The sequence below is a fragment of the Ensifer sp. LC163 genome, assembly GCF_001695855.1.
GTDB lineage: Bacteria > Pseudomonadota > Alphaproteobacteria > Rhizobiales > Rhizobiaceae > Ensifer.
On the sequence record NZ_MBSS01000017.1, the window covers coordinates 1 to 57,092 of the forward strand.

Annotated in this window: 55 protein-coding genes and 2 pseudogenes (1 of these 57 running past the window's edge); 29 read left to right on the forward strand and 28 right to left on the reverse strand. The window is 61.4% G+C overall.

All coding sequences use genetic code 11. The features are described from left to right. The 7 genes from BC360_RS16010 to BC360_RS16040 form a co-directional block, all read left to right on the forward strand. The coding region (locus BC360_RS16010; protein ID WP_139110066.1) for a zinc-binding dehydrogenase at positions 1–575 on the forward strand (575 nt) is incomplete at its 5' end. 117 nt (positions 576–692) lie between these two features. Further along, positions 693–1,274, forward strand: a complete 582-nt coding sequence (gfa, locus tag BC360_RS16015) for an S-(hydroxymethyl)glutathione synthase (RefSeq protein ID WP_065781882.1) — start codon at positions 693–695, stop codon at positions 1,272–1,274. Positions 1,275–1,329: 55 nt separating this feature from the next. After that, positions 1,330–2,760 (forward strand): FAD-binding oxidoreductase, encoded by a 1,431-nt coding sequence (locus BC360_RS16020; RefSeq protein ID WP_065781884.1) that lies wholly within the window; start codon positions 1,330–1,332, stop codon positions 2,758–2,760. 326 nt (positions 2,761–3,086) lie between these two features. After that, on the forward strand, positions 3,087–3,914 hold the full coding sequence (locus BC360_RS16025) for a transporter substrate-binding domain-containing protein (protein WP_065795906.1): 828 nt from the start codon (positions 3,087–3,089) through the stop codon (positions 3,912–3,914). A gap of 64 nt (positions 3,915–3,978) precedes the next feature. Beyond that, complete coding sequence (locus BC360_RS16030; protein ID WP_065795907.1) at positions 3,979–5,259, forward strand: NAD(P)/FAD-dependent oxidoreductase; 1,281 nt, start codon at positions 3,979–3,981, stop codon at positions 5,257–5,259. Between the two features lie 21 nt (positions 5,260–5,280). Further along, positions 5,281–6,252, forward strand: coding sequence for an amino acid ABC transporter permease (locus tag BC360_RS16035; RefSeq protein WP_065781890.1), 972 nt, complete (start codon positions 5,281–5,283; stop codon positions 6,250–6,252). Then, a complete protein-coding gene (locus BC360_RS16040) occupies positions 6,242–7,129 on the forward strand; it encodes a DMT family transporter (protein WP_065781892.1) in 888 nt (295 codons plus the stop codon). The genes BC360_RS16035 and BC360_RS16040 overlap by 11 nt, the downstream gene beginning before the upstream one ends. A gap of 12 nt (positions 7,130–7,141) precedes the next feature. Here the strand turns inward: BC360_RS16040 and BC360_RS16045 are convergent, their stop codons facing one another. Further along, positions 7,142–7,954 (reverse strand): PfkB family carbohydrate kinase, encoded by an 813-nt coding sequence (locus tag BC360_RS16045; protein ID WP_065782128.1) that lies wholly within the window; start codon positions 7,952–7,954, stop codon positions 7,142–7,144. Between the two features lie 83 nt (positions 7,955–8,037). Beyond that, positions 8,038–9,051, reverse strand: coding sequence for an SIS domain-containing protein (locus BC360_RS16050; protein ID WP_065795908.1), 1,014 nt, complete (start codon positions 9,049–9,051; stop codon positions 8,038–8,040). A gap of 217 nt (positions 9,052–9,268) precedes the next feature. Between BC360_RS16050 and BC360_RS16055 the strand changes: the two genes are divergently transcribed. Continuing rightward, on the forward strand, positions 9,269–10,000 hold the full coding sequence (locus BC360_RS16055) for a GntR family transcriptional regulator (RefSeq protein WP_065795909.1): 732 nt from the start codon (positions 9,269–9,271) through the stop codon (positions 9,998–10,000). Between the two features lie 48 nt (positions 10,001–10,048). On the opposite strand, the gene BC360_RS16060 is transcribed toward BC360_RS16055, so the two are convergent. From BC360_RS16060 to BC360_RS16075, 4 genes are all read right to left on the reverse strand, one after another. Further along, the gene (locus tag BC360_RS16060) at positions 10,049–11,578 is read right to left on the reverse strand and encodes an FAD-dependent oxidoreductase (protein WP_065795910.1); all 1,530 of its coding nucleotides are present in this window, start codon (positions 11,576–11,578) and stop codon (positions 10,049–10,051) included. Positions 11,579–11,641: 63 nt separating this feature from the next. Further along, entirely contained in the window at positions 11,642–12,355 is a 714-nt protein-coding gene (locus BC360_RS16065) for an RNA polymerase sigma factor (RefSeq protein WP_065795911.1), read from the reverse strand. Between the two features lie 127 nt (positions 12,356–12,482). Next, a complete protein-coding gene (gene folE / locus BC360_RS16070) occupies positions 12,483–13,208 on the reverse strand; it encodes a GTP cyclohydrolase I (RefSeq protein ID WP_244512748.1) in 726 nt (241 codons plus the stop codon). A gap of 86 nt (positions 13,209–13,294) precedes the next feature. After that, complete coding sequence (locus BC360_RS16075; RefSeq protein WP_139110067.1) at positions 13,295–13,612, reverse strand: hypothetical protein; 318 nt, start codon at positions 13,610–13,612, stop codon at positions 13,295–13,297. A 345-nt stretch (positions 13,613–13,957) separates the two neighbouring features. Here BC360_RS16075 and BC360_RS16080 point away from each other — a divergent pair, with 345 nt between their 5' ends. The 10 genes from BC360_RS16080 to BC360_RS16125 all read left to right on the forward strand — a co-directional run bounded on the left by BC360_RS16080 (position 13,958) and on the right by BC360_RS16125 (position 21,524). After that, positions 13,958–14,791 (forward strand): nickel-binding protein, encoded by an 834-nt coding sequence (locus BC360_RS16080; protein ID WP_065781905.1) that lies wholly within the window; start codon positions 13,958–13,960, stop codon positions 14,789–14,791. A 145-nt stretch (positions 14,792–14,936) separates the two neighbouring features. Beyond that, entirely contained in the window at positions 14,937–15,275 is a 339-nt protein-coding gene (locus BC360_RS16085; RefSeq protein WP_065781907.1) for an ArsR/SmtB family transcription factor, read from the forward strand. Positions 15,276–15,338: 63 nt separating this feature from the next. Next, positions 15,339–15,866 carry an arsenate reductase ArsC gene (locus tag BC360_RS16090; protein ID WP_065795913.1) on the forward strand — a complete coding sequence of 176 codons (528 nt, stop codon included), beginning with the start codon at positions 15,339–15,341 and terminating at the stop codon, positions 15,864–15,866. Next, positions 15,866–16,939 (forward strand): ACR3 family arsenite efflux transporter, encoded by a 1,074-nt coding sequence (gene arsB / locus BC360_RS16095; RefSeq protein WP_065795914.1) that lies wholly within the window; start codon positions 15,866–15,868, stop codon positions 16,937–16,939. The genes BC360_RS16090 and arsB overlap by 1 nt, the downstream gene beginning before the upstream one ends. Beyond that, positions 16,936–17,364 (forward strand): arsenate reductase (glutaredoxin), encoded by a 429-nt coding sequence (gene arsC / locus BC360_RS16100; protein ID WP_065781913.1) that lies wholly within the window; start codon positions 16,936–16,938, stop codon positions 17,362–17,364. The genes arsB and arsC overlap by 4 nt, the downstream gene beginning before the upstream one ends. Then, a complete protein-coding gene (gene arsH, locus BC360_RS16105; RefSeq protein WP_083222589.1) occupies positions 17,357–18,067 on the forward strand; it encodes an arsenical resistance protein ArsH in 711 nt (236 codons plus the stop codon). The genes arsC and arsH overlap by 8 nt, the downstream gene beginning before the upstream one ends. Before the next feature lie 107 nt (positions 18,068–18,174). Further along, positions 18,175–18,495, forward strand: a complete 321-nt coding sequence (locus tag BC360_RS16110) for an ArsR/SmtB family transcription factor (protein ID WP_065781915.1) — start codon at positions 18,175–18,177, stop codon at positions 18,493–18,495. Next, positions 18,462–19,946 carry an NAD(P)-binding domain-containing protein gene (locus tag BC360_RS16115; protein WP_083222590.1) on the forward strand — a complete coding sequence of 495 codons (1,485 nt, stop codon included), beginning with the start codon at positions 18,462–18,464 and terminating at the stop codon, positions 19,944–19,946. The genes BC360_RS16110 and BC360_RS16115 overlap by 34 nt, the downstream gene beginning before the upstream one ends. A gap of 2 nt (positions 19,947–19,948) precedes the next feature. Continuing rightward, entirely contained in the window at positions 19,949–21,175 is a 1,227-nt protein-coding gene (gene arsK / locus BC360_RS16120; protein ID WP_065795915.1) for an arsenite efflux MFS transporter ArsK, read from the forward strand. 136 nt (positions 21,176–21,311) lie between these two features. Beyond that, positions 21,312–21,524: a hypothetical protein gene (locus BC360_RS16125; RefSeq protein WP_065795916.1), complete on the forward strand. Its 213-nt coding sequence runs from the start codon at positions 21,312–21,314 to the stop codon at positions 21,522–21,524. Between the two features lie 155 nt (positions 21,525–21,679). On the opposite strand, the gene BC360_RS32765 is transcribed toward BC360_RS16125, so the two are convergent. From BC360_RS32765 to BC360_RS16150, 6 genes are all read right to left on the reverse strand, one after another. Next, positions 21,680–21,907, reverse strand: a complete 228-nt coding sequence (locus BC360_RS32765) for a GDCCVxC domain-containing (seleno)protein (protein ID WP_083222591.1) — start codon at positions 21,905–21,907, stop codon at positions 21,680–21,682. Further along, entirely contained in the window at positions 21,904–22,596 is a 693-nt protein-coding gene (locus BC360_RS16130) for an SCO family protein (RefSeq protein WP_065795917.1), read from the reverse strand. Before BC360_RS16130 ends, BC360_RS32765 begins: the two co-directional genes overlap by 4 nt. Before the next feature lie 3 nt (positions 22,597–22,599). After that, a complete protein-coding gene (locus tag BC360_RS30825; protein WP_139110068.1) occupies positions 22,600–23,151 on the reverse strand; it encodes a hypothetical protein in 552 nt (183 codons plus the stop codon). A gap of 22 nt (positions 23,152–23,173) precedes the next feature. Then, positions 23,174–23,614 (reverse strand): DUF411 domain-containing protein, encoded by a 441-nt coding sequence (locus BC360_RS16140; protein WP_065795918.1) that lies wholly within the window; start codon positions 23,612–23,614, stop codon positions 23,174–23,176. Between the two features lie 30 nt (positions 23,615–23,644). Then, positions 23,645–25,099: a multicopper oxidase family protein gene (locus BC360_RS16145; protein ID WP_065795963.1), complete on the reverse strand. Its 1,455-nt coding sequence runs from the start codon at positions 25,097–25,099 to the stop codon at positions 23,645–23,647. Between the two features lie 101 nt (positions 25,100–25,200). Beyond that, positions 25,201–25,593: a hypothetical protein gene (locus BC360_RS16150; RefSeq protein ID WP_244512749.1), complete on the reverse strand. Its 393-nt coding sequence runs from the start codon at positions 25,591–25,593 to the stop codon at positions 25,201–25,203. Between the two features lie 106 nt (positions 25,594–25,699). Here BC360_RS16150 and BC360_RS16155 point away from each other — a divergent pair, with 106 nt between their 5' ends. Continuing rightward, positions 25,700–26,134, forward strand: a complete 435-nt coding sequence (locus tag BC360_RS16155; protein ID WP_065795919.1) for a hypothetical protein — start codon at positions 25,700–25,702, stop codon at positions 26,132–26,134. 221 nt (positions 26,135–26,355) lie between these two features. Here the strand turns inward: BC360_RS16155 and BC360_RS16160 are convergent, their stop codons facing one another. The 4 genes from BC360_RS16160 to BC360_RS16175 form a co-directional block, all read right to left on the reverse strand. Next, the gene (locus BC360_RS16160) at positions 26,356–29,532 is read right to left on the reverse strand and encodes an efflux RND transporter permease subunit (protein WP_065795920.1); all 3,177 of its coding nucleotides are present in this window, start codon (positions 29,530–29,532) and stop codon (positions 26,356–26,358) included. Continuing rightward, positions 29,529–30,956 carry an efflux RND transporter periplasmic adaptor subunit gene (locus BC360_RS16165; RefSeq protein ID WP_065795921.1) on the reverse strand — a complete coding sequence of 476 codons (1,428 nt, stop codon included), beginning with the start codon at positions 30,954–30,956 and terminating at the stop codon, positions 29,529–29,531. Before BC360_RS16165 ends, BC360_RS16160 begins: the two co-directional genes overlap by 4 nt. Continuing rightward, the gene (locus tag BC360_RS16170) at positions 30,953–31,357 is read right to left on the reverse strand and encodes a FixH family protein (RefSeq protein WP_065795922.1); all 405 of its coding nucleotides are present in this window, start codon (positions 31,355–31,357) and stop codon (positions 30,953–30,955) included. The genes BC360_RS16165 and BC360_RS16170 overlap by 4 nt, the downstream gene beginning before the upstream one ends. A 112-nt stretch (positions 31,358–31,469) precedes the next feature. After that, a complete protein-coding gene (locus tag BC360_RS16175) occupies positions 31,470–31,841 on the reverse strand; it encodes a hypothetical protein (RefSeq protein ID WP_244512750.1) in 372 nt (123 codons plus the stop codon). A 385-nt stretch (positions 31,842–32,226) separates the two neighbouring features. On the opposite strand from BC360_RS16175, the pseudogene BC360_RS16185 reads away from it, so the two are divergent. Next, positions 32,227–32,522, forward strand: a pseudogene (locus BC360_RS16185) (MerR family DNA-binding protein); the annotation flags it as partial. Here BC360_RS16185 and mntR read toward each other — a convergent pair. Next, complete coding sequence (gene mntR, locus BC360_RS16190; protein ID WP_065795926.1) at positions 32,513–32,998, reverse strand: manganese-binding transcriptional regulator MntR; 486 nt, start codon at positions 32,996–32,998, stop codon at positions 32,513–32,515. The pseudogene BC360_RS16185 and the gene mntR overlap by 10 nt on opposite strands. Before the next feature lie 192 nt (positions 32,999–33,190). Between mntR and BC360_RS16195 the strand changes: the two genes are divergently transcribed. The 3 genes from BC360_RS16195 to BC360_RS32530 are packed head-to-tail and all read left to right on the forward strand — an operon-like array spanning position 33,191 to position 35,827. Beyond that, complete coding sequence (locus tag BC360_RS16195; RefSeq protein WP_139110071.1) at positions 33,191–34,318, forward strand: multicopper oxidase domain-containing protein; 1,128 nt, start codon at positions 33,191–33,193, stop codon at positions 34,316–34,318. After that, positions 34,315–35,523 (forward strand): ZIP family metal transporter, encoded by a 1,209-nt coding sequence (locus tag BC360_RS16200; RefSeq protein ID WP_065795927.1) that lies wholly within the window; start codon positions 34,315–34,317, stop codon positions 35,521–35,523. The genes BC360_RS16195 and BC360_RS16200 overlap by 4 nt, the downstream gene beginning before the upstream one ends. 46 nt (positions 35,524–35,569) lie before the next feature. Then, positions 35,570–35,827, forward strand: a complete 258-nt coding sequence (locus tag BC360_RS32530) for a hypothetical protein (protein ID WP_065781948.1) — start codon at positions 35,570–35,572, stop codon at positions 35,825–35,827. 413 nt (positions 35,828–36,240) lie between these two features. Here BC360_RS32530 and BC360_RS16210 read toward each other — a convergent pair whose 3' ends face one another. Beyond that, positions 36,241–38,016, reverse strand: a complete 1,776-nt coding sequence (locus BC360_RS16210) for an adenylate/guanylate cyclase domain-containing protein (protein ID WP_065795928.1) — start codon at positions 38,014–38,016, stop codon at positions 36,241–36,243. A 225-nt stretch (positions 38,017–38,241) separates the two neighbouring features. Here BC360_RS16210 and BC360_RS16215 point away from each other — a divergent pair. Both BC360_RS16215 and BC360_RS16220 read left to right on the forward strand, forming a co-directional pair. Continuing rightward, positions 38,242–38,427 (forward strand): annotated as a pseudogene (locus BC360_RS16215) (Tn3 family transposase); the annotation flags it as partial. Positions 38,428–38,840: 413 nt separating this feature from the next. Next, positions 38,841–39,512: a protein-L-isoaspartate(D-aspartate) O-methyltransferase gene (locus BC360_RS16220; RefSeq protein WP_065781954.1), complete on the forward strand. Its 672-nt coding sequence runs from the start codon at positions 38,841–38,843 to the stop codon at positions 39,510–39,512. 249 nt (positions 39,513–39,761) lie between these two features. On the opposite strand, the gene BC360_RS16225 is transcribed toward BC360_RS16220, so the two are convergent. From BC360_RS16225 to BC360_RS16270, 10 genes are all read right to left on the reverse strand, one after another. After that, positions 39,762–40,541, reverse strand: coding sequence for an ATP-binding cassette domain-containing protein (locus tag BC360_RS16225; RefSeq protein ID WP_065781956.1), 780 nt, complete (start codon positions 40,539–40,541; stop codon positions 39,762–39,764). Continuing rightward, the gene (locus BC360_RS16230; protein ID WP_065795930.1) at positions 40,531–42,789 is read right to left on the reverse strand and encodes an ABC transporter permease; all 2,259 of its coding nucleotides are present in this window, start codon (positions 42,787–42,789) and stop codon (positions 40,531–40,533) included. The genes BC360_RS16225 and BC360_RS16230 overlap by 11 nt, the downstream gene beginning before the upstream one ends. Positions 42,790–42,874: 85 nt before the next feature. After that, positions 42,875–43,960, reverse strand: a complete 1,086-nt coding sequence (locus BC360_RS16235; protein ID WP_065781960.1) for a substrate-binding domain-containing protein — start codon at positions 43,958–43,960, stop codon at positions 42,875–42,877. A gap of 464 nt (positions 43,961–44,424) precedes the next feature. Then, positions 44,425–45,819 carry an amidohydrolase family protein gene (locus BC360_RS16240; RefSeq protein WP_065795931.1) on the reverse strand — a complete coding sequence of 465 codons (1,395 nt, stop codon included), beginning with the start codon at positions 45,817–45,819 and terminating at the stop codon, positions 44,425–44,427. 115 nt (positions 45,820–45,934) lie between these two features. After that, positions 45,935–46,567 (reverse strand): flavin reductase family protein, encoded by a 633-nt coding sequence (locus BC360_RS16245; protein WP_065781964.1) that lies wholly within the window; start codon positions 46,565–46,567, stop codon positions 45,935–45,937. Positions 46,568–46,590: 23 nt separating this feature from the next. Continuing rightward, positions 46,591–47,745, reverse strand: a complete 1,155-nt coding sequence (locus tag BC360_RS16250) for a M24 family metallopeptidase (RefSeq protein ID WP_065795932.1) — start codon at positions 47,743–47,745, stop codon at positions 46,591–46,593. A 70-nt stretch (positions 47,746–47,815) separates the two neighbouring features. Then, positions 47,816–49,396: an ABC transporter substrate-binding protein gene (locus BC360_RS16255; RefSeq protein WP_065795966.1), complete on the reverse strand. Its 1,581-nt coding sequence runs from the start codon at positions 49,394–49,396 to the stop codon at positions 47,816–47,818. A gap of 33 nt (positions 49,397–49,429) precedes the next feature. Beyond that, on the reverse strand, positions 49,430–51,034 hold the full coding sequence (locus tag BC360_RS16260) for an ABC transporter ATP-binding protein (RefSeq protein WP_065795933.1): 1,605 nt from the start codon (positions 51,032–51,034) through the stop codon (positions 49,430–49,432). A gap of 3 nt (positions 51,035–51,037) precedes the next feature. Then, on the reverse strand, positions 51,038–51,910 hold the full coding sequence (locus BC360_RS16265) for an ABC transporter permease (protein WP_065795934.1): 873 nt from the start codon (positions 51,908–51,910) through the stop codon (positions 51,038–51,040). Then, positions 51,910–52,851: an ABC transporter permease gene (locus BC360_RS16270; protein WP_065795935.1), complete on the reverse strand. Its 942-nt coding sequence runs from the start codon at positions 52,849–52,851 to the stop codon at positions 51,910–51,912. Before BC360_RS16270 ends, BC360_RS16265 begins: the two co-directional genes overlap by 1 nt. Positions 52,852–53,090: 239 nt before the next feature. On the opposite strand from BC360_RS16270, the gene BC360_RS16275 reads away from it, so the two are divergent. The 4 genes from BC360_RS16275 to BC360_RS16290 all read left to right on the forward strand — a co-directional run. Further along, complete coding sequence (locus BC360_RS16275; protein ID WP_065795936.1) at positions 53,091–53,795, forward strand: GntR family transcriptional regulator; 705 nt, start codon at positions 53,091–53,093, stop codon at positions 53,793–53,795. A 56-nt stretch (positions 53,796–53,851) separates the two neighbouring features. Further along, positions 53,852–55,210, forward strand: coding sequence for a cyanate transporter (locus BC360_RS16280; RefSeq protein WP_244512751.1), 1,359 nt, complete (start codon positions 53,852–53,854; stop codon positions 55,208–55,210). 841 nt (positions 55,211–56,051) lie between these two features. Next, positions 56,052–56,771, forward strand: a complete 720-nt coding sequence (locus BC360_RS16285; RefSeq protein ID WP_065795938.1) for an ABC transporter permease — start codon at positions 56,052–56,054, stop codon at positions 56,769–56,771. Beyond that, on the forward strand, positions 56,771–57,092 hold the start of the coding sequence (locus BC360_RS16290) for an ABC transporter permease (RefSeq protein ID WP_065781978.1). The gene runs 404 nt beyond the window's last position; the window shows 322 of its 726 coding nt (coding positions 1–322); its start codon is at positions 56,771–56,773; its stop codon lies beyond the right edge, outside the window. Before BC360_RS16285 ends, BC360_RS16290 begins: the two co-directional genes overlap by 1 nt.

Genomic DNA, 57,092 nt, shown 5'->3' on the forward strand with positions numbered 1-57,092 from the left:
AGATGGGTGCGACGGCGATCGTCTTCGGCCTCGGCGGCATCGGCCTCAACGTCATCCAGGGCCTGCGGCTTGCCGGCGCCGACATGATCATCGGCGTCGACCTCAACAACGACAAGAAGGAATGGGGGACACGCTTCGGCATGACCCATTTCGTCAATCCGAAGGAGATCGGCGACGACATCGTGCCCTACCTCGTCAACATGACGAAGCGCGGGGCCGACCAGATCGGCGGCGCCGACTATACCTTCGACTGCACCGGCAACACCAAGGTGATGCGTCAGGCGCTCGAGGCCTCGCATCGCGGCTGGGGCAAGTCGGTGGTCATCGGCGTTGCCGGCGCCGGCCAGGAGATCTCCACCCGGCCGTTCCAGCTCGTCACCGGCCGCAGCTGGATGGGCACCGCCTTCGGCGGCGCCCGCGGTCGCACCGACGTTCCCAAGATCGTCGACTGGTACATGGAGGGCAAGATCGAGATCGATCCGATGATCACCCACACCATGGCGCTCGAAGACATCAACAGGGGCTTCGAGCTGATGCATTCCGGCGAGAGCATCCGCAGCGTCGTGGTATACTGAGCGCGGGTTCAAAACCGCATCACGAATGCAATCCGTTCATCGCATCGCCAAGCGTCCGCCTAGCGATGCCAGTGATCGGCCGGGCATAGCGCGCCGGCCATGAAGGAGGAGAAGCCCATGCCAAGCATTGCGATACATCCATCCCTCGATTCCGGTTTCAAGGCGACCGACGCGGCCTTCTCGGGCGGCACACTTGTGTGCAACTGCACGAGCAACGCTGTGAAGGTCCGGATCAAGGGCGACATTGCCCATAACCATGCCTGCGGCTGCACCAAGTGCTGGAAGCCCGATGGTGCTGTCTTCTCGATCGTCGCCGTCGCGCCGACGGACAATGTCGAGATACTCGAAAACGGCGACAAGCTCGCTGTCGTGGATCCGGCCGCTCTTATTCAGCGCCACGCCTGCAAGGACTGCGGCGTGCACATGTACGGCCCCGTCGAACGCGACCATGCGTTCAAGGGGCTTTCCTTCCTGCATCCTGAGCGGTTCCAGGAAACGGGCTGGGCAAAGCCCGGGTTTGCGGCCTTCGTGTCTTCGATCATCGAAAGCGGATACGATCCGGCAAAGATGGATAGCGTGCGTGCCCGCCTGCGAGACCTTGGTATCGAGCCCTATGACTGCCTCAACCCCGGCCTGATGGACTACATCGCCACCTGGACGGCGAAAAAGAGTGGCGCGCTTAGGACGGACACCGCCTGAGCGACTTGCCGCAAGCACCTCATCGTTCTCGATATCCACCAACAGGTAACATCGAATGCATAGCCTGCCCCCCGAATTCAAAGCCGAAGTCCGTAAAATTGTCGGTGAAGGAAACCTCAAGGACGGAGAGGCTATTTCCACGATCGACCACGGAGTTGCGCCTGAAAACCTGGGGGCAGGCGCTGTCGTCCTCCCGAGAACCACCGGGGAGGTTGCCGCCATCGTCAAATGTTGCCTCACCAACGGGGTCTCGCTCGTCACCCATGGAGGACGAACCGGGCTCGTAGGCGGGGCGATGTCTCGGCCGGGCGAACTGGTGCTTTCGACCGCCCACCTCAATCGGATCCTGCATATTTCACCGATCGAGCGCGTTGCAGTCGTGGAGGCTGGCGTGACACTACAGGCGCTGCAAGTGGCGGCCGCGGAGCATCGACTTGAAACAGGGATCGATTTGCCGTCGCGCGGTTCGGCAACTATCGGAGGCATGGCCTCGACGAATGCCGGGGGTATTGCAGCCTTTCGGTTCGGGGTTATGCGGCATCGCATTCTTGGTCTGGAGGCCGTGCTCGCGGATGGCTCGATCTATTCCGACCTTACACGCGTCGTGAAAAACGCCGCCGGCTATGATCTAAAGCATCTTTTCGTGGGGGCCGAAGGTACGCTCGGCATCATAACGCGCATTGCCGTCAAACTCGAACCCCAGCCCCCTGCCACAGCAACAGCCCTCTTTGGCTTACCATCGGTGGATGCCGTGCTCGAGACGGTTCGTCGAGGGCTCGACGCAGAATATGGTCATCTACGCGCGGCGGAGGCGATCTGGAATACCTATTTCCGCCTGACATCCGGCCACCATCGCTGGTCGGCGACGGACTACAATGCCGACCATCCAGTCAACCTGTTGGTCTCGCTCGGCGGGACCGAAGAGGCAGCGTTGCAATCGGAACTCGGCCGTATCTATGAAGACCTCATCGAAGCTCACCCCGACGTCTCGGCCGTGATTGCGTCCTCGGGCACGCAGGAGGCGGATCTCTGGCGGCTACGCGAAGACACGGACCTCATCTACCGAAAGCATCCGAGCGCGCCATCCTACGACGTCTCGGTCCCTCTTTCGGAAGTCGGGAGCTATCTCGATCGCTGCCTTGCGGATCTGAGCGAAGTGGATGCCGCGCTCGATCCCTACGTGTTCGGCCATCTTGCCGACGGAAATCTCCATATCGTCCTCAACGCGGCCGGCCGTGACATTCCGGGCGAAAAGGCGAAAGCCATTGAGAAGGTGGTGTACAGGGACATAGTTACGATCGGCGGGTCGTTCTCTGCCGAGCATGGGATCGGCACCAAGAGAGCGGGGTCACTGTCAGCCACATCGAATCCGGTCAAGCTGGCGCTGATGTATCGGGTCAAGGACGCGCTCGATGCGTCGGCGATCCTCAATCCCGGAAAGGTGTTGTGCGCGGACGCGCTTTACAGCGCCGCGCGTCAAATATGACGCGCAAAGGACGCTGTAGCGCTTTAAACCTGCTGCATAATCTTATCCTTAAATCGGATCCGATTTAAGGAATTATGCAGTAGAGGCTGACCTCCCTTAAAATGTGGCAAGGCGGCCGCTATGTGCAAAGCCAATCTCTGCGACGATTTCAAATGCTCCTGCGTTAAGATTGCCATTCATAACGGAAATATATGATTTTATCTTATTCTTTCATGATTTCGTCCTCTCGACGGCCTTGACTCCAGAATGCGAGCACTGACACATTCAGTTGTCAGACATCTTACATAAAAGGGGATCGTGGCTGACGGATCGAATAGGAGGATCATGTGAGGAAGCTCTTTGTACGATTGGCCGTAGGCGCCGCATTCGTCGCCGCGGCCGCCTCTGCCCATGCCGGGCAGACGCTTGACCGCGTCATCGAAAAGAAGGCGATGGTCGTCGCCACCAACAGCGGCTGGCCGCCCCAGAGTTATCTGGACGACAGCAACGAGATGGTCGGCTTCGATATCGACGTCTCCCGCGAAATCGCCAAGCGCCTGGGCGTCGAGGTGAGCTTCGAGACGCCGGACTGGGCAACGTTGACCGGCGGCCGCTGGCAGGGACGCTACGATCTCGGCGTCGGTTCCGTAACGCCAACCAAAGCGCGCGCGCAGGTCATCGATTTCGTCGGCATCTACTACTACAGCCCCTATGTCTATGTCGTGCACAAGGACAGTGAGGCGAAGTCCGTGACCGACCTCAACGGCAAGGTCATCGGCGTCGAGACCGCGACAACGTCGGAAGACTTCATCAACCGCCGGCTGGAAATCGACGCGCCGGGCTTGCCGCCGATCGAATACAAACTAGAGCCGGGCGAAGTGCGAACCTTTGCCGATTCGATGCTGCCCTTCGACGATCTTCGTCTTGGCAGCGGCGTGCGCCTCGACGCGGTGATCGCGCCTGAGCAGACGGCCCTCAACGCCATCAAAAATGGCTATCCGCTCCGCAGCCTGGAAGGTGAATATGCCTTCCGCGAGCCGCTCGTCGTGATCGCCGAGAAAGTCGATCAGGACTGGACGGCAAAGGTCGGCAGCATCATCGAGGAGATGAAGAAGGACGGCACTCTCAGCACGCTGACCACCAAGTGGTACGGCAAGGACTACAGCACGGACTGACGAGCATAGCGGCGTGGGTCGATCTGGCCCGCGCCGCAACACGCATCTGGGGGAGCCGCACATCATGACCTATCCTGATACCTACTATAAGCGCACCATGGTGGATCAGACAGCGCGCTCTGCTCTGTCTGGCTCGCACGATTGCGACGTCGTGATCGTCGGCGGCGGCCTCGCCGGGCTGTCGACTGCCCTGCAACTGGCGCGTGCCGGCAAAAGCGTCACGGTTCTGGAAGCCGAAAGCGTGGGTTACGGCGCATCCGGCCGAAACGGCGGCTTCGTCAGCCCGGGCTACGCAACGGACGGCGACGAAATCGCACGCGTCACCGGCGAAGAAGCAGCCCGCAGCCTCCATCTGCTGTCGATCGAAGGCACGGAGTTCATCCGTGAAAACATCCGCGCCCTTCAGATCGATGACGCGCAGCCGCAACCCGGCCTGATGAGCGTGCTGCGCTACGACGATGCTGCAAGCCTCAAGGCCTATGCGGAAGACACCAGCCGGCGCTACGGCTACGAACTCGAATTCATGGATCGCGACGCGGTCCGCGCGGTCCTCAAGTCGGACCGCTATTTCCAGGCATTGCGCAACCGCAATGCGTTCCACATGCACCCGCTGAACTATCTACGCGCCATCGCCCGCGAGATCGAACGTCTTGGCGGCCGCATCTGCGAAAGGTCCGCGGTAAAATCCGTGGACCTGGCAGGCGCACAGAAGCGGGTGAAAACGGCTGGTGGAGGCGTGACGGCCCGCGATGTCGTCTTCACGACAGGTGGTTATACCGGATCGCTCAACGGAAAGCTGAAGCGCTCCTTCCTGCCGATCGCAACCTACGTCATGGTCAGCGAGGATGCGCCGGATCTTATCGCATCGGCGATCGCAACGAAGGACGCCGTCGGCGACAACCGCCGCGCGGGCGACTACTACCGCGTGATCGATGGCGGCCGGCGCCTCTTGTGGGGCGGTCGCATAACCACTCGCGCAGCCTCGACGGACGCGCTCGTGCGCGAACTGCGCGCCGAAATGGTCGGCACCTATCCGCAACTCGCCGGGTTGAAGACCGAAATCGCCTGGTCGGGCCTCATGTCCTACGCCCGCCATCTGATGCCCCAGATCGGGCGCATGAGCCCCGGCGTGTGGTATTGCACGGCCTTCGGCGGACATGGCCTCAACACGACGGCGATCGGCGGCAAGGTCATCGCCGAAGGCATTCTCGGTGAGACCGAACGCTACAAGCTCTATGAACCGTTCGGCCTCGTCTGGGCGGGCGGGCTTGCCGGGCTTGCCGTCGCCCAGCTCACTTATTGGAAGCTCCAGGCACAGGATTGGTGGCGCGAGCGCGCCGCCTGAGAAACGGGAAAGGTCTGAACCATGATCGGTCGATTGATACTCATCTATCCCGAAGCCTCGCGCCGTGCCGGCGCGCTGCTGATCCTCACCCTGGTGGTCCTTGCGCTCTACATGCTCGGTGTCAGCTCTGCCTGGATCGGCCATGTCCTGCCCGCCACGGCAGGTTGGCTTGGCGAAAACCCGACCATGGGGCGGCTGGTTTCGTCTCTCCTGATCGCGCTCATCGTTGCCGCCAACTGGAAAGCGTTGCGCCAGCTCTCACAGCGCCAGCAGGTGGTCGGCGTCTGGCTTGAGCTCTTCGTGCTTCTGATGCTCTTCTTCTACTCGTTCGACCTGTCCTTCGCCTTCATCGCCAAGAAGATCGGCTTTCTCGTCTCACAGGGCGTGGTGACGACGCTCTACATTTCCGCGATCTCCATCGTGATCGCGACGGTCATCGCGTTGGCCGGCGCAATCGCCAAATTGTCCAGCAACGGTGTCGTCTACGGCCTCGCCACCTTCTACACCTCGCTGTTTCGCGGCCTGCCGCTCCTGATGCAGATCTACATCATCTATCTCGGCCTGCCGCAGGTCGGCTATGTGATCGGCGCGGTGCCTGCCGGCATCCTGGCGCTTTCGCTGTGCTACGGCGCCTATATGACGGAAATCTTCCGCGCCGGCATCCAGAGCATTTCACGCGGCCAGACGGAAGGCGCCACCGCACTCGGGCTCAGCCCCAACCAGACCCTGGCGCTCGTGATCCTGCCGCAGGCGATGCGGGTCATCATTCCGCCGACCGGAAACCAGTTCATCGCCATGCTGAAGGACTCCTCCCTCGTCTCCGTCGTCGGCGTCTGGGAAATCATGTATCTCGCCCGCACCCAGGGCCAGACCGAGTTCCGCCACATCGAGATGCTGATCACCGCATCGATGATCTACTGGATCCTGTCGATCGGGCTGGAATACGCCCAGTCTCGCATCGAGGAGCGCTTCGGCCGCTTCAATGCCCGTTGACGCGCCCGCCACGGCCCGCGGCGGCGCGTCGATCGTGCCGTCGAACGGCCGTGGCGCCCTTCTCGTTGTTGTCGCCTTCGCGATCTTCTCGGCCACCGATGCCATCGTGAAGGTCATGGCATCGGGCCTGCCGGCGCCACAGGTGACGTTCCTTGTCACCGCTGCCGCCCTCGTTGCACTGTTGATCCAGTCTTTCGCAACCGGCCGAAGCGGGCGGCTGATACCGCGCCAGCCCGGCCTCGCCCTCTGGCGTGCGCTGTTGCTGGCGATCGATACGATGCTGATCCACTACGCCTTCGCCAAGCTGCCGTTGGCGGAGGCCTACCTGATCGCCTTTCTCACGCCGATCCTCGTTGCAGTTCTCGGTTTCGTGTTTCTCCGCGAACGGCTTTCGGCGGTCGGCTGGGTGGGCGTATTGATCGGCTTCGCTGGCGTTACCGTCGCCCTGAAGCCGGGTGTGGCGCCCCTCAATCTCGGCCATGCCGCGGCGCTCGGCTCTGCGGTGTTGTTCGCGCTTTCCCTGATCTTGCTGCGCCGGGCGAAAGTGGCGGAAACGGATGAAGCACTCGTCGGAAGCCTTCTCGTCGTAATGACGCCTGTTGCGCTTGGTGTCGCTGCCGCGTCCGGTGGATTGCTGCCGATCGACCTTGCCGACCTCGGTCTTGCGATTGCCGGCGGCCTCTTGCTTCTCGGCGGCCATGCGCTGCTGGTGCGCGCATTCCGGATCGGCGAGGCCTCGGTGGTCGCACCGTTCCAGTACAGCCAGATCATCTGGGGATGCATCTACGGGGTTCTTCTCTTCTCGACCCCGGTGGAACTGCACATGATCGCCGGGGCTGGAATCATCATGCTTTCGGGCTTGCTCGTTCTGAAATAGTCCCCGGCCCCGTCAGAGCGGCTGCGGCAGCTGCGGAAAACCGCCGACATGCATGCAGGTCAGGGCAGCCCGGTCGCGCCCGGCCGCAAGGCAATCAGGTAGTGGCAGACCCGCAATTCGGGCTGCGAGAAAGCCGGCAATGAAGCTGTCGCCGGCACCGGTCGTGTCGACCACCTCGACCGGCCGGATGCCGATCGAAGCAGTTTGTCTTCCATCGCCGACCATGGCCCCCTTGCTGCCCCGCGTGACGACGGCGAGCGGCACGCCGCATTCCAGCAGGCGGCGCAGCAAGGCTTCCGCCGTCGCGTCGTCGTCGCCGGCGGAAGCGAAGGCGATCGCCAGGCCCTCGGTTCCGAGATTGACCGGATCGGCATTGACGGACACATCCTGCGACACACTGATACCGGCATCGGCGAGCGTGCGGCGCAGAACGCCCCCATCGTCCATCCAGCCGATATGCACATGATCCATGGTCTTCAGGACGGCAATCTCGTCCGCGTCCGGCTCGTAGCCGGCGCAGACGCCGAAATCCTCGAAGGTGAAGACGCGGTCGCCGGAGGCAAGCACGTCGATCTCGGTATAGGCGGTGACGCCGACACGTTCCCGCATATACGTGACGTCGACACCGTTGTCAGCCAGGAGATGCCGCGTTCGCCAGCCGGCCGGATCCGAACCGACGGCGCCGAAATAGTGCGAGACGTGGCCGAGCCGGGCGAGTTGTACCGCAACGTTGACAGCGTTGCCGCCAACAAGCGATTGCGAAAGCGGAGGCTGGAAGCGGTCTATGCAATTGTCGCCGACGGCGGCGAAGCGGAAGGTTTTCATGCGCATCTCGGGATAGGACGCCAAAGCCGCGAACGCGATGATGCGCATTCGCAGCTCCGGATTATCGCGTCAAGCAGCAAATATCAGTAGGCGACGCGCTTGTAGTAGCGCCTTGTCGTGAGCGGGTGGTTGCGCAGGACTTCGAGATGGGCGCTGATGCGCTCCAGCACAGTCGCCAGCAGCACGGGCGACACCAGCGCCCGCACATCGGCCGAAACGCCGGGCAGTGCGAACTCGGCGGTGTCGAGAACGGTCAGCTTGTCTGTGTAGACCGGCGCAAAGTTCTGGACGCGGTCGGCAAGCGGGCGCGCCGCATCCTCGCCCTTGAAGAGAATGACGCTGACGCCCTTTTCGACGAGTTCGAGCGTGCCATGGAAAAAATCGGACGCGTGTACGGGACGGGTGCGGATCCACTGCATCTCCTCGAGGATGCACATGCCGTAGTAGAACGCTTCCGGCCAGACGTTCCCGGCACCGGTAATGATGTGATAATCCGAGCCGGCGAGGATCTTGGCAAAGGCCTCCGCCTTCGGCTCATAGGCCCGCTTCACCTCCAGCAGCAGCGCCGGCATGCGGGAGAGCTGGCTGACGATCTCGGCGTGGTTTTCGATCTCGCCACGATGGTTCAGGATCGCGAGCGCGATGAACAGCGACTGCAGATAGAAGGATTCGCAGGACGTATCGTCCTCGGCAAAATTGACGAAGACGTGGTCTCCCCCCTTGCCGAGCGGCGTCTCCTCGTGGCCGACCAGGGTCACAACTGTCGCGCCGATTTCCTTCAGCCTGGCGAGAAGGGCCACACTTTCCTTCGTCGTGCCGGAAAGCGACGGCATGACGACGATCGACTTGTCCGTCAGGTGGGTCGAGCCGGTGAGCACCAGTTCCGCCGGCATGTCGATGAAGGCAGGAAAGCGCGAGCGCCGCTGCAGCAACTGAGCCGCGGGCTGCATCAGGATCGCCGCGCCGCCGGTGCCGAGGAAGAAGATGTTGTCTGCGCCCGCCGAAAGACAGGAGACGATCACTGTTTCCAGGCGGTTCTGCAGCGCGACTGCGCCGGACTGGATACGGAGGAATCTCTGTTCGTCAAAATTCAGCATGGTTCTGCTCTCGATGTTTGCAGGAAGCGATGACGCTTTAGTTGTAAGACAACTGACATCGTTGGAAATACCTGTCAAGACGGCTTTCCGCTATTTGTGGAAATGCGCACGTGAAGCGAAGCGGACGCGCCCACAAGCCGGGCTTTCGTACACTTGACCGGCAAGGATTTGTCAGACAAGAACGATTAGACGATCAACGACAACACGAGGCATAGAAGTGCAGGAGCCCCTTCGCGACTCGCGCACCCTGGCCATTCAGCTTCGGGACCGGATTGCCGATCTCATCCGGTTGGAGGGGCTGAAACCGGGGGAAAAGCTGCCCACAGAAGCGCAGCTCACGCAGCGCTTCAAGATTTCCCGCCCGGCGCTGCGCGAAGCCCTGAAGCTGCTCGAACAGGACGACGTGATCTATGTCGAGCACGGCCGCGGCCGCTTCGTTTCGGCGCTCTCGGCCGTGCAGGTCGATCGCCCGATCACCGTCTTCGAGAGCGTCACCGACATGGCGCGCCACTACGGTTACACCACCGTCAACAAGGTGCTGTCGATTTCCGAGGAAACACCCGACACGCGCGTCGCCGACAGCTTGCATCTCTCGCCCGCCGGCCGCGTGATCCGCATCGAGCGCATCCGTCTGCATGATGACGAGCCGATCCTCTACTGCATCGACTACGTTCCGCGCAGCATCATCCCGGCGAAGCTCTACGACCTCGACTGGAGCGGATCGTTGATGGACCTGCTCGAGGAATACGGCAGCCGCCCGCGCATGTCCGCCGCCAGCGTATCCTCCGTCATGCTTCCCGATGACGTCATCGAGCGCCATGACCTCAGGGATTTCGGGCCAGCCCTGCTCATCACCGAAACCTGCTTCACCGCAGCCGGCGTCCCGGTGAACTACGCGATTGACTATCACCGCGGCAGCCATTTCTCCTTTAGCCTGACGCGCAAGTAGGCGATTTCCGAAGAACAGGCGTGCTGGACGCGATGTGGGAGCGTCGGCTTAATTTTTCGGGTTTCTGTATAAGTGGGCATGATATTCGAGCGCCTGCGCGTCACGGCCGATGGCCGCGACCGCGACGAGCTTGCCACCTTTCTTGTAGCTGACCAGGCAATCGCGCGCGGCGATGTCGCCATCAACCTCCAGTCTGTCCCAGCCCTCGGCATGGCCGACATAGCGGACCGTGACATCGTAATGCGGGCTCCAGAAGAAGGGCACGTCCCGGAAGGGCTTCCCTGCGCCGAGCATGTTTTCCGCGGCGATCTGTCCCTGGCGTTCGGCGACCACCCAATGCTCGACCCGGCGGGTTTGACCGATCTGGCCGTCGCGCCAGCGCGCCACGTCGCCCGCCGCGAAGATGCCCGGTGCAGCTGTTTCGAGATAATCATCGACGAGGATGCCATGGTCGGTAGCGATACCCGCCGCTTCGGCGAGCGCGGTATTCGGCCGGACGCCCACGCCGATGATCACGAGATCGGCAGGCAGTTCGGCACCACTGCTCAGCGTGACCGCGTCTGCTCCGATCGAAGCAAGCGAAGTGCCCATGTGGAGCCTGACACCATGATTTTCGTGAAGTTCCCGGATGAAGTCGCCGAGTTCGGGGCCGAGCACCTTTTCCAGCGGCCTTGCATCGAGCGAGACCACCTGCACATCCAGCCCGCGTGCTCGTAGCGCGGCCGCTGTTTCCAGGCCGATGAAGCCCGATCCCAGCACCACCGCCGATTTGGCCGATTTCGCCCGTTCGACGATGGCACGACTGTCGGCAAATGAGCGCAGGGTAAAGACATTGGGCTGGTCCGCGCCGGGGATCGGCAACCGCACCGGTTCGGCCCCCGTCGCAATGAGAAGGCGGTCGAAGGGGAAGGTGCGGCCGCCCGTAATCGTGACGACGCGCGCCGACACGTCGATCCCGCTCACTTCAGTCCCAAGCTGGAGATCGATGTTGCTCTTGCCGTAAAAGCCTTCGGACTTGAGCGGCATCCATTCATCCGGCGCGTTGCCTGCCAGGTAGTCCTTCGACAAGTTCGGGCGATCATAGGGCGCATCGGCATCCTGGCTCAGCATGGTGAGCCGCCCCTGGTAGCCGCGCCGACGCAGCATCTCGGCGCAGGAAAATCCCGCCGCGCCGCCACCGATGATGACGATGTCCTGCGGCTGGCCCATTGCCGATCCAGCGCGCTGCGGCTCGGATGTTTTGCGCTCGCGGACCACGATCCGGTCGCCCTCGCGCTCGACCTGCCAGCAAGGCAGCGGATCGAAGGCAGGGGCGCCAAGCGCCTCGCCGGTGCGCAGTGAAAAACAGGCATGGTGCAAGGGACAGCGCACCGTGTCACCGACGACGATACCCTTTTCCAGCGGCCCGCTGTAGTGGGTGCAATTGGCGCCCACCGCCAGGATCTCATCGCCGACACGGACGAGCAGGACCGCCTTCTTGCCCACATGGCCGCGCAGCATCGGCGTGTCGTCGAAATTGGCAAGGGTGACGCCCTCGGTCAGATCGGGGCCGGCATCCTCGTTTGCATGTGAGGCCATGGCATTTCTCCTTCCACGCAACTCATCGTGACGGGGCGCGGCAAGCATTCCCCTGTTGAATGTTCACTCCTCGTCGGAAAGCCCCTCCGCCCTGCCCTTCGCCAGCACGGCGGTGACAATCCGGTCGCAACGGGCGCCATCGAAGCAGAAGGCGTCACCAAGGGCGGAATCCATTTCCTGAGCCAGGCTTTCGCGCAGCAGGCTTCGGGCGCGGAAGAAGCGGGTGCGCACGGTGGCCGCCGGAATTTCCAGCGCCAGCGCCACCTCCTCCACGCTCATCTCCTCGATCGCACGCAGCATGAAGACCGTCCGGAACACCTCGGGAAGCAGGTCGATGCGCGCCTCCATCAGCTTGCGCATCTGTACGCGCATCACCGATTGCTCTGGGCCCCGGCCAGGCTCATCGGTCAGTGCCGCCTGGGTTTCGGGTTCGGAAGAAATCATGGCAACCTCTAATGGGATCACCTGCGCGCTCTTGCGCCGCAACCGCCCAAGCGCCTCATTGGTTGTGATGCGCACCAGCCAGGTCGAGAGTTTGCTCTCGGAACGGTAGCTGGGCAGGGCGCGCCAGGCGCGCAGATAGGCTTCCTGGACGACATCTTCCGCCTCGGCGTCGTTTCCGACAATGCTGCGCGCCGTGCGGAATAGAAGCTGATTGTGGCGGCGCATGATAGCCGCGAAGGCTGCTCCATCGCCGTTGGCGGCGCGCGAGATCAGCTGAGCCTCCGTGGCGTCTTCCGAAGGCCGAGGCGTCACCCGGCGAGATGGGACTTGCATATGTGCCACCGTTCGTTGAATGGACGAAGAGACCGGTGCCGTGTTCTGTCACCGCCCCGATTGTCGGCGTCATGATCGTGAACTGCAATAGTATTGAGGTACATGACAGGCACACCAGTTCATGAGATTAATCTTTGCCTCGGTTCCGCAGGCTCAGAAACTCGCCGCGTAAGGCCGCATCTTCAAGGAAAGCGCCTCGCATGATCGAGTTGGTCAATACGGACCGTTCGTCCTTGACGCCGCGCCAATGCATGCAGGAATGATCCGCTTCCATGATGATCGCCAGCCCGTCGGGCTTGATGCGATGCTCGAGCTCATCCGCAAGCATGACCACAGCCTCCTCCTGGATTTGCGGTCGGCTCATGATCCAGTCGCATAGGCGGGCGTATTTGGACAGCCCGATCAGGTCGGACGCGGCATTCGGCAGGACGCCGATCCAGACCTTTCCCATGATCGGGCACAGGTGGTGCGAGCAGGCGCTCCGCACCTTGACCGGGCCGACGATCATCAGTTCATTGAGCCGCGACACGTTCGAAAACGCCGTGACCGAAGGCGCGGCCTGGTAGCGGCCGGAAAACACCTCACTGATGAACATCTTGGCCACGCGGCGCGCGGTGTCGGCTGTATTATGGTCGTTCTCGATATCGATGACGAGGGCGCGGAGCACCTCCTTCATCCGCTCTTCCACCTCAAGACGCAGCTCATCCAACTCGCCGTCTTCCACGAATCCCCAGGTGTTGTCATTGGCGCGAAAGGTCTGCCCAGCCTTGAGCAGCCTCAGCCGAACCCGGTCGGACGCCTTCATTGCAGCGATCTCATTTTCCAAGGCAGGAGCAAGTGCAGTCTTGAGCAACGATAATCTCCGGTCACTTGCGCCCGGCTTCGGAGGCCGGCGCGGCAGTTGGTTGAGCCCGCCCCATCAACGGCTGCTGACGAGCATTACTTGTGCTCATGCCTGGTCACTTCCGACGCCATGGCGATAGACGAGCCGGCCACCGAACCACCCGCCAACGGCAAGAGCGAGAAAGCCGCCCTTATCGAGCAGCACGAGACGATATGCCCCTTCAGCATCTCCCGCACGGTATCCTGCGGCCAGTTCGAATTGGCCTTGGCAAGGAAATCGGCCCGTTCATGCGACGCCGTGTGAGCGTAGGCGGACACAGGGGCGAAAGCGGGCGACGCCGTCAATGCAGCCACGGCCGCAGTGAGAGCGAGGTGATGGCTGATGGCCGGGCGGGAAAACCTAGAAAACGGCATGACAGTCTCCGCGGTCGCACAAATCGCAGGATCGGACATACGTCCGGCCATTTGCCGGCATCTGCCACATCCCTTCCTGCACATTGGATGAGGTGATCGCCCGCCGTGTTCCCAAGTTCAGATGAAATTTTTTTGGATATGGCAAAAGGTAAGAGCTAGGCGACGACAACAAAGCCGGTCAAGGCAGGACTGCCAACAGTCGGCCACCGTGCCGGGATCATCAAGAAGAGGTCTTAAGTCATAGACGACTCGGGCGCGACGGCGCTCTGTCCGAGATAGACGATAGCCCGGCACTGTCGTAAACTGAGGGCCGGCTGGGGCGACCGTCCCTTCGGGAGCGAACGAATGCCTATCTTCATGGACCGGCATGATCTTGCAGGCGTTTCCGCCGCTGATGTCGCCGAAGCACATCTTAAAGATCTCAGCATACAGGACCGGTACGGCGTCAAGTTCCTGACCTACTGGTTTGACCACCGGCGGGGAACGACCTTCTGTCTGATAGATGCGCCGGACGCCGAAACCGCGCAATGCGTTCATCGCGAGGCCCACGGGTTCATTGCCGGCGAAGTCGTGGAGGTGGCGCTCTCAGCTGTCGAGGCATTTCTCGGGCGAATACAAGATCCTGAGGCGGCTGAATCGATCTCGAAAGACATGGACGCCGGTCACCGGGCGATCCTTTTCACCGACATGGTCGGATCTACCGAGATGACATCGCGCCTTGGCGATCGTATGGCCATTGAACTCATCAGAGCTCATGATGCCCTCGTTCGCGGTTGCCTGGGACGATCATCCGGCCGTGAGGTCAAGCACACTGGCGACGGAATAATGGCGGCGTTCGCCTCCACGGTATCTGCAGTCGACTGTGCAATTGAGATCCAACGCGAGTTCCATCACTACAACGCAGGCAATGCCGAGCCAATTCACATCCGCATCGGACTGGATTGTGGCGAACCTGTCGAGGACAGCAATGATCTCTTCGGCACCACGGTGCAGCTGGCAGCAAGGCTTTGCGCTGCCGCCCATAGCGATCAAATCCTGATATCCGAAAACATATACCAAGAGTACGGCAAGGCTGATGTTTTCACCCATGGTGGCCGCCACCGGCTAAAGGGATTTGCAAAGCCAATCCGGGCCTACCGGTGCGAGTGGCTGAATTACAGCGCCGCGCATCAAATATGACGCGCGGCGCTGTAATTCAGCCCCTGCGCCGGCTGCAACGCTGCCAGAACCGGTTCGCACGCCGCTTGACCGGTTAAAAGCGCCGCCTCAGAGGGTTACAGGCTTTACGGTTGACGAACATCCATATATCCAGTAATGCAGATATATGGATAACTCAGAAGCTATCACCGCACTCGGCGCTCTTGCACAGAGCACCCGTCTCGACACGTTCCGCCTGCTCGTCAAGCATGAGCCGGCGGGCCTGCCTGTCGGCGAGTTGGCGAGGATTATCGGCGTGCCGCAAAATACGATGTCGGCACATCTGAAGACGCTGGCTCAGGCTGGGCTAATATCCGGAGAGCGTCAAAGCCGTTCAATCATCTACCGCGCAAACCTCGACGTGTTCCGCGAACTGACGCTGTTCCTGATCAAGGACTGCTGTGGGGGCAACGCGGAGATTTGCATGCCGCTCGTCGCCGAACTCACGCCCTGCTGCCCGCGATGAAGGCGAGTGCATGAGCTTGCGTATTTCTCAAAAGCCGGATCAACACCACTAGGGACAAGGACAATGTCTGACCGTGTTTATAACGTGCTCTTCCTGTGCACGGGCAATTCCGCTCGCTCTATTCTTGGCGAATCCATCCTCAACGGCGAGGGCAAGGGCCGCTTCCGCGCCTATTCCGCTGGCAGCAATCCAAAGGGCGAGGTCAATCCTCACGCCATTAAGGAGCTTGAGGCACTCGGTTATCCATCCACGGGGTTTTCCTCGAAAAGCTGGGACGTCTTCGCTGAGCCAGGCGCACCGCAGATGGACTTCATCTTCACCGTCTGCGACAGCGCGGCGGGCGAAGCATGCCCGGTTTGGATCGGCCATCCCATGACCGCACATTGGGGTATCGAAGACCCGGCGGCCGTCGAAGGGACAGAAGTCGAGGTGCAACAGGCCTTCGCTCAAGCAGCGAGGTTCCTCAAGAACCGTATATCGGCGTTTCTCAGTCTTCCGCATTCCTCTATCGACAAGCTCGCCCTTGAGCAGCATCTGCGCCAGATCGGCAAGATGGAAGGCTCCACGCAGCCCCGGGAGAAGGTAAGCTGATGTCCGCGTTTGAACGATACCTTACCGTCTGGGTGTTTCTCTGCATTCTTGTTGGCATTGCGCTTGGTCATTTCATGCCAGGCGTCTTCCAGGCCATCGGTGCAGCGGAAGTCGCCAAGGTCAATATTCCCGTGGCCATCCTCATCTGGCTGATGGTCATTCCCATGCTGCTGAAGATCGACTTCGGATCCTTGTCCAAGGTCGGTAGCTACTGGCGCGGAATCGGTGTCACCCTGTTCATCAACTGGGCGGTCAAGCCTTTCTCCATGGCACTGCTCGGCTGGCTATTCGTGGGCTACCTGTTTCGCTCGTGGCTGCCCGAAGATCAGATCGACTCCTACATAGCCGGGCTGATCATTCTTGCCGCAGCCCCGTGCACCGCCATGGTCTTTGTCTGGTCCAACCTGACAAAGGGGGAGCCGCATTTCACGCTTTCACAGGTCGCGCTCAATGACGCAATCATGATTGTCGCGTTTGCTCCCATCGTCGGCCTGCTTCTCGGCCTTTCGGCGATCACCGTGCCGTGGGACACGCTGATGATCTCGGTCGCGCTGTACATCCTGATCCCGGTGGCGATCGCGCAGGTCCTTCGGAAAATGTTGATGGCCGATGGCACGACGAAGGCTCTCGATGCGCTGTTGACCAAGCTGCAGCCCCTATCGCTCGTGGCGCTGCTGGCAACGCTGGTCCTATTGTTTGGTTTCCAGGGCGAACAGATCATAGCCCAGCCGACCATCATCGCGCTGCTTGCCGTCCCGATCCTGATCCAGGTCTATTTCAATTCTGGCCTGGCGTATCTGCTGAACCGGATGACTGGCGAACAGCATTGTGTTGCGGGACCGTCCGCACTCATCGGAGCATCAAACTTCTTCGAACTCGCGGTCGCGGCTGCCATCAGTCTGTTCGGCTTCCAATCGGGTGCTGCGCTCGCAACCGTCGTTGGGGTCCTCATCGAGGTGCCGGTGATGCTGTCCGTCGTCTGGATCGTGAACCGCTCCAAGGGCTGGTACGAAGCAAGCCCTTCCGTCGCCAAGAACACCGTCATCGAAAAAACCGTTGCCGAAAGGGCATGATCATGGACGTCACCATCTACCACAATCCCGAATGCGGAACGTCGCGCAACACGCTGGAGATGATCCGCAATGCGGGTATTGAGCCAACTGTCATTGAATACGTGGACACGCCTCCGACGCGCGACCGGCTTGTGCAGATGATTGCCGATGCCGGGCTCACAGTTCGTGAGGCAATTCGCGAAAAAGGCACCCCGTACGCGGAACTCGGCCTCGACAACCCGGAACTGACAGATGAACAGTTGCTCGACGCCATGCTGAAGGACCCGATCCTCATCAATCGGCCGTTCGTCATCACGCCGATGGGGACGCGTCTTTCCCGTCCCTCCGAAGTCGTCCTTGAAATCCTTCCCGACACCCACAAGGGCGCTTTCACCAAGGAAGACGGCGAAAGGGTCCTCGACGAGAAGGGGCAGCGCATTGTCTGAAGCATTGCCTGCCGCCGCCACCGAACACTTCCGCATGCCTGATCTCGATGCGCTGCGTCCTCAGTTCTCGATGCACAAACCACGCATCCTGGTCCTTTACGGTTCGCTTCGGGAAATCTCCTACAGCCGCCTTCTCGCTCACGAAGCTCGTCGTCTCCTGGAGCACTTCGGCTGCGAGGTACGGGTCTTCGATCCGAAGGGCCTGCCGTTGCCCGATGAAGCGCCGGTCAGCCATCCCAAGGTGAAGGAACTGCGCGATCTTTCGGAGTGGTCGGAAGGCCAGGTCTGGGTCAGCCCAGAACGGCATGGCGCGATGACTGGCATCATGAAGGCCCAGATCGACTGGATACCGCTTTCCCTCGGCTCCATCAGGCCGACGCAAGGCAAGACGCTGGCCGTCATGGAAGTCTCCGGCGGCAGCCAGTCCTTCAATGCCGTCAACCAGATGCGCATTCTCGGGCGCTGGATGCGGATGATCACGATCCCGAACCAGTCTTCGGTTGCCAAGGCATGGCAGGAATTCGATGCCGACGGCCGAATGAAACCATCGTCCTTTTACGACCGCGTCGTCGATGTCTGCGAGGAGCTGGTGAAGTTTACCTGGCTGACCCGAGATGCTTCGCCGTACCTCACCGACCGCTACAGCGAGCGGAAAGAGGATGCGGAGAAGCTGGAAAAGCGGGTCCAGCTCAAAGCCATCTGACATGCAGCACCAATTGCGAGACGATCAGGTCGCTCGCCTCGTCGATATTTCGATAATCGTGGAAATAACACTTGACGAGAATGTGGACGGGGCCGTAGCCTATTTCCATGATTATCGAAAAAGCAGCATCCCAACTCGAAGCCCTCGGCAACGTCACACGCCTCCAGATATACCGGGCGCTCGTGCGTGCAGGTGACGATGGCCTGCCGGTCGGGAGGCTCCAAGAAAAGCTGGAAATTCCAGCTTCCACGCTTTCACACCATCTGAAGCGGCTCATCGACACTGGCCTTGTTATCCAGGACCGTCAGGCGACGACGCTGATCTGTACCGCGAACTACAAGCACATGAATGCCCTGATCGGTTACCTCGCGGACGAGTGCTGCGCCGACGCGGGATGCTCGAAGCAAACCCGCGAAACCGTGGCCTGAAGGCGTTTTTTTGCATTCAAATTTCGAAATTTCCAGAAATACGAAAGGAGAAGCACGTGATATTCCCTGAAAGGCTTCCGGTCGCTGTCATTGGCGCTGGTCCCGTTGGACTCGCCTCTGCAGCAAGATTGGTGGAGGCAGGCATCACGCCCCTTATCTTGGAGCGGGGAGCTTCCGTAGGCTCGTCCCTGATCGACTGGGGCCATGTGCGGGTTTTCTCCCCCTGGAAATACAACATCGACGATGCCGCGCGACGATTGCTCGATGATCTCGGCTGGAACGCCCCGCAGCCTGATGGTGTGCCGACGGGCCGGGAAATCGTTGAAAACTATCTTCTGCCGTTGGCGGGTGTCCCCAAGATTGCGGCCAACCTGAAGCTCGGCACAACGGTCACGGCGATTACCCGTCAGGGATTTGACAAGGTCGCATCAAACGGTCGCCAGGATGCGCCTTTCGTAGTCCGATACGACGATATCTGGGGCGAGCACGAAGTTCTGGCACGAGCTGTGATCGATGCCTCCGGCACATGGACGCATCCGAACCCGATGGGGATCAACGGTCTGCCCGTCTTTGGCGAACGCAGTTCCAGCAGGGTTTCCTATGGCATACCTGACGTTGCCGGAATCAGGCGGTCTGACTTCGTCGGCAAGCGAACACTGGTTGTCGGAAGCGGTCATTCAGCAATCAATGTCGCCTTGGCCCTGCTGGAACTTCAGGAAAGTGATCCTGCGACCGAAATCTTCTGGGCGCTCCGCCATCATGGAGTGGCTCGCCTGCTCGGCGGCGGTCTCAATGACCAGCTTCCCGAGCGCCGTGCCCTCGGATTGGCTGCGAAGAGGGCCATGGACGAGGGTCGCCTCAGAATGCTGACGTCCTTCGCCGCCAAGAGCGTGAAATCCGAAGACGAAGGGCTCGTCGTCAAGGCCATGGCAAATGGAGAGCCAGTGACACTGGCGCTAGACCGGGTGGTGGTCACGACTGGCTTCCGGCCCGACCTATCGTTTCTCCGAGAACTCCGCATTGATCTCGATCCTGCCGTCGAGGCCCCGCCAGCCCTGGCGCCTCTCATCGATCCGAACCTTCATTCCTGCGGTACCGTCCCGCCCCACGGCGTCGACGAATTGGCTCATCCGGAAAAGGATTTCTACATTGTCGGCTCGAAGTCATATGGCCGCGCTCCAACATTCCTGATGAAGACCGGCTACGAACAGGTCCGTTCCGTGGTCGCCGAGCTTGCAGGAGATCATGTCACCGCGCGGCGGGTGGAACTGGTTCTTCCTGAAACAGGTGTGTGCTCCGTCGATCTCGCAGTAAACGCCACATCGGGATGCTGCGGCGGACCCGCGCCCGTGGAGGCGGACGCCTGCTGTGCCGCTGATGCGACCGCGAAGGCCGCTGGAAAATCCGGATGCGGCTGTGCCGCACCAGTTGTCGAAAAAGCGCGAGCGTGATGATGGGAGAACGAAAGCTACCCGCATGGGCGCTTGCGGGGCTCGGCGCAACGCAAATCATCGGATACGGCACGCTCTACTATGCCTTCAGTATCCTTGTGCCCGAAATCGCGGAAGATATCGGCAAATCGCAGCAATGGGTGTTTGGAGCCTTCTCGGTGGCTCTGCTCGTTGGCAGCCTTGCTGCACCCCTGTCAGGCTACCTTGCCGACAGGATTGGCGCGGGGCGGTTGATGGCGGCAGGATCGCTGCTGGCGTCCGCAACACTCGCCTTGATGGCCGTGTCCACCGGACCGATCACCTTCGCTGTCGCACTGGCGCTGACCGAGATCGTTTCGGTCGCCGTTCTCTATGCCACCGCGTTCACTGCAATCGTTCAGACCGGGGGACAAAATGCGCAGAAATCCATTGTTCACCTGACGCTGATCGCCGGTTTCGCCTCCTCGGTGTTCTGGCCGCTGACGTCCTGGCTGCATGGTTTTCTGTCCTGGCGGGAAGTCTATCTGCTGTTCGCAGCGTTGAACCTCCTCGTTTGCCTTCCAGTGCACTTGGCGCTTGCCCGGCTGACGACCACAGCAGTGTCAGCCTCCAAGACCAGCACTGTCCCTATTAGCGAACACCGGCCTGTTGCGAACGGAACACTGCTGTTCTCGCTGATGCTGCTCGGCTTTGCCATCGAGGGCTATGCCCTGTCGGCGATCCTGGTTCACATGGTACCGCTGACACAGGCGCTCGGGTTTGGTGCAGCAGGTCTATTGGTTGCTTCCCTGTTCGGTCCAGCCCAGGTTGCAAGCCGCCTGATCAACCTGCTCTTCGGCCGCGAGCTGTCGCAGAAATGGCTGGCCGTCATCGCAACTGGACTTCTACCAATCGGTCTGACGATCCTGCTGATGACGACACCGTGGGTGCCCGGAGCTGTAATGTTCGCAATCTGCTTTGGACTGGGCTCCGGTCTCACAAGCATTGTCGGGGGGACATTGCCGCTCGAATTGTTTGGATCAAAGGGGTACGGCAGCCGCCTCGGCTGGGCCACGTCTGCGAAACAGATGATGTCGGCAATTGCGCCACTCGCCATGTCCATGTCTATGGCGGGGATCGGCGTCGTCGTCTCGATCTGGGTGACGATAGCTATCGGTGTAGCCGGGGCTTTGGCATTCCTTGCGATCGTGTCAGTCGAGCGGCGCCCTGTGGCCCTTCGACAAACGGTGAACGTCAGACGCATGCAGTGATCTCAGAACGCGCTGAGATTCGGATAGCGCCTTGACCTTCCAGGAAGCTGGAGCCGGATATTCTCCTCCTTCTGTTCGCTTGACCTTGCCATCGTTGGAAGCGTTAAGATTCCGTCCAGCATGGAGGTCATCAGGAATGGACCGTCGCGCCGACAAACTAGAAGAGAACATCCTCACTCTGTTCAAACAAGCTTGCCGACAGGGTCGGCTGGACGTCGCCGAGCACCTGCTGCAAGCACTCGAAGCGTCGAGCGAAAAAGGCAGCCGCGCCGGGCTGCCCCGTGGTCGTGAAGCATTGATCAATGCGTATCGCACTGTGGCCAAACTTCGTTACTGCATAACTCCTTAAATCGGATCCGATTTAAGGATGAAATTATGCGGCAAATTTAAAGTGTTACAGCGTCCTTAGCGCGTCATATTTGACGCGCGGGGCTGTAGGAGCGCAGGCGCCGCCCTGAACCGGTCGATAAACCGGGAAATCGCCTCGGAAATCGGAGCCGAGCCCTACCCGCAGGACCCGTGCTGCTGGATCGGCGGGCACTTCACTGAACCGAACGAGCAACACACGCAGCAGTCACCGGGATTTGGGCGTAGCAGGGTTTTGCAATTGAGGCATTCATAGAAGACCTGACAGGCATCCAAGGGCATGGTCTCGCGTTTGGCAAAGCCGCAATGTGGGCAGGTCAGCACGGATTCGAGAATGGACGGGCTGCGGGACTCGCCGGTCGTCATCGTATCAACCCCTTCAATCGTTCCCACAATCCCGGTACCGGATGTCCGTGGGGTTTCTGGGTCTGATTGGTGAGCGCGTTGACGAAGACGACGAGATTGACAGGCTCGAACTTCAGGCCGTGGAAACGGGCGCGCAGGCGGCCGTCCTGATCGATGACGTGGGTGACGATCCCGTGCATCTGCATGCCCTCCTCGCTTTCGGTGAACTTGAGGCCGTAAGCTTCGGCGATCTTGCGGGTACTGTCTTCCGGCTGGCCCGGCACTGCGGTCAGAAACATCCAGTTCACCGGGTCGAGGCCGTGCGCCTGTCCGTACTCGCTGAGCACCGTTCCTTTATCGCGCTTCGGGTCCGTGGTGATGGTGACGAACTCGACCATCGCCTTCATCGGCGTCCGGTTGATCATCGTCTGGAGTTCCGCGATTCGCTCGGCATGCAGGGGACAGACGTCCGGGCAGTTGGTGTAGACGAAGTTTAACACTACGACCTTGCCTCGAAGGTCGGACAGGCTGACGGTGCGGCCCGCCGAATCCTGCAATGTGAATGCGGGCCCTTCGTTGTCGACCGCCTGGAAGTATGTCTCCGTGGCGCGGAGGTCCTGATCGACCTCCTCGAGCGAATGTGCCAGCACCGGGGCGACGCAAGCCACCGTCATTGCGATGACAATCAGGGCTGAATGCAATGCGCGCATGGGTCACCTCTCGACAGCGGTGGCATCGCCGTGCCTGGACGACGAGTACGACCGCGGAACCGCGAGTGAAGCGGAGGCATCGTCGGTTTCCGCCGAAATGGCCGACGACGCCCCATCCGGTGAGCCAACCACGCGGCTCATGCAGAATCCAAGCGCGCACATGGCGACGCAGGGCAGCACGCTCACCAGCAGTGGTGCAACGCCGACGGCGACCAGCCAACTCCAGTTGAGGGCCGCGCCAAGGCCAAGCATGAGGGTGCCCAGCAGAACAAGCCGTCCCCGCCCGCCTCGCAGCGAGCACGGAAGCCTGTGACCAAGCGGCTGCGATTGGGTACGAGATCGAACTTCGGCTGAAATAGGCGCTCTCATAAGATTTCTCCCCTTGCCGAACAGCGCCGACGGAAGCCGCCGCGGATCGCGACTGACGCCCCAGGCAAACACGGCGGCCAGTCGCGCGAATGCGACAGCCGGCAACGCCAGGAGCAACCGACGACTCAAGGCGGATGTCGGCCCGCCCACCGCCTTCGATGTTGCCTCCATGATGATTTCGGTCATGGCGATGACCTCCCGTCCGACCTCACTCCTCCGCATAGACGGAAGGGGCCTTGCCGTCCTTGGGCACGGTGTAGATCACGAACTTCTCGGTCTTGGTGCCGGCCATGCCGGGCGACCCCATCGGCATTCCTGGCAGGGTAATGCCGGCGATCGCCGGCCTCTCGGTGAGAAGCTTGCGGACGACCTTCACCGGCACGTGCCCGTCGACCACATAGCCGTCGATGAACATGGTGTGACAGCCCTGCATTCCCTCAGCCACGCCCGCCTTGCGGCTGATTTCAGCGAGGTCGTTGGTAGGCTTCACGTCGACGTTAAAGCCGTTTTCGCGAAGATAGGCGGCATAGCCCTCGCAGCAGCCGCATTGCGGGTTCTTGTAGAGCGTCGCCTGGAGGGGGTCGGCCAGTGCCGGGGTGGCGAAGACAACGAGAGCGGTGAGACTGGCGAAGCGGATGGTGCGGTTCATTTCGGTTCTCCTTGAGTAGCTCTGTTTGTTTCAGGCGACACGAAGCACGGTCATCAGCCCGGCCATCTGGTGGTCGATCACATGGCAGTGCAGCATCCAGTCGCCGGGATTGTCGGCAACGAAGGCGACTTCGACGACGTCCTTCGGTGCGATCAACACGGTGTCCTGCCATTGGCGATGCAGTACCGGCGTGCCGTTGCGGCTCAGCACCCTCAGGCTATGGCCATGGAAATGCATCGGGTGCCACCAGGCCGTATCGTTGCGCAACACCAGCATGATGCTGCGTCCACGCTGGAACGTGAGGGCAGGTTCCATGCCCGCATGGCCGTCGCCCGTCATCGACATGCCGTTGATCGCCCATGACGGGCCACCGCCCATACCCTTCATCGTGCCGTGCATCATCCCGCCACCCATTATGCCGCCGGTTCCGGTCATCATACCGCTCATCATGCCGCCCTGGATGGTCAGATCCTGTCGCAGTGCTGCAGCAAGGTCTGGCACCGGCAAAGGGTTGCGCGGCAGGCCAAGCGGAGCATCGAGCGGATGCTCGCGGACGGGACGTCTCTCCTCATAGGCGAGCTGCGTCAGTTGGTACGACAGCCCCTCGTAGAAATCGTCGATGACGCCGTAGCGCCGTCCCGGCTCTGCCTGCATGTCCATCATAACGTCGACACGCATGGCCGGGCCGAGCAGGATGCGGCCGCGCTCCGGCTCGTGCGCGTCGCACGGCTGTCCGTCGATCGCCACGATCACAGGCCGGTGCCCTTCGAAACGCAGCGCCATGATCCGCGCGAGGGATCCGTTGACGAGACGCAGGCGGACGCGTTCGCCGGCGCGGACCGCTTCTGCCTCAGAAACCCGGCCATTGAGCGTGACGGTATTGCCGACCCGCCCGGACATCCCCGCCTCCATGCGATTGCCGAAGCCGGAGGCTATCCCACCTTCCTCGTTCAGCCGCCAATCGGTTACGAACCAGAGAAGATCGCGATCGACAGCGGCGGCTTCGCGTTCCTCGACGATCACGGCCCCGGCAAGACCGCGCCCGAGCTGCTCCAGGCTGTTCGCATGCGGGTGGTACCAGAAGGTCCCGGCGTCGGGCGGGGTGAACGTGTAAACGAAGGTCTCGCCAGGCTTGATGGGCGGCTGTGTGAGGCCGGGCACACCGTCCATGGCGTTGGGCAGCCTTATGCCGTGCCAATGGACGGTCGTGTCCTGGTCGAGGCGGTTCTCGACCAGCAGGCGAGCGGGCTCGCCCTGGCGGAGCCGCACGAGCGAGCCGGGCACAGTGCCATTGTAGGCCCAGACATCCGTCTCGGGCTGATTTGCACCGACAAGCCGTGCGCGGGCTGGTGCTGCGACAATCCGGTAACCGTCGGACGATGCAGCCCGTGCCGGGAACGGCGGCAACGCCGTCGCGAACAGAAGGCCCGCTCCGGTCTGGAGCAGGCTCCGACGCGATACGAGGCCGTTGGACTCTCTATTCACGTTCGATCCTTCCAATCATCGAGGATGATGGAACGCGTGGACCTTCAATGCGCACGCGTTCGCTTGTCCGGCTCGGTCGCTTGGGTCGCGATAGCCGGAAATCAGCCGATGTCGGAGGTTCGTGGTGGATCGGGATCGGGCAGCAACGCCCTGCCACTGAGGAGCAGACCGCCGGCCGCGAAGGAAGCCACCGTCTCCCCGATCGGCAGGAGCACCGCGATTGGCAGCGGCGCGACTGCGGGAGCGGCGCAAACATTGCCGCAAGCCATCGTCTTCACGCTGTCGGGGGGCGGCTCAGGACAATCCTGGCAGTCGCCGTGGTCGGGCATGGCCATGTCGGATATCGTCGCCATCCTGGCGGCCATGCCGCTCGCATGGGCGACCGACAGGCTCATCCCCGCGGCGACGAAGACCGCGAGGAGCGAGGTGACAAGCTGTCGGACCGACCAAAGTTTCATCAAGAAAAGAATTACGCCGAACTGCGCCAAAAACAAGCCGCGTCAGCCTCTGTCCGCATTCGGTCGCTCGCTGGGGTGATGGTAGATTACGTCTCGAAATGCTACTCTCACGTGTTCATTTTCCGAAAGACAGGAGGAGAACATGGAACATGTTCAAACGCGGACTGAAATCGATCGGCGGTCAGTACTGATCTTCGGTGCGGCGGGCGTTGCCGCGATCTTCGGAGGAGTTTCGCCCACACTGTCGGACGAGGTGAAAGTGGAGGAACTTGCTCCGGGGGTAACGTTGAAAACGTTCAAAGAGGCCGCACCTGTAGCGCCGATTCCCGGTTTCTCGAAAGCGCTGCTGATGGAAATCACCTTCCAGCCCGGATCAAAATTCGGCCCTGACACATCGAAGACCGTCGATATCTGCGAAATACAGGGTGCGCCCCTCTATGTGGAAATTGAAGGGAAGGAACCTTTCACGTTACAGCCCGGCGACATTTACTTCTGCCCGGTCGGAAACGTAGAAACCGACACGAACAAGAGCGACAAACCCAGTACCATGCGGATTATTGAACTGGTACCCGCCTGATCAAATCGCCCCGACGGGGCCGCAGCTCTATGATCGCCACGGCCCCGGTTGGAACCAGCATGGCGTCCAATGGTCATCCCGCTTTAGTTTCAGCGGAAGAACAGATACTTGATCAGGGCCGAAATCACGAGCGCGATCACAAGCAGCGCGAGGATTCCGACGCCGCCCATACCCCACATCATGCCGCCGCCCATCATATCGTTCATCATGGCATTCTCCCTTCATTCGGCAGCCTCCTTCAGGGCGGCCTGCTCGACCTCAGTTGCGACCGACGGGACGGCTGCTGCAGCCGGCAGCCGCCATCCCTTGACCAGCCCGTAGATCGCCGGGATCACCGCCAGCGTCAGGATCGTCGACGAGATCATGCCGCCGATCATCGGCACGGCGATGCGCTGCATGATTTCCGAGCCGGCGCCCGTGCTCCACAAGATCGGCACAAGGCCCGCCATGATCGCGACGACGGTCATCATCTTCGGCCGTACGCGTTCGACCGCCCCGACCATGATCGCCTGGTGAAGATCGGTTCTCGTCAGGTCCCGATTTTCGGCTTGGCAGGCAGACCGCCGCTCTTTCCAGGCCTGGTCGAGGTAGATGAGCATGATCACCCCGGTCTCGGCCGCGACTCCGGCGAGCGCGATGAAGCCGACGACGACCGCCACGGAGGCGTTGAAGCCGAGCCACCACATCAGCCAGATGCCGCCGACGAGCGCGAACGGCAGCGACAGCATGACGATCAGTGTCTCGGCGAGCGCCTTGAAGTTCAGGTAGAGCAGCAGGAAGATCAACGCGAGCGTCAGCGGAACGACGATCGCCAGCCGCGCTTTCGCCCGTTCGAGATATTCGTACTGGCCGCTCCAGGCGACCGAATATCCGGGCGGCAGCTTGACGCTATCGGCAACCGCCTGCTGTGCTTGCCCGACATAGCCGCCCAGATCGCGTCCGGCGATGTCGACGAAGACGTAGACCGCCAGTTGCCCATTCTCGGTTCGGATCGTCGTCGCGCCCCGCGTCAGCTTCACCTCGGCGACCTCGCCGAGAGGGACTGTTCCACCGCCCGGCAGCGCCACTTGGACGTCGCGGGCGATCGACTGCGGATCGCTTCGCAAGGCGCGCGGATAACGCACCGCTACCCCGTAGCGTTCGCGGCCTTCCACGGTCGACGTGACCACCTCGGAGCCGAGCGCCGTGCCGATGACCTCCTGGACGTCGTCGATGCTCAGGCCGTAACGCCCGAGCGCGATGCGGTCCGCAACGATGTCGAGATAGTATCCGCCGATCACCCGCTCGGCATAGGCGCTCGATGTGCCGGGGATCGTCTTCAGGACGGTTTCGACATCGCGGGCGATCCGCTCCATCTCCTTGAGGTCGGTGCCGTAGACCTTGACGCCGACCGGCGTCCTGATCCCGGTCGAGAGCATGTCGATGCGCGCGCGGATCGGCATCGTCCATGCATTCGAGACCCCTGGGAACTGCAGCGCCTTGTCCATCTCCTGCTTGAGGCTGTCGATCGTCACGCCCGGCCGCCATTCGGACTTCGGCTTCAGGGTGATGATGGTCTCGAACATCTCCGTCGGTGCCGGATCGGTCGCGGTCAGCGCCCTGCCCGCCTTGCCGAATACCGTCTCCACTTCCGGGAAGGATTTGATGATCCGGTCCTGCGTCTGCATCAACTCGGCCGCCTTGGTCACCGACAGACCCGGCAACGTCGTTGGCATGTACATCAGCGTGCCTTCGTTCAGGCTCGGCATGAACTCGCTGCCGATCTGCCGCGCCGGCCATACCGTCACGGCCAGGGCGACCATGGCCAAAAGGATCGTGACCATCTTCGCCCGAAGAACGCCGGATATGACCGGGCGGTAAATCCAGATCAGAAACCGGTTGAGCGGGTTTCTGTGCTCCGGGACGATGTGGCCGCGGACGAAGACAACCATAAGCGCCGGGACCAGCGTGATCGACAGCAGCGCGGCCGCCGCCATGGCAAAAGTCTTGGTGAAGGCGAGCGGCCCGAACAGGCGGCCCTCCTGCGATTCCAGTGTGAAGATCGGCAGGAACGAAACGGTGATGATCAGCAGGCTGAAGAACAGCGCAGGCCCGACCTCGCTCGCGGCCTTGATCAGGACCTCGGTGCGGGACTTGTCGGGCGGCGCGCGTTCGAGGTGCTTGTGGGCGTTCTCGATCATGACGATCGCGGCGTCAATCATCGCGCCGATCGCGATGGCGATGCCGCCGAGACTCATGATGTTCGCCCCGATTCCCAATGCGCGCATCGCGATGAACGATATCAGGATGCCGATCGGCAACATGATGATCGCGACAAGAGCGCTGCGGACATGGAGAAGGAAGGCGATGGTCACCAGCGCAACGACGATCGACTCCTCGACCAGCGTTCCCTTCAGCGTCTCAATCGCGGCATTGATCAGTTCGGAGCGGTCATAGACGGGGAGGATTTCCGTTCCGGCGGGCAGGCTATGCTTGATCGCAGCGAGGCTCTTCTTGGCATTGTCGATGACGGTCAGGGCGTTCGCGCCGAAGCGCTGCAGCACGATGCCGCTCGCGACCTCGCCCTCGCCGTTCAGTTCGGTGATGCCGCGCCGCTCGTCGGGTACGATCTCCACCCGGGCGACATCACCGAGGCGGAGCGGCGTGCCGCCCTCGGTCATCAACACGATGTTCTCGATGTCCTTGATGCCCCGGAGGTATCCTCTACCGCGGACCATGAACTCGAACTCGGAGATTTCGACGGTCCGCCCGCCCACGTCGCGGTTGCTGGCACGCACCGCGTCGGCGATCTGCCTGAGCGTGACGTTCTGGGCCTTCAGCCGCACGGGATCGACGACGACGGAATACTGCTTCACGAAGCCGCCGACGCTTGCGACCTCGGCGACGCCTTCGGATTTGGAAGCCGCGAAGCGGACCACCCAATCCTGAAGCGACCGCAGCTCCGCGAGCGACAGTTCCTTGGCGACGAGCGCATACTGGTAGACCCAGCCGACGCCGGTCGCATCCGGCCCGAGGCTCGGCGAAACGCCGTCGGGGAGACGACTCGAGGCGGCGTTCAGGTATTCGAGCACGCGGCTGCGCGCCCAGTAGGGATCGGTGCCGTCCTCGAAGATCACGTAGACGAAGGAAACGCCGAAGAACGAAAAACCACGAACGACCCTCGAGCGCGGCACCGTCAGCATCGACGTCGTCAACGGATAGGTGACCTGATCCTCGACGACCTGCGGGGCTTGCCCCGGATAGTCGGTGAAGACGATCACTTGCACATCCGAAAGGTCGGGGATCGCATCGAGGGGTAGCGTGCGCAGGGAATAGACGCCCGCCGCGATGGCCAGCGCCGCCGCAATGACGACAAGAACGAGGTTGCGAGCCGACCAGGCGATGACGTTGGCGATCATGGCTTTGCCTCGCTGGTGGCGAGCGCATTCAGCGCCGCGTTGAGGTTGCTTTCGGCGTCGAGCAGGAAGTTCGCCGAAACCACGATCCTGTCACCCGCATCGATCCCGCTGCGAATTTCGGTCTGTTCTTCGCCCCGGATGCCCAGCGACACGTTCCTCGGCTCGAACCGCCCCTCGCCCTTGTCGACGAACACCAACTGGCGGTCGCCCGTGTCGATTATGGCGCTGTTGGGAATGGCAACGACCGCCTCGGCCCCATCCGTGGCGATGTCGACCTCGGCATAGGTGTTGGCGAGCAGCAGGCCTTCGGCGTTCGCAAGCTCGATGCGAACCTTGGCGGTCCGGGTTTGCATCTGCACTTCCGGATAGATCAGGTCGACGATGCCCTTGAAGGTCCTGCCAGGCAGGTTCCGGAGCGTCACCGTCGCCGCCGCGCCCTGCCGGATGGACGCTGCATCGTACTCCGGGACATCCGCGATCACCCAGATCCGCGACGTGTCGGCGATGCGGAACAGGACATCGCCTGCCTCGGCCATCATTCCGGTCGTCGCGCTGCGCTCCAGCACCACTCCGTCGCTCGGCGACAGATAGGCAATGCTCCGTGGCACCGCCCCGGTCCTGGCAATAGCGCTGATCGTTTCGTCCGCGACGCCGAGGTTGCGCAGTTGCAGCGCCGCTCCAACGTTGGCGTTCGCCTTGCCGCCGCTCAGGAGTTCGGTGGCGTACTCGGCTCCGGCTCTCGCTATGTCCTTCGAGTAGAAATGGAAGAGATCGTCACCCTTCCGTACGCGGTCGCCGGTCGTGACATTCGCGACGTCGTCGATGAAGGCGTCCGCCCGCATCGAGACGATCCGGATCAGGCGCTCGTCGAAGGCGATTGTCCCCGGCACGCGCACCTCGCGGGCGATCACGCTGCGCTCCGCGGTGGCGGTCTTCACGCCCGTGCGCTGCAGCTTGCCCAGCGAGACCTTGACGATCGAACTGTCTTCCTCGTCACCGTCGTAGACGGGAATGTAGTCCATGCCCATGGAATCCTTCTTCGGCACCTTCGAGGTGTCCGGCAGGCCCATCGGGTTCCGGTAGTACTGTATCTTCCGGCCGTCGCCGGACGAACCCGCATCCGCGTGGGTCGCGAACGCCTTTGTCGGCTCGAAGCTCACGTCTTCGCTTTGCCGCACGGCCCGGAAGGCCCGCCCGTCCGATGTCGATTTCGCTGTGGCGGAATAGTCCGGCGTTCCGTCCGGGTGCTGGTAGTAGATGATCTTGCCCGTCGCAACAGGCCCGTGACTGACGGTCTCCCCGAGCGCGGACCCGGAGAGAAATGCGTTGAGTTCCGGGGCAAGGCCACGCGTGCCAGCCACGTACCCTCCCCCGCCTGATATGGCGAGGGAGCTGACGAGGAGCAGGAATTTGGACGTATTCACGGCGTCGCCTGCAAAACGAGTTCGCCCTGGACGGTGTCGGTCTCGCCCTGGACCTTGGCCGCCAGCTTGAAGCGCCAGCCACCTTCCATGCTCAGGTTCGTCTTGAACGTGTATACCCCTGGTTCGGGCGACGGCAGCGGCTCGACGGGCGTGGTCATGGCCTCCATGCCTTCCGGAGCCATGTCCATCCGCGTCGTGAAGATGACGGCGTCGGGCACGGGTCTTTCCGTCCTCTTGTCGATGAGGCGGACTGCGACAGTCGCTTCGGGACCTTGGGAGACTTGCGTCTCCACGAGCTGGAACTCGTAATCCGTTGCGGCGGCGAAGGATGTGGTCGTTGCGGCCAGCACAATGGCCAGGGAGCCGAGGATTGCTCTCGGCGAAAGATAATTTGTGGTCATGGAAAATCTCACCCAGGACGGGCACGTCGGGCCCCGCCCTTCAAAAACAGCGATGATCGAACGGACGCGTCCCCGCATAAGGGAAGCGCCGATCCGGTTACTCGGAGGGAGATCAGGCTTTGGGAGGTCGCGCCGGCGGTTCGACGAGGGCCGAGGGCAGATGGCCTTCCTGAAGGAGATCATGCGACAGGCCGCGCCATGCAAGATTGACCTGCCAGCCGTCGGTTTTCGGCTCATGCACCAGGATGCTTGAGGAGCAGATCAACGCTAATGGGCATGCGCTCGCGCAGTCGCTCTTCTGAACGGGTTTCTCTTCTGGACAGCAAGACATGTCGTCGGGATTGTCCATGCCGGGCATGGCCGCCATCTGCATTTCGCTGGAACGCGCCATTGCACTGGCGGCCACGCCGACGCTCACCGGACCGAACACGATCCCGAGCAATGCGAGCGAAAGCAGCAAACGCCGGAGGGCAACGAACAACATGCGTATATGCTTGCATAGGCAAAGTCCGATTGGAAGTCGGTCACGGAAAGTTGCGACGGACGGACGCAGTGGGTCAACAGGTTGTCCAATGAAGATCCTTCTCGAAAAGGACCAATTCTGGTCACGAGAGAACTACGATGAGCCTTGCCTCGTCTTGAACGCTTCGATGAACTCGGCAATGATCGCCTTTATCAATCGTCCGGTAATCCTGTCCTTCTGCCAGAGCGCGGTCATCTCGACCAGCGACGGCGTTTTGTGGTTCCGGAGCTAGCGGACTACTGCATAATTCCTTAAATCGGAATCGATTTAAGGGCAAAATTATGCAGCAACTCAAAGTGTTACAGCGACCTTTGCGCGTCTAAATAGACGCGCGGCGCTGTAAAAGGAGTCGCGGGAGCGCGAGCGCCTGTCCTTCATCAAGCACGCGCGGGAACGAAGTCTGACCATCGAGGCCATCCGGGAACTCATTGACCTCAGCCGCCATCCGGAGAAGCCGTGTGCCGAGGCCGACCGCATCGCCGCCGAACAGCTACAGGCGGTGCGTGGCAAGATCGCCGGCTGAAGAAGCTGGAAACGGAACTGGAGCGCATCGCCACACATTGCCATGGTAGCCAGGTTCGCGACTGCTATGTCATCCAGGCGCTTGCAAACCACGACCTCTGCGAGGCCGATCACGCCTGACCTGCGACACGGCGCGGTGGCGTGGCGCGGGCTAGAAAGGCCTTGAACGCCTCGAGCGTCTCCGCGCTGGCATGATGCTCCATTCCTTCGGCGTCAATGCGCGCCGTCTCGGGCGACACCCCGATGGAGCATAGGAACGATTCAACGATATGGTGCCGCTCGCGGCAAAGCTCCGCGAGCTTGCGCCCGGCCTCCGTTAGGAAAATGCCCCGATAGCGACGCTGCTGGATATAGCCCTCGGTTATCAGCCTTTTCAGCATTTTGGCGACTGTCGGCTGAGCAACCCCCAGGCGCTGGGCGATGTCGACCTGGCGGGCTTCCCCACCATCCTCGATGAGGTCGGCGATGAGTTCGACATAGTCTTCGACGAGTTCGGTACGGCGATTGTTCCGCGTCTGGCGGAAGCTCTCGACCTGCGCGTCGGCATTGATCAGGCTCGATTCCACCTCGGGCCCGATTTTCTCATGCTTCGACAATCCAGTGTTCCTCGTATGAAATTGACGTCTATGAGATAGTATAGCCGTGGCTATTTTTCAATCCGGAACCGAACATTCATTGCGCGCGAGAACGACAGCGGCGCTTAGCATATCCATCGATTTATAGCACTTGCTATAATCCACCTCCTATGCTCTATTTCTTGTCAATCGCTAATTGGGAGCGGAGCCGACATGTTGAGATGGGCGCAGGCGGCATTGAGCAGACGGAGCCTGCTGTTGGGCGGCGGCGCGGCGACCATCGGAGCGACCGCGATCTGCTCGACCAACACGATGGCTCAGGAAAACCACGGCAACCACGCAACGGCAGCCACGGCACAGAGCTCCGCCGCGGCGCCCTCCCATCAGTCCGGGCACGGGGCGATGATTACCGTCGGGACGGTGGACAGCGAACGCAACGGCTTCCATCCTTCAAGCATCCTGACGGACTGGTACACCGGCACGTTGACCGATCTTCCAGACGGGCGAAAGCTCCGGACCTTCGAGATCACCGCCGAGGACAGGGAGATCGAGATTGCGCCCGGCGTGATGTTTCCCGCCTGGACCTACAATGGCCGCGTGCCGGGCCCGGCGCTCCGCGCCACCGAGGGCGAGCGGCTGAGGATAGTCTTCAGGAACTACGCGTCGCATCCCCATTCGATGCACTTCCACGGGATCCACTCGGCGCGCATGGACGGTGTGCCTGGAGCGGGCTTGATCGGACCCGGTGAGGAATTCGTCTACGAGTTCGATGCCAAGCCGTTCGGCTGCCACCTCTATCACTGTCACGCCCTTCCGCTCGCGCGCCACATTCACAAGGGCATGTACGGCCTCTTCGTCATCGACCCCGACCCGGCTCGCCACCCTGACAATGCCGAGGTAGCGAAGTCCCGCCTCTTCGGCTCGCCGGAAAACGCCGAATGGCAGGAACTGGCGATGATCATGAATGCGTTCGACACCAATTTCGATGGCGAGAACGAGTTCTATGCCTGCAACACGATCGCGCACTGCTACGCCAAGGAGCCGATCAGGATCGAAAAACACCGTAAGGTTCGCATCTACCTGGTGAATGTCACCGAGTTCGATCCGATCAACTCGTTCCATCTCCATGGCAACTTCTTCAACTATTTCGACCAGGGAACGACACTCACGCCGACGCTGCGCATGGTCGATCTCGTCATGCAGTGCCAGGCGCAGCGCGGCATCCTCGAGTTTTCCTACGGCGAGCACGAAGCCGGGCTTTACATGTTCCACGCCCACCAGTCCGAATTCACCGAACTCGGCTGGATGGGCATGTTCGATGTTGTGGAGACGCTGTCATGAACGAAAATCCCCGCAACCTCCGCCCGGTCTCTACCGTCGCTTCGAGTGGGGCACAACATCTCCTGTGGCTCGCCTTACCGCTGATCGTGCTGGTCGCCGCGGCGGCTTGGCTGCTGCAGAGCAATCTTCTGAACGGCTTCAACAACGGCGCTCCGCCTGTCGAAAACCTGACGATCGAGCGAACCGTGCTTGACGAGAACGGCCTGAGGCTCAAGGTGCGCGGCGGCGGATCGGAACCGATGACGATCGCGCAGGTGCAGGTCGACGCCGCCTACTGGCAGTTCACTCAGGAACCCGCCGGAACGATCCCGCGCGGCGACACTGCCTGGGTTGCGATCCCATTCCCGTGGGTTCTCGGTGAGGCGCACAATGTCACATTCGTCACCAACACCGGTGCGACTTTCGAACATGAAATTCCGGTGGCCGTCCCTACGCCGAAGGTCAGCGGAAAAGCCCTTGTTTCCCAAGCACTGCTCGGAGCCTTCGTCGGAATCCTGCCAGTGGCGGTCGGTCTGCTGTGCTATCCGGCGCTGCGCGGCGCGGGGCGCAACACCATGACGTTCCTGCTGGCGATGACCGTCGGTCTGCTCGCCTTCCTGTTCGTCGACACCATCCAGGAAGCGTTGGAATTCGCGGCTGAGTCGGCGGCGATTTTCCAGGGCAGCGTGATGGTGATCCTGACAGCAGTGGGCAGCTTCCTGATGCTCGTCGCGATCGGCCGCCGCCAGGGTTCACCGACTGGTCTTGCGCTTGCGACCTATATCGCCCTCGGCATCGGACTGCACAATTTCGGCGAAGGTCTGGCCATCGGTGCGGCGTTTGCGGCGGGCGCGGCGGGGCTCGGGACGTTCCTGGTGCTCGGCTTCACGCTTCACAACATCACCGAGGGGATCGGCATCGCCGCCCCCATCCTGAAAGTCGGCCCGAAGCTCGTTCATTTTCTCGGCCTGACGTTGCTCGCCGGCGGCCCCGCGGTCTTCGGGATCTGGCTCGGAAGCCTCGCCGTCGCGCCGCACTGGACCGCAATTGCTCTGGCGATCGGCGCTGGTGCTATCGCGCAGGTCATACTGGAAGTTACGGGCCTGCTTGCCCGGAGCGACAGCGACCGGGCCAGCTACACTCAGGTTCTGACACCTGCAGCGTTGAGCGGCATGGCGGCCGGGCTGGCGTTCATGTACGCGACCGCCATGCTCGTCAAGATCTGACGTCATCGCCAACAGATGTACCTGCGAGAGCGCCGCGCTGCAGGACATGAGCGACATTCCGGACGTCTTCTCCTCGATCGATCTGCTCTGGTCGGAAGGCGCTGCCTACGACATCGGCTTCACCGACGCGCTTTCATTGCGGAAGGCGGCGCTGCGGACCGGCGGCTTTGCCGTCGTCGGGGTCGTTTGCGGGAGGGGGCGAAATACTACCTTAAGCGATCGGGCGGTTTACACTAGCGACCATGACAACTTTCACACGATAGGGATTTTTGGCGGGTTTCGCCACACAACAGCCGTTGGATAGTCTCCCTGTAGACGGCAAAGTGCGACCCCGAGCGGAAGTTCGTTCGTCGAGGGCGAATTCACGCCGATGACCCGAAGCGGTCGTTGCCGCTGCACAGCGGCAACGACGCGAAAGGCGTGGAGAAGGGTCGTTCGTTGCGGGCAATAATTGAACCGTAGTCGCGCTGCCTGCCGCCGCCCGCCCGCGCGATGTCATCTACCTATGCCTGGGCACATCCGTGCGGGATCAGCGACACTCCGCCATACATTTGTGCTGACAGTCCGCGCGTGCGAAGGTGCTTGCTTCCGCCGGCCTTCCAGTGCCGTCGACGCAACGGCCAGAGCTGGATCGGGAAATTTGGACAGGGTTATAAGTGGAATTTCTGCCTGAACACGGCATAGAAGCCGGGAACAGGAGTCTTCTAAGTGGCGCGATTATTCTTCGATCAGACGCTTCTCTCCCGGGGGAAGCCCCTGCTCGATCAACCTGTCGAGGTAGTCGCAGTAAGGACTGCCTTCATAGAATGGGTGGGCCGCCTCTCGGACGTATTCCGCATTCAGGTTTGGAAACTTCTTCAAAGCATCAGAGATCCAGATCCTCACTTCATCGGTATTGCCCGCCCTGAGGGCGAGCAACGCTGCCCCAATGAATGGATAATAGGTTGTGCGTTCGAAGGACGCGCCTTCCCGTAGATGCATCCGGGCCGTTGAGAGGTCATCGGGCTCGCCTCTCAGCATCAAGCCAATACCGAGTAGTGTCTTGAACGCAAACATAGACGGATCGTGAGGACTGAGATCGATGGCATTTTGTGCGGCTCTAATCGTCGTATCGGCGTCCCTGAGCCGCACGGCTGCCATTCCATGTGCGAAGTGAAGAAACGCGTAGTTGGGATTTAATGCAAGGCCCTGTTCAGCGACAGGCATGGCCTCAGCCGCTCGCCCGTCCACCGTAAGAAGGAGCGACATCATCGCGTACGCGATATCGCTCCGCCTGTCGATTTCTAAGGCCTTCGTGGCGAACGATAGTCCTTCCTTGACAGCGACAGGCACGTCTGCGGCACGCCCCCAAAGGACGAGTGCGTATCGGTGACGAGCTAAATAGGCGTAGGGAAGTGCGAAATTCGGATCGTGTTCGAGCGCTTGTCGAAGCAACTTCTCGGCAGTGGCTTGAGAACCTGCTTCGAAGGAAAGCAATTCAGCAAAGCCGCGGTGACAAAGTTCCCAAGCAGTAAGGTTGTCCGTCGATTTGGCGAGGGCGAGGCCCCGTTCGTGCGCTCCCAGTTCTGGTTCGATGCCCGCGATAATCCGGCGCGTTATCTCGTCCTGCACATCAAAAAAATCGGCGATCGGACGATCCCACCGCTCGGCCCAGATGTGTGCTCCGGACAGCGCGTCGATTAGCTGCACAGTGATCCTCAACCGATCACCGGACCGCCGAACCGATCCTTCCACGACATAGCGCACACCAAGTTCCCGGGCGATCTTGCGTACGTCCTTGGCTGTTCCCTTGTAGGCGAAAGTCGAGTTGCGAGCGATCACGAACAACCATCGAAAGCGACCTAGTTCCGTGATGACGTCTTCGACCAGTCCGTCGACAAAGAAGTCCTGATCGGGCGTGGCAGAAAAATTCTGGAATGGGAGAACCGCGATCGAAGCACGTTCCTGTCCAGAGAGCCGAACCGGGCTGGGCGCCGTGCCGTCCACCTCGACCTGCCACACGTCAATTGGTTCGGGGATGTTCTTAACGGACTGTGGCCCGAGCCACGTCATCCCAGCCTCTATCTTGCCTTGCACATGATCGTAGATTGCACGAGATATGCAGATGCCTCCGGCGGGTGCGATGGTTTCCAAACGCGCAGTGATGTTGACGCAGTCGCCGAGGATGTCGTCCCCATCGATCACCACGTCTCCCATATGAATACCGATCCGAAAACGCAGACGTCGGTCTTCCCCTTGGGGAGACTCGCGCGAGATCAAGTTGCGCTGCATTAGAAGAGCCGCTCTTACCGCCAACACTGGCGATGGGAAATCGACTAGGAGCCCGTCACCCATGGTTTTGACGATGCGGCCACCGCCTTCCATAATCGCCGGGTCAATCACGTAGGTTCGCGCATCGCGCAGCCGCGAAATGGTGCCTTCCTCGTCCGCCGCCATGAGACGAGAATAGCCGACCAAATCGGCAGCCATTATTGTGGTAAGGCGACGTTCCACGCTTGCCCCTCCGCCAAGAAAATACAGTACCGCCTGATAAGCAAATGCGAAAGCGCTCTGGAACCGGGCGAATCAGGATAGGAACGAAAAATCCAGAGCGAATGCGCTGATTCGCACCCGATGGGATCCGCTTCTCTCTTCGGCTTGCCGATGCCGAGCGGGAATGGTGGCAGCTTAGAAAGAGCAGCGACTGTGGCGCGTCCACGTTCATTTAGGAATGTCTGCATTGCCGGTCTCGACCTCCTCACCGCCATCATCATCTATTGGAACACATGGAAGCTCGGCGAAATCGTCGCCGAGCAAATCGCAAGCGGCGAACAGATCGACCTCGGGCTGCTTCCTCACGTCTCACCGCTCGGATGGGAGCATATAACGCTCACCGGGGAATATCGGTGGCCGCCGTTAAGGTAGTATATCGCCCCCTTCCGCAAACGACCCCTCGTCAGCGAGCTCGCTTGGAGAAGCGAGGCTGCGCCAGCCATCGCGCGTGACTTCTTCCGCACCGCATATCCCGACATCAAGCCGACCGCCGACAACATCAAGCTCGCTGACGCGATCGGCTACCGCGTCCTGGGCACGCACACCCTGCCGCCAGTTTGCCTGTGAGGCGCCGGATCGCTGGGGCCACTGTTCGCTTTTTGATCTTGCGCTCGTATACCCATGGCCCTTTAATGTCAGAAGCCTACTGCATAATTCCTTAAATCGGATCCGGTTTAAGGTTCAAATTATGCAGCAAGTTTAAAGTGTTACAGCGTCGTTAGCGCGTCATATTTGACGCGCGGCGCTGTAGCTGGCAGCCAACTGGCTGAGGAGAGCCCGCGCTCATGAAGCCAATGAACGAAAAGCACCTCGCGGTTCTGCGCAGGCACATGGTCGAGGTGATAGCAATCTATGCCGACCTTGAAAGCGAAGAGCTGGGCAAGGCGGCGTTCGATGAAAGGGTGATGGCAGCGATGCTGCGGGTGCCCCGGCATCTCTTCGTGCCCGCACCGGCTGCGCCCTTTGCCTACCAGGACACGCCGCTGCCGATCGGCTTCGATAAAACCGTGTCGCAGCCCTTCATGGTCGCTCTCATGACTGATCTCCTTGCTCCCCAACCGCATGAGGCAGTGCTCGAGATCGGCACCGGCTTGGGCTACCAAACCGCAATCCTCGCGGAACTCGCCGGGCGAGTTTGGAGCGTCGAAATCATCGAGGAATTTGCAAACCATGCCGAGGCTCTGCTGCGGGGCCTCGGCATTTCAAATGTCGGAATTCGTATCGGCGACGGGGCTCGCGGTTGGCCTGAGCGCGCCCCATTCGACAAGATCCTGGTCACGGCGGCGGCCGAGGAGGCGCCGCCGGCTTTGCTTGAGCAGCTCAAGCCAATGGGCCGTCTGGTTCTTCCTGTGGGCTCTGAACAACAGTTGCTGACTGTCATCGATAAGGATTCGGCGGGACAGCTCGAGGTGCGGCAACTCATCCCGGTTCGGTTCAGCCGGCTCGAGACGGTCTGATCAGCGTGTGGACATCTGGCGCAATAGACCCATCACAGACTATTCCGGAGGACCGTTTGCCACGCCCATGCAGACGCTCGGCTGATTGGCAAAATAGACTGCCTCGGACCGAAGTGCTTGTTCATCCCTCGCCTTGAAAGGATTTGAACCGTCGACCTCACAATTGGCGACGCATCTATTTGGCGGGGTCCCACCATATAAACGGATTCGAACCCTAGACCCGCTGAGGGATGCCCCCCGACGGCCCGGTCAACGCGCTGCCTGCTCGGCCGTGAGTGCCCGTTCGCGGGTGCCGGAAACAATGATCTCCAGAATCTCGTGTTCGTCAGTGTGCTTGATATAGCGGTCGCCGACATACTCGCCGCGCTTCAGCACCATCACGCGATCGCCGACGGCAAAGATATCGACCAGCCGATGAGAGATGATAATCTGGGCTACACCCTGTCTCTTCAATTCCAGCATCGTTTCAAGCAGGCGTTCGGTCGCCATCACTGAAAGATTGGCGGTCGGCTCATCGAGGATTACGACCTGCGGCTCGAACGAGATGGCGCGGGCAATCGCCACGGATTGCTGGCGGCCGCCCGACAGGCTTTCGACCTTCTGATAGACGGAGTTGACGTCGACCTTGAGCCGTTTCAGCACTTTGTCGGCTTCCGCATACATCTTCCGCCGATTGACGAACGGGCCTGTGAGCGGCCAGCGGCCCAGAAAGATGTTCTGCCCGACGTCCATGTTCCCGCACAGCGCGAAATCCTGGTAGATCATCTCGATACCGACGTCGCGGCTCTCATGCGGGCTCCTGAAATGCACCGGCTGTCCGGCGACGAAAATCTCGCCAGCATCGCGCTGGTAGGCGCCGGTCAGGATTTTCATCAGCGTCGATTTGCCGGCGGAATTGTCGCCGACGAGACCGAGGATCTCGCCGGGATAGAGTACCAGGTCGACCGAGCGTAGCGCCTGGACGGCACCGAATGCCTTTTCGATGCCCCGCATTTCCACGATCGGTGTGCCTTGGGTATCAGCCGGCATGAGTGGTCTCCGATGCTTGTCCGCGTCGCGCCAGATAGGACCGCATGCGTCCGAAGATGTTGGCCTGGCGCACCCAAATATCGACGAGCACGGCCACGATAAGGATGACGCCGATGAAGACATTGATCCAGTGCTGCGGCATGGTGAACCCCTGGACGTTCAATTGCAGCAGCGCCCGCACGAGCGTGATCGCCGCGGCGCCGGCAAGCGAGCCGATAATGGTGCCGTAACCGCCGAAGATCGATCCGCCGCCGATGATGACCGAGGCGATGGCGTCCAGTTCGCGGAACTGGCCGGCGACGGGGTTGAAACTGCGGAAGTAGGCGACGTTGATGATCCCGGCCATGGAGGCGCAGAGCGCCGACAACAGGAGCGCGACGAAGCGCACGCGGTTCGTGTTGATTCCCGCGTAAGCCGCAGCGCGGAGGTTGCCGCCGGTGGACAGGACCTTCAGTCCGAACGGCGAGTAGGCGAGCACGAGGCCAGCCACCAGGGCGACAAAGAACATCCAGATCGTCTGCACGCTGACGACTTCTGCGACGGTCCGAAGAAAGCCAGGCGGCAGCGAAAAGCCGAAATGCAGGAGGACGTCGTTCGCCTTGCGGCCGAGCAGGTTGTAGCTTTCGGGCCAGCCCGTCAGTTGTTGGCCGGCGACGAACCAGGCGGCAAGACCGCGGGCGATGTAGAACATGCCCAGCGTAGCGATGAAGGCCGGCAGCTTGAAGCCGACCGTGACGGTGGCGTTGACGAGGCCGGCTGCCATTCCGACCAGCAGGCCCATCGCCACGGCGGTCATCGGGTCGGCGCCCAGCACCTTCAGGAAATAGGCCGCGGTGCTGCCGGAAAGCGCAAGCACCGCCCCGACGGAGAGATCGATATCGCCGGCAGCGATGACATAGGTGAGCCCGACCGCGATGAGGGCAAGTTCCGTGTAGTTGAGCAGGATCGCGAACGTATTGGAGAGGTTCCACCAGTAGTCGGGCCTGAGGGCGAGCCCCGTCAACCACAACAGGACGGTCAGGATGATGGCAAGCGCGTCGCGGCGGGAGAGAAACTTGCCGAACCCGGTAGCCGTCAGCGCCAGATCGCCCGCCATCGCTCCCTTGGTCTGGACGCCCTCGAGGGCCACGCCGCCCATCTCATAGGCGGGTGGCGGCGGGCGGCCGCGCAGCCACGCCCAGAACCGGCCCGCGACCTGGCGGCGGATGAGGTAGGGCTCTATCAGCACGGCAGTGACGAGAAGGAGGCCGAGGAAAACCAGCACCGCGCCCGCGGGCAGGGTGAACCTGGCGTTGACCGCAATATTCTCGCCGTCGATGACGACGATGCGCGTGATCGGCCATCCTTCGCGCAAGACCTTGTCGACCAGCACGACGACCGCGGCCCCGAGGCAAGAGCCTAACACGCGACCGCGACCGCCGAGGATCGACGCGCCGCCGATGACCACGGACGCGATGACGGTGAGTTCCCAGCTGACGCCATAAAGGGGGGTTACGCCCTTATCCTGTGCCGCCGACAGGAGAGCCGCAAGGGTCGCGCAGAGCGACGAGATCAGGTAGGCGCGGATGCGCACCCAGCGCGCGGGAATACCGGCGTAGACTGCCGCCTGTTCGTTGCCACCGGTGGCGAGGGTCTCGTAGCCCCAGCGGGTCTTGGCAAGCACAAAGGCTCCGAGCGCGACAACGGAGGCGAAGACGAGGATCTGGTTGTTGAAGCCGAGGACATTGGTTTCGCCCAGGTGGAAGACGCGCGGAAATTCATCCGCCTTGCCGGAATAGTAGATCGCCTGGCCGTGCGTCAGCGCCAGCACGAAACCGCGGCCGATGAAGAGGATCGTCAGCGTCGCGATGAATGCCGGCGCCTTCAGGATGGTCACGAGCACGCCGTTGAGCAACCCGATCGCCGTCCCCAGCAGCAGGCAAAGAATGACCGAGGCCGTGATGTCGAGATCGAGAAAGCTCGGGGAAAAAAGCCGGGCGAACACCACCGCGACGAGACCGTAGGTGGAACCTACCGACAGATCGAGGTCCTTGTTGACGATGACGAATGTCATCCCCACCGCGATGATCCCCACGCGGGAGGTGTCGCGAAGCAGGGCGTGAAGCGCGTCCGTCGAGGCGAAGAAGGTCGGATTGGCGAACACGCCGCCGACATAGAGCAGGACAAGGAACACTAGGAGACCGGCCTCCCAGCCGCCGGCGAGCTGCGGAGGCGCGCGGCCGAGCGATGTCGTCTCCACAGGCGCCATGGGTTTGTCCGGTCGATCTTTGCACTTGTGCGGGCGGCAGGACCGTTCAGCCCTCCCGCCCGCATGTCAGGCGGCTCGAGCGAAATCAGTTCTCGAAGCGCTTGCCGACATTGGCGACGGTCGCCTTCGTCACCAGCTGGGCCCGCGTGTCGAGATTGGCGGCCGAGATGCCGCGGTCGATCTGCAGGTAGAGCTGCATGACCGGCCAAAAACCTTGCAGGAACGGCTGTTGTCCCAGCGAGCCCGTAAGGTTCCCCGCAGCGATGCCCTCTTGCTGCGCCGGCCCCAGGTCGAAGCCAAAGGCGCAGAATTTGCCGGTCCATCCCATTTGCGCGACTGCCTTGACGAGGGGCGGCGTGAACACGTTGTTTGCGGTGAAGGCCCCGACGACGTCACCACGCGACTCGAAGAGCGACACGAGCGCGTTCACGGGATCGTTCGGGTTCGTGTCGATGCCGACATTCTCCGGCCCGGCGTCCACCTTGAAGTTTTCAAGCTTTCCGGCGTCTTTCAGTGTCTTGACGATGGCATTAAAGGCCGAGGTCACCCGATTGTTCACTTCGATATTGCCCATCGCGGTCGAGGACGGCAGCAGGATCGAGCCGCTGGTCTTGCCGCTGTCGAGCACGCATTTGGCAAGTGCTTCGCCGCCGATCGCGGCCGCGGATGCGTCCTGGCCGGTATGACTGATGCTGCTGCGGCTGAGCAGCGTCCCGTCAAAGGAGTTCGTCGTGGCGACCGGAATGCCCTTTGCCTCGGCGGCCTTTACGATGTCGTTGTAGGCGCCGACCTGCGGCGTCGTCATGATGATGCCGTCGATCGTCGGATCCTGAACGATCTGATTAAGGATTTCGATCTCGCGAGCCGGATCGTCCACCGGCGACTCCGAGCCAAGCAGCAGGATCTTGGCGCCGATCATGTTGCCGGCTACCGTGGCGCCAACATAGACGGGATCGAAAAAGCCGTTCCCGGCCGTGTGCGTCACGATACCAAAGGTGAGGTGGCCGTCGGCCGAATGGAAGTCCTTGGTACCGGGCGCCTCTTTTGCGGCGTCCTCGAAACTGTAGCCGCCGACCGCCTTCTCTACACTGCCTGATTGCGCGGATGCATACGAGACGCCAAGCGAGAGCGCCGCGACCGATGCTGCCGCGTGCAACAAAATACGCCTCATGACTGGTCCTCCCTTGAAAGGGGCAGAAGCCGTTCGGGCGCGCTACAGCGCCGCGCGTCAAACATGACGCGCAAAGGACGCTGTAACGCTTGAAATCTGCTGCATAATTTTCTCCTTAAATCGATTCCGATTTAAGGAATTATGCAGTAGTCGAGAGGGCCGAATGCCTTCCTCCCACGACGCAATTTTCCGCGTAATTCCATCGTAAGTAAATGGTTAACGCGTGGTACTGGCGAATTTGTTTGCCGGCGTCGTTAAGTTGTTATCCACCGAAGATGAACCTGGGATGCGAAGGTGCAAAGACGCGGACTCGGCGCGCATTCGACCGCTTGGACTGCTTTGAGGCGTAGGTACTTACGACGACGGCGGCCGGCAATGCCGCCGCCGTCGGTGTTGTCATGCGCATTCAGTCGGTGCAAGAACGTTGGCGTAAACCAACATCGTCAAGCAACGGTGTGCCATCATCAGGCTTTGCCGATGCTGCCGGACACCAGACGTCCCTTGTGGAAGGTGGCGCTACGTGCTGGCACACGGGCCACCGCCTCTGCCGAGCAGCTTGCTCCGACAAGCGTGAATGCGGCATCGTCCCCGACGTTGGGCCAAGACCGTTTGCCCTCATTGTCCAGAGGTAGAATGCCGCCGGTGGCGATGGACATGGCCCGCGACAGATGGAATTCGTCCGAGCCTCGATAAAGCTGCGCGTAGAGGTAGGCCTTTTCCAACATATCTCCGCTGCCAAAGGGCGACCAGTGATCGATGACGCTGTCGGTTCCGGTCATTACAAACACACCCTTCTTGCTCAACTGCGGCAAGGGCATCATCAGACTGCCGATCGGCACCGTCGAAGCGATCGTTATCTGGCGTTCCGCCAGGCGCGAGGCCGTCTCCTCCAGTACCTCCGGAGTGAGTGTGGTCAGGGCGAAGGCGTGACTGATCGTTACCTTGCCTAGCAGGGCAGGATTCTTCTCCACGGTATCGATGATGTAATTCACCGCCGCGACCCCGGCCGGACTGGTTTCATGCAGATGGATGTCCACGCCTTTGCCGGTGTCAAGGGCAATCTGGAACATGGCGTCAAGCGACTTTTCCATGGCACCGTCAACGTTCGTCGGGTCCAACCCGCCCACATACTGTACGCCCATTTGCATCGCTTCACGCATCAGGCCGTCAACCTTGGAGTGCAGCAAACCATGCTGCGGGAAAGCGACGATTTCGCAGACGAATTCGTCCCGATGATTTTCCAACGCGCGTTGCAGATGCTCGAGGCTTTTCAGGCCGCTGACTGGATCGATGTTGCAATGGCTGCGTGCAACGGTGCTTCCCTTGGATTGCAGCAGAGCAATCAGGCCCTCGGCGCGCTGCTGTGAGGTCGGCAGCAATTGGGGAAGCAACTTTTCCTCCAGCGCGATCATATCCATGATGGTTTTTCCCTGGCGCGGTCGCGGAGCTTGCCAGGGGCCGCCATAGAACGTCTTGTCCAGGTGGATGTGCATATCGCGCATCGCTGGCAACAGCAGTTGCCCATGCGCCTGATAACGTGGCACGCCGCCAGGCAGTGTCGAATTCTCCGGATGCAGGGCGGCAATCGTGCCATCCTTGATCTCCAGCGAATACAGCGCGGTGCGGGTGGCGATGACGGTTTCTCCGTCATACTCAAACCCCTCCTCCAGCCGCACGTCGGTCAGTAGGTAGTGGCGATCCGCCAGAACGTTTGTGGTTGTCTCGACGATGCTGTCCCCCGTGTTAGCTGCTGCCTCGTGAACCAGTCCGCCGGACAACCCGGCCACTGTGCAGGCGGTGGTCAGTTTTCCCGCATGGCTGAGAAATGTCCTGCGGCTTTGCGGTAGTGTCTGTTCCAAGATCGTTACCTTATCGTGGATTGGAGTTGCGCTTCGACATTGATCAGCGGCTCCTGCTCCGCCTCGACAAAACCGATGTCGCGGTCAGAACAACCCTGTTCTGCCACAAGTCGTCTCACGCCAGTTTTGGCGTAAGCATCTCAAATCGGTCCCGGATGGTGGAGCAGGTGTCACCGCCGAGCCGTGCGACTGAATCTATGACGTTCGGATCGACATGCAACCCATCATCCACGGCTCCATCGTGATAATGCGCGAAGACAATCTCGCCCATGATGATCTGGCGTGACTTGCCGAGTTCCAGAGTGATGTGCCTGCGGCACTCGAACGCCGCGGGCGCTTCCTTGATCCAGGGCGATGCGATCCTTTCGCCGGGCATGGCCGTCAGGCCCGCCTCCTTGAGCTCATCCGTTCCCCTCGGGTATTTCGCGCCGCAGACATGCATGGCCTCGGCAATCGCGCGGGAAACAATGTTGACCGTGAAGACCTCCGTCATGCGGATATTGTGGCCAGTGTCCTTGAAGGACATGTCGGGCTGGTTCTCGACGCCGATCGCCAGGATCGGCGGATCGGCGGAGAGGCAGTTGAAGAAGCTGAACGGCGCGGCATTGAAACGTCCGTGCTCGTCGACCGTCGTGACGAGCGCGATCGGTCGCGGGATAATCGTGCCGATCATCAGCTTGTAGCGTTCGCGCGCGGTAAGTCGCGTGAAGTCGAAAGCCGTTCTGTTGTCCGTGATACTGTCGTGCATGCGTTTCATCCCCCTGCGTCCACTCACTTGATGCCAAACACGACTTCGTCTCCGCTCAAGGATTCGAACCCCCTCGACGTCAGCACCGATGGCATGCTCGCCCCGACACAGCCGACCCCATCCTCGTAGAGGCACGGGGTGACATGGAAGCACATGCCCTCTTCCAGGATGACGTCGTGGCTGCGGCGGATCGCCATGACACTGTCCTCGCCCCAGCCGGGAGGGAAGGAGCCGCCGATGCTGTAGGCCGGGCGCGTGACCATCCATTCAGCAAAGCCGCGGCGTTCGATTACGCCTTCGAAAATCCGTGCGGCCTCGTGCGAGGTCATGCCGGGGCGAACACGGGCAAAGCCTTCGTCGAGTGCCTCCTTGCAGACGTCGAACAGTCGCAGCACCCGGTCGGAGGGCGGGCCGATCGAATAGAAGCGGAAGATCGGCGTATGATAATCGAAGACGGACGCGGCCGGCTCGATATTGACGAGTTCGCCGCGAGAGATCGGCGCGCCGCACCAGGTGACATGCGCGCGGGCCGTGCGCGGGCCGGCGCAGACATTCGGCATCTTCGCCGGGCGATGGCTCCCGTTGGCGAGCATGCTGTCGCTGACGACCATGGCAAGCTCGGTGTCGGTCATGCCTTCGCGGAGTGCTGCAAAGCCATCCCGGCAGGACCGCGCGGCGATATGGCCGGCCGCGCGCAGGAGGTCGATCTCGGTGGAGCTCTTGATGCGGCGCAGATGCTCGACGAGGCCCGACGCATCGAGGATCGCCTCGTCCTTAGGACGCAACAAACCGGAAAGCGCAGTCTGGACGGTGCCGTATTCGGCGGCGATGACGGGGTTTCCGGGCACGAAATCGGCGATCGTGCGGGTGAGCACGGCGGCATAGTCCTGTCCGTCCGGCACGCCGACGCCATCGTCGGCCCAGATCTTGCCTTTCAGCGCCCGGATATTGCTGAGCTCCGTCAGGCGCATGACCCAGACGGCCATGCCGTCCGCCCGCACGATCAGCGACGTCGCGCCATAGGCAAGCGAGCCGAAGCCGGTGAGGTAATACATGTTCTCGGTCGAGTTCAGCACGCAGGCATCGATGCCGCGCTCGGCCATGAGTTTTCGCAGGGCATCGCGGCGCGCCAGGTATTCTTCCGGCTGGAAGGGCAAACGATCGAAGTCGGTCGACATGGTTTCTGCTCGCATTTTCGGGGAAATCCGGCGGACAACGGCGGTATGTCACCGCTCTCCGCCCTTCGCATCAATTGCTCTTCTTGAGGTTCCAGAAGACCGGCACGTCCTGGGTCACCAGCACGTCGGAAACCTTGTCGGAGAAGGCGACGAAGGTGTTCCACTGGCCGAGCGGCACATGATGGCCCATCTCGAAGGCACGGGTGGAATACTCCGCCGCGACCGTCTTGCGGGCCTCCTGCCCGTCGGCAAGGGCAAACTTCAGGCGCAAGTCCTCAAGCGCCTGGTCGCAGGGCCAGCCGAAGATGCCCTTCTCGCAGGCCGCCGAGAAGGTGATGCTCCAGACCGGGTTGGAGACGACCTGGCCACCGACATAGGAGTGCAGCAGGTTCCAGCCGCCCTTGTCGGCCGGCTCCTTGGAATTGCGCCGCTTCAGCACCGTCGCCCAATCCATGGCCTGCACGTCGACATTCAGCCCGATGTCGCGCAGCGCCTGCACCGTCACCACTGTTTCCGGATGCACGATGCTCTCATCCGTCGGGTCGAGAATGACGATCGGCTTGGAAAAATCCCAGCCGGCTTCCTCAAACAGCGCCTTGGCCTTTTGCGGATCGGGAGCCTTCAAGGCATCGAGCCCGACCTCGGTCTCCATCGGGCTGCCACAGATGAAGAAGGAGGCGCAGGTGCGGTAATAGTCCGGATTGCCGTTGACCGCCTGGAGGTAGGTTTGCTGGTTCGTCAGATAGAACATCGCCTGACGGGCCTTCGGATTGTCGAAGGGCGGCTGGGTGTGGTTGAAGAAGAGCGTACCCTGTGTGCCGGTCTCGTTGACGACCTTGGTCTTCAGGTTACCTGCCGCCTCGATGACGGGAAGCAGGTCGAGCGAGGGGCTCTGCCAGAAGTCGATCTCGCCGCTCATCAACGCCGAAAGCGCCGTCTGCTGGTCCTTGATGATATCCCATTCGACGGTATCGAACTGCGCCACCTTGCCGCCGGCAAAGGCACTCGCCGGCTCCGATCGCGGTACATAATCGGCGAATTTTTCGTAGACCACCTTGCTGCCGGGCACCCATTTGTCCTTGGCGAACTTGTAGGGGCCGGAGCCGATGTATTCGCTGATCTCCTTGAAGGGATCGGTCTCGGCGATGCGCTTCGGCATCATGAACGGGATGTTCGATGCCACCTTGCTCAGCGATTCCAGCACGATCCCGTAGGGTTCGCCGAACTCCAGCTCGAAGGTGCGGTCGTCGACGACCCGCATCTCCTTGAGTTGGCGCGCCATCAATTGCCCGGCGGCGTCGCGCGCCTGCCAGCGCTTCAGCGAGGCCACGCAATCCTCCGCCTTGACGGACTGACCGTCATGCCATTTCAGGCCGTCGCGCAGCGTGAAGCGGTAGGTCTTCTTGTCGTCCGACAGCGTCATGTCCTGAACCATCTGCGGTTGCGGCACGAAATGCTCGTCGAGCGAATAAAGCGTATCGTAGATCATGAAGCCGTGCATCTTCACGATGTCGGCGGTCGAGCCCATCGGGTCGAGCACCTGGAGGTCGGCGCTCGGGACCAATTTGAGCGTGGATTCGGCTGATGCGGCGCCGATGCACGACAGCAGGAATGCCGAGGCAAGCAAGGAGGCTTTCATCTGTTTAAACATTGCCATTCCCCTTTTGATTTTTGGAGCTTTCCGTCAGGCCGGAACCATATGCTCGGCTCTGCCGGGTATCGATGCGAGAAGCTCGCGGGTGTATTGATGAACCGGGGCGGCGAAGATCGACGACACCGGCCCCTGCTCAACCACTTCGCCCCGATGCATAACGATCAGCCGGTCGCAAATCTGCGCGGCGACGCGCAGGTCGTGGGTGATGAAAAGGATTGCGAGGTCGAACCGCTTCTGGATATCGTCGATGAGGCGCAGCACCTGGGCCTGTACCGAAACGTCGAGCGCCGAAACCGCCTCGTCCGCCACCAGGATGTCCGGCTCCATCGCAAGCGCCCGCGCGATTGAGATGCGCTGCCGCTGGCCGCCGGAAAACTGGTGCGGAAAACGATCGACGGCATGAGGCTCCAGACCGACGAGCTTCATCAGCTCGCGTGCCCGCTCCAAAGCCTCCGCCTTGCTCTGTCCGAAGTTCATCGGGCCCTCTATGATCGACTGGCCGACCGTGCGCCGCGGGTTGAGCGAGCGGTAGGGATCCTGGAAGACCATCTGGATGCGCTGGCGGAACGCCCGGCCGTTCTTGGCTGCCGCGAGCGTAACGCTGCCGGATGATGGCTCGATCAGCTGTGTAATACAGCGTGCAAGGGTCGATTTTCCGGAACCGGATTCGCCGATAATCCCGAGCGTCTCGCCGCGCCGTACGGAAAGCGAAGCCCCCTGCAGGGCGTGTACTGTTCGGCGATCGCGGAAAATGCCACCGCTGTGATAGGTTTTTGTCAGCGTATCGACCTTGACGGCGACATCGCCATTGACGACATGGCCGCTTCTCTTCGGCTCCAGCGTCGGAACGGAGGCAATGAGCATGCGGGTATAGTCCGACGTCGGCGCGTCGAGCACCTGAACGGTCGGGCCATGCTCCACTACTTTGCCGGCCTTCATAACGACAACCCGATCCGCGATCTCGCGCACCACGCCGATATCATGGGTTATGAAGAGCACGCCCATGCCGCGCTCGCGCTGCAGGTCACGGATTTGCGACAGGATTTGCGCCTGCGTCGTGACGTCTAGCGCCGTCGTTGGCTCGTCGGCAATGAGGAGCCGAGGCTGGAGAATGAGGGCGGCCGCGATAAGGACACGCTGCCGCTGACCGCCGGAGAGCTGATGAGGAAAGGCATGGTACATCCCTTCCGGATCCGGCAGACGGACCTCGGTCATGGCAGCAATGACACGGGCGAAGCGCTCCGTACGCGACAGCGACAAATGGGTTCTGAGGACCTCGTCGATCTGCTTGCCGACAGCCTGGACAGGGTTCAGAGCCGTCATCGGCTCCTGGAAGATCATCCCGATGCCCCGACCGCGCAGATCCCGCATCTCAGATGGTGTCGCCGCGGTGATATCCTTACCTTCGAACAGGATCCGGCCAGCCGGTTTCGGGAAGACCTTTGGCAACAACCCCATGATGGACTGGGCGGTCACGGATTTGCCGGACCCCGATTCGCCAACAACACAGACGATTTCGCCCGCCGCGACCGAAAACGAAACGTGATCGACAGCAAAGCCGCGGTCGCCACCGCCTGGGAGAGAAATTGCGAGGTCCTGAACTTCGATGACGGGTGGAGGCATCTTCATCAGCATCACTCACATCCGTTTTGCAATTCGGGGGTCGAGCGTATCGCGCAGTCCGTCCCCGAGGAGGTTGATGCCAAGTACGGTCAGCGCCAGGAAGAAGCTCGGCAGGAAAACCAGCCTCGGCGCGACCTGGAAGAAGGTACGCCCTTCCGAAATCATATTGCCCCAGCTTGGAATTTCCGGCGGAAGCCCCGTCCCAAGGAAACTGAGGCCAGCTTCGATCAATATGGCCGAAGCGCAGATATACGTTCCGAGCACCATGAGAGGCGCGTAGGTGCTGGGCAGGATGTGGCGCAGAAGGATCTTTGGTGTTGACGTACCAACGGAGATGGCCGCCTCGACGAACGGCTCCTCGCGCACGGTCAGCACCACGCTTCGTACAAGCCGGACGACGCGCGGGATTTCGGGGATGGTCAGCGCGACGACGACGGTGGCAATGCTGGCGCGGGTCAGCGAAACGAGCGCGATGGCCAGCAGGAATGTCGGGATCGCCATGAGCCCGTCCATGATGCGCATGACGATCGCGTCGACCCAGCGGAAGTAGCCCGTCACGAGGCCGATGGTGATGCCGGTGAGAAGGGCAGTTGTCGCGACGCAAAGACCGATGAAGATGGAGCTGCGCGCACCGTAGACCGCGCGGCTGTAGACGTCGCGGCCGAACAAGTCGGTGCCGAACCAGGCAAGCTCCGACGGTGGCTTCAGCCGCATGGCGGGATCGATACGGGTCGGATCGACCGTGCCGACCAGCGGTGCCGCCGCCGCCATGAGAACGATCGCCGCCACCAGCAGCCCACCTACGAGGACGGACGGGTTGAGGAGAAAGGCCGGGATGCGGGGTTTTGCCGAGACCGACGTGGCAGTGGGGGAAGCAAGGCCGTTCATCAGTAGCGCACCCTTGGATCGAGGAAGGCATAACCGATGTCGATCGCCAGATTGACGAGGACGTAGATGCCGGAGAACAGGAGGATGACGCCCTGAATGACGGGATAGTCGCGCTTCAGGATGGCATCCACGACAAGGCGCCCGACGCCGGGAATGTTGAACACGGTTTCGATCACCACGACGCCGCTGATCAAAAGCGCGACTCCAATGCCGATAACCGTCAGGATCGGAATGGCGGAATTGCGCAACGCATGCCGGGTCACGACAACACGCTCCTTCACGCCCTTGGCGCGGGCAGTGCGAATGAAATCCTCGCCCATCATTTCCAAGACGCTTGCCCGGGTGATCCGCGCGATCAGCACCAGATAGGCAAGCCCAAGGGTCATCGTCGGCAGCGCTATGCTGGACAAAAACGGGCCGACGCCTTCGCGGATGCTTGAAAAGCCCTGAACCGGCAGGACGCGAAGCTGCAGCGAGAAGAAATAGATGAGGCAGTAACCCAGCACGAAAACAGGGATCGAGAAGCCGAGAACGGACACGAGCATCAATGATCGGTCGAGCCAGCTGCCGGCGGTGGCGCCGGCGATCGTTCCAAGGGGAACCGCAATCAGGATCGCGAACACGAGCGTTGTCAGAGCCAGGGACGCCGTTGGCTCGATGCGCTGTAGAATGAGATCCGTCACGGGGATGTTCGAGAAGATCGAAATCCCGAGATCTCCCTGGAGAAGCGATCCTGCCCAGATAAAGAACTGGGTCACCAATGGCTGGCCCAGGCCGAGCGCCGAGCGAATACGCTCAATTGTCGCGGCGTCGGCATTATCGCCCGCGATGATCACGGCAGGGTCGCCCGGACTTAATCGCAACAGCAGAAACACCACGATCGAGACAACGACGATCACGGGAATCACGCTGAGCGTTCTCTTTGCGATGAAGGCGAGCATGCAATTGATCCCGGTTTTATGGCTCGATTATTGTATGCAATTTTGTTGGATTTTCGCATGCATTTATCGTTTCGTAAAGCGCTTTCCTTCACCAGATGCAAACCTTCCTGACGGCCGGGCCGGGTCGACGAATCCCAAATTGCTGATTGCAAGATTGCTGGGACGCACCAAATGGCTGGACATGCAGCCGCTTTGTATGCAATTCGAAGTGAAAATCGCGGAACATTGGAGAGGTCGAAATGGCAAAGAAAGCGAGCGATGCGGGCGGTGGCCGCGCTCAGGCCGTTCATCGCGCCCTGAAGCGAGCAATCCTCGACCAGGCGCTATCGCCCGGGTCAAAATTACCGGAAGACTCGATCGGAGAGCGGCTGGGCGTAAGCAGAACCCTTGTCCACCAGGCCCTGGTTCGCTTGAGCGAGGAGGGATTGGTCGACCTGCGCCCGAACAGGGGCGCGACCGTCGCCCGGCCAACCCTCGAAGAGGGCAGGAATCTCTTTCTGACGCGCATGGCGCTGGAACGCCTCGTCGTGGAAACACTTTCCGGCAAACTGACGCCAGAACAGATTGAGGCGCTTTCCGCTCATATTGCAGCCGAGGAGACCGCTAGAACGGCTCATGCAACATCAATCCGGCTGGCTGGCGAGTTCCATACGATGCTCGCGCAGATGACAAACAACACCAGCCTTATTCGCTATGTGGATGAGCTGGTCGCCCGGAGCTCGCTGATCCTTGCCCTCTACGGCAGACCGCATTCTTCGGAATGCGCCGTATCGGAACATCGAGACCTACTCGACAAGCTGATCGCCGGGAAAACCGAGGAGGCAGCCGCCCTCATGGCACATCATCTCGATTCGATAACGACGCGGGCGCTGCTTCCCAAGGAGGACAGCATGAACATCAAGGACGTGCTTGCCAGCTATGCCGCTGCCGAAGGCCTTGCATAGGATACCGACGCCAAGGTCGGCATCAATCGTCGACTGCGGAATAGGCGAGCTATCCTTTGCCGATTGACGGCTGCACTTCATGCGGATCGCACGAAGCACTTTCCCGAATAACCCATAACGATCGAGCAAGTGCCGGTTCGGCGAGGATCGCGGACGGATCCTCAACTGCGACCGAAAACACAAGAACGAGTTTAAGGTACAAGCATATGCTGCGAAACCGGTCGTCATCAGCGTGTTTCCCGCTTATCGCTGGCGTGGCATTCGTTGGCCTAAACCTGCGACCATTCATCACGAGTGTGGGAACGTTGGCGACGTCAGTGCGCGCGGAAACCGGCCTCAGCTTGCAGGGCATGGCTCTCTTGACGCTCGTGCCGATGCTCTTGATGGGACTTGTCGGTTTCATCGGGCCGTCCCTGCAAGGCGCATTTGGCGCGCGCAGATCGGTGATCGGGGCGCTTGCTCTCCTGTGCGGCGGCTGTTTCCTCCGCCTGTTTGCCTCGACCGGTTGGGCGATGATCGCTACGGCGGCAATAATCGGCTTCGGCGTTGCGATTGTGCAGGCCGTTCTTCCGGGCACCATCAAGCGACAGTTTCCCAAACATGTTGGCGCTATGATGGGCCTCTACTCCTCGATGTTGATGGGCGGCGGCGCTCTCGGGGCGCAGCTATCTCCGATCATCGCCGCCAAAGCGGGAAACTGGCATGTCGGGCTTGCCTGGTTGGCTGCGCCCGCCTTGATCGCCGCCGTGTTGGCGCTTTGCTTCTTGCCTGCCGACATTCGCTCGCAATCTCGCAGGCCCCCAGCAGGGATCTTCCTGAAGCGACCGCGAACATGGCTGCTGATGACGTGCTTCGGTCTCGTCAACGGCGGCTATTCCTCAATCGTTGCTTGGCTGGCGCCCTCTTACCAGGAGCGAGGTTGGAGCGGGCCTGAAAGCGGCGGCTTGCTGGCCGTGCTGGCGGTATGCCAGGCCTTGGCTGCGCTCGTGCTGCCAATGCTTGCCAGCAAGGGCGAAGATCGGCGACCCTGGCTCTGGGCAACCCTGGTGATGCAGGCAGCGGGGTTTGTCGGCCTGGCGTTCGCCCCGGATGCAGTCCCGACGGTTTGGGCCGCGCTCCTTGGCGCAGGATTGGGTGGCTGCTTCGCGCTGTCGATGGTTGTGGCTCTCGATCATCTACCCGCTCCCGAGCAAGCGGGCACCTTGTCGGCGCTGATGCAGGGCGGTGGCTTCCTGATCGCGGCAATACCGCCATGGCTCGTTGCGGTGCTGCACGATGTGACAGGAGCCTACGCGGCCGGGTGGGGATGGCATCTGGTGAGCGTCGCAATCGTCATGGTGCTGACGACGCAGCTGTCACCAAAAGGCTACACGCGCGCCATGTCGTCTCCGGACGGCGAATTCAATCTGGCCTGATGTCAAACTGTTCCGAGAAGAACACCAGGACCAAGGTCGCCGCGGTGATGACGTCCTGCGGCGGCGGCACGCGGCCGATCCCACGGATCAGTAGCCGCGGGCCGGAACCTACTGCATAATTCCTTAAACCGGAATCGATTTAAGGAGAAAATTATCCAGCAAGTTTAGGGTGTTACAGCGTCCTTAGCGCGTCATACTTGACGCGCGGCGCTGTAATCGCCGATGGTGAAAGGTTGGCCCCGGCTTCTTGCGCGTGACAGCACCCGCCATGATGTATTGCATGCAAATACATCACATGATGGAATGCACCACACGCATACATTTTGGGCGAGAAATAATGCGTGGCACGACGAATTGGGGGAAGCGCATGACCTCCATGCCAGGCGAAAAGTCTCCGCGCCGTTGATGAGCCGGTTTCGAATACCGTCGCCCGCGTCCCCTGGAGCCCCGCACGTCGCGCCGATCATCACGGGCCAGATCCTCCGCTTCGCCGACTACCTAGAGGGCGGCAGACACGGCCCTCCATGCCGATGTGATCGACGCCGCGGCGCGCATCGACGGCGCTGTTCAGCGCCCGCGACCACTCCGGAATGAGTGGACTCCCGCACATCTCTCCGTCCAGCACCGGTTCTCCGCTCTCGCGGCATCTTTCCGCTTGTCGCCAATTTTTGGCAACAATTGTCAGCTAATTGACAGAAATATTGTATACGTTATAAAGCTGACATTGCATAAAATCGAGACCCGCTTTTGGCGCGGACCGAGGAGGAGCAGCAATGGCAGAAATACGGTGGCGATCCGTCCCCGGCGGTGGCAGCCTGTCTGCAATCAGGGGACAGGGCTGATGCGGGACCCGTCCTTCGGTGAACTCGTCGGCTTCGGACCAGAGGGTTGGGGTGCGGCCCTCCTGACGGCGACCGGCATGACGCTCGCGGTCGCGATAGGTGGCTTTGCTGCCGGCTCTGTCATCGGCGCCGGCGTCACCAGCGCAAAGCTCTCACGCAACGGCGTGCTGCGCGCTTTCGGCGACGGCTATACAACCGTCCTGCGCGGCATTCCCGATCTTCTGGTCATATACCTGTTCTACTTCGGCGGCAGCGCCGCACTCGGCGCGGCGGGCCGGCTCTTCGGCGCGGAAGGCTTCATCGGCATGCCGGCCTTCATCACCGGCGTGCTCGCCATCGGCGTCGTGTCCGGCGCCTACCAGGCGGAAGTTTTTCGCGGGGCCTTCAACACGATCAGCCGCGGCGAGCTGGAGGCGGCCCGTTCGGTGGGCATGGGGACGTGGCTGCGCTTTCGCCGCATCATCGCGCCGCAGGTGCTGCGCTACGCCATTCCGGGCCTCGGCAACACCTGGCAGCTCGTGCTCAAGGAATCGGCACTGATTTCCGTCACCGGCCTCGTCGAACTGCTGCGCCAGTCGCAGATCGCCGCCGGCTCCACCCACCGGCCCTTCGATTTCTATATCACGGCGGCGCTCCTCTACCTGGTGATCACCGCCGCTTCCTCACACCTCTTTCGCCGGGCGGAAGCCCGGTCGCTGCGCGGCGTCAGGAGGACGTGATGGACTTCACCTTTCTCTGGGAGACCTTCCTGCATCTCCTTTCCGGCGTTCCGCTCACGCTCAACCTGGCGCTCGTTTCCACGGCGCTGGGTGCGATGCTGGCAGTGCTCTTGACGGCGATGCGCATGTCCGCGCTGCCCCCGCTCGGCTGGGCCTCGCAGTTCTATGTCTTTGTCTTTCGCGGCACGCCGCTGCTCGTGCAGATGTTCGTCATTTATTACGGCCTCGGCCAGTTCCGCCCCGTCCTGCAATCCTGGGGGCTGTGGGCGTTCTTCCGCGAGCCCTACTGGTGCGCGATCTTCGCGCTCAGCCTCAATACGG

Coding starts and splice junctions, on each gene's coding strand:
- BC360_RS16285 (WP_065795938.1), top strand. CDS start 56,052: ATGCGGGACCCGTCCTTCGGTGAACTCGTCGGCTTCGGACCAGAGGGT.
- BC360_RS16220 (WP_065781954.1), top strand. CDS start 38,841: ATGAAGCCAATGAACGAAAAGCACCTCGCGGTTCTGCGCAGGCACATG.
- BC360_RS16110 (WP_065781915.1), top strand. CDS start 18,175: ATGATTATCGAAAAAGCAGCATCCCAACTCGAAGCCCTCGGCAACGTC.
- BC360_RS16265 (WP_065795934.1), bottom strand. CDS start 51,910: ATGAACGGCCTTGCTTCCCCCACTGCCACGTCGGTCTCGGCAAAACCC.
- BC360_RS16195 (WP_139110071.1), top strand. CDS start 33,191: ATGTTGAGATGGGCGCAGGCGGCATTGAGCAGACGGAGCCTGCTGTTG.
- BC360_RS16115 (WP_083222590.1), top strand. CDS start 18,462: ATGCTCGAAGCAAACCCGCGAAACCGTGGCCTGAAGGCGTTTTTTTGC.
- BC360_RS16170 (WP_065795922.1), bottom strand. CDS start 31,357: ATGACCACAAATTATCTTTCGCCGAGAGCAATCCTCGGCTCCCTGGCC.
- BC360_RS16050 (WP_065795908.1), bottom strand. CDS start 9,051: ATGCTGAATTTTGACGAACAGAGATTCCTCCGTATCCAGTCCGGCGCA.
- BC360_RS16060 (WP_065795910.1), bottom strand. CDS start 11,578: ATGGCCTCACATGCAAACGAGGATGCCGGCCCCGATCTGACCGAGGGC.
- BC360_RS32530 (WP_065781948.1), top strand. CDS start 35,570: ATGAGCGACATTCCGGACGTCTTCTCCTCGATCGATCTGCTCTGGTCG.
- BC360_RS16230 (WP_065795930.1), bottom strand. CDS start 42,789: ATGGCGCCTGTGGAGACGACATCGCTCGGCCGCGCGCCTCCGCAGCTC.
- BC360_RS16085 (WP_065781907.1), top strand. CDS start 14,937: ATGGATAACTCAGAAGCTATCACCGCACTCGGCGCTCTTGCACAGAGC.
- BC360_RS16225 (WP_065781956.1), bottom strand. CDS start 40,541: ATGCCGGCTGATACCCAAGGCACACCGATCGTGGAAATGCGGGGCATC.
- arsC (WP_065781913.1), top strand. CDS start 16,936: ATGATCATGGACGTCACCATCTACCACAATCCCGAATGCGGAACGTCG.
- BC360_RS30825 (WP_139110068.1), bottom strand. CDS start 23,151: ATGACCGAAATCATCATGGAGGCAACATCGAAGGCGGTGGGCGGGCCG.
- BC360_RS16065 (WP_065795911.1), bottom strand. CDS start 12,355: ATGCAAGTCCCATCTCGCCGGGTGACGCCTCGGCCTTCGGAAGACGCC.
- BC360_RS16175 (WP_244512750.1), bottom strand. CDS start 31,841: ATGTTGTTCGTTGCCCTCCGGCGTTTGCTGCTTTCGCTCGCATTGCTC.
- BC360_RS16090 (WP_065795913.1), top strand. CDS start 15,339: ATGTCTGACCGTGTTTATAACGTGCTCTTCCTGTGCACGGGCAATTCC.
- BC360_RS16260 (WP_065795933.1), bottom strand. CDS start 51,034: ATGCTGATGAAGATGCCTCCACCCGTCATCGAAGTTCAGGACCTCGCA.
- BC360_RS16255 (WP_065795966.1), bottom strand. CDS start 49,396: ATGTTTAAACAGATGAAAGCCTCCTTGCTTGCCTCGGCATTCCTGCTG.
- BC360_RS16235 (WP_065781960.1), bottom strand. CDS start 43,960: ATGAGGCGTATTTTGTTGCACGCGGCAGCATCGGTCGCGGCGCTCTCG.
- BC360_RS16245 (WP_065781964.1), bottom strand. CDS start 46,567: ATGCACGACAGTATCACGGACAACAGAACGGCTTTCGACTTCACGCGA.
- BC360_RS16075 (WP_139110067.1), bottom strand. CDS start 13,612: ATGCCGTTTTCTAGGTTTTCCCGCCCGGCCATCAGCCATCACCTCGCT.
- BC360_RS16080 (WP_065781905.1), top strand. CDS start 13,958: ATGCCTATCTTCATGGACCGGCATGATCTTGCAGGCGTTTCCGCCGCT.
- BC360_RS16250 (WP_065795932.1), bottom strand. CDS start 47,745: ATGTCGACCGACTTCGATCGTTTGCCCTTCCAGCCGGAAGAATACCTG.
- BC360_RS16140 (WP_065795918.1), bottom strand. CDS start 23,614: ATGAACCGCACCATCCGCTTCGCCAGTCTCACCGCTCTCGTTGTCTTC.
- BC360_RS16160 (WP_065795920.1), bottom strand. CDS start 29,532: ATGATCGCCAACGTCATCGCCTGGTCGGCTCGCAACCTCGTTCTTGTC.
- BC360_RS16020 (WP_065781884.1), top strand. CDS start 1,330: ATGCATAGCCTGCCCCCCGAATTCAAAGCCGAAGTCCGTAAAATTGTC.
- BC360_RS16275 (WP_065795936.1), top strand. CDS start 53,091: ATGGCAAAGAAAGCGAGCGATGCGGGCGGTGGCCGCGCTCAGGCCGTT.
- arsK (WP_065795915.1), top strand. CDS start 19,949: ATGGGAGAACGAAAGCTACCCGCATGGGCGCTTGCGGGGCTCGGCGCA.
- BC360_RS16130 (WP_065795917.1), bottom strand. CDS start 22,596: ATGCGCGCATTGCATTCAGCCCTGATTGTCATCGCAATGACGGTGGCT.
- BC360_RS16030 (WP_065795907.1), top strand. CDS start 3,979: ATGACCTATCCTGATACCTACTATAAGCGCACCATGGTGGATCAGACA.
- BC360_RS32765 (WP_083222591.1), bottom strand. CDS start 21,907: ATGACGACCGGCGAGTCCCGCAGCCCGTCCATTCTCGAATCCGTGCTG.
- BC360_RS16045 (WP_065782128.1), bottom strand. CDS start 7,954: ATGAAAACCTTCCGCTTCGCCGCCGTCGGCGACAATTGCATAGACCGC.
- BC360_RS16035 (WP_065781890.1), top strand. CDS start 5,281: ATGATCGGTCGATTGATACTCATCTATCCCGAAGCCTCGCGCCGTGCC.
- BC360_RS16155 (WP_065795919.1), top strand. CDS start 25,700: ATGGAACATGTTCAAACGCGGACTGAAATCGATCGGCGGTCAGTACTG.
- gfa (WP_065781882.1), top strand. CDS start 693: ATGCCAAGCATTGCGATACATCCATCCCTCGATTCCGGTTTCAAGGCG.
- arsB (WP_065795914.1), top strand. CDS start 15,866: ATGTCCGCGTTTGAACGATACCTTACCGTCTGGGTGTTTCTCTGCATT.
- BC360_RS16125 (WP_065795916.1), top strand. CDS start 21,312: ATGGACCGTCGCGCCGACAAACTAGAAGAGAACATCCTCACTCTGTTC.
- BC360_RS16200 (WP_065795927.1), top strand. CDS start 34,315: ATGAACGAAAATCCCCGCAACCTCCGCCCGGTCTCTACCGTCGCTTCG.
- BC360_RS16040 (WP_065781892.1), top strand. CDS start 6,242: ATGCCCGTTGACGCGCCCGCCACGGCCCGCGGCGGCGCGTCGATCGTG.
- BC360_RS16270 (WP_065795935.1), bottom strand. CDS start 52,851: ATGCTCGCCTTCATCGCAAAGAGAACGCTCAGCGTGATTCCCGTGATC.